The sequence below is a fragment of the Leucobacter musarum subsp. musarum genome (genome assembly GCF_001273845.1).
Taxonomy (GTDB): Bacteria; Actinomycetota; Actinomycetes; order Actinomycetales; family Microbacteriaceae; genus Leucobacter; species Leucobacter musarum.
This window is the reverse complement of record NZ_JHBW01000087.1, coordinates 403,042-460,712: the sequence shown is the minus strand read 5'-3', so window position 1 is coordinate 460,712 and position 57,671 is coordinate 403,042. Positions and strand designations below refer to the sequence as shown.

General features: G+C 67.2%; 51 protein-coding genes. 37 read left to right on the top strand and 14 right to left on the bottom strand.

Annotated elements, in window-relative coordinates; genetic code table 11:
- Positions 1 to 226: 226 nt before the first annotated feature.
- The 4 genes from CH42_RS11130 to CH42_RS11115 form a co-directional block, all read right to left on the bottom strand.
- The gene (locus CH42_RS11130) at positions 227 to 682 is read right to left on the bottom strand and encodes a MarR family winged helix-turn-helix transcriptional regulator (protein ID WP_053353217.1); all 456 of its coding nucleotides are present in this window, start codon (positions 680 to 682) and stop codon (positions 227 to 229) included.
- Between the two features lie 299 nt (positions 683 to 981).
- Positions 982 to 1,893: a GNAT family N-acetyltransferase gene (locus tag CH42_RS17035; RefSeq protein ID WP_075205342.1), complete on the bottom strand. Its 912-nt coding sequence runs from the start codon at positions 1,891 to 1,893 to the stop codon at positions 982 to 984.
- Positions 1,894 to 1,903: 10 nt separating this feature from the next.
- A complete protein-coding gene (locus CH42_RS11120) occupies positions 1,904 to 2,425 on the bottom strand; it encodes a DUF1648 domain-containing protein (protein ID WP_053353216.1) in 522 nt (173 codons plus the stop codon).
- A 29-nt stretch (positions 2,426 to 2,454) separates the two neighbouring features.
- Positions 2,455 to 2,973 (bottom strand): DUF1648 domain-containing protein, encoded by a 519-nt coding sequence (locus CH42_RS11115; protein ID WP_053353215.1) that lies wholly within the window; start codon positions 2,971 to 2,973, stop codon positions 2,455 to 2,457.
- Between the two features lie 140 nt (positions 2,974 to 3,113).
- Here CH42_RS11115 and CH42_RS11110 point away from each other — a divergent pair, with 140 nt between their 5' ends.
- From CH42_RS11110 to ftsY, 4 genes are all read left to right on the top strand, one after another.
- The gene (locus tag CH42_RS11110) at positions 3,114 to 3,509 is read left to right on the top strand and encodes a DUF4260 family protein (RefSeq protein ID WP_239684023.1); all 396 of its coding nucleotides are present in this window, start codon (positions 3,114 to 3,116) and stop codon (positions 3,507 to 3,509) included.
- 103 nt (positions 3,510 to 3,612) lie between these two features.
- A complete protein-coding gene (locus CH42_RS11105) occupies positions 3,613 to 7,350 on the top strand; it encodes an AAA family ATPase (RefSeq protein WP_053353214.1) in 3,738 nt (1,245 codons plus the stop codon).
- A gap of 129 nt (positions 7,351 to 7,479) precedes the next feature.
- Positions 7,480 to 8,361: a hypothetical protein gene (locus CH42_RS11100; protein WP_053353213.1), complete on the top strand. Its 882-nt coding sequence runs from the start codon at positions 7,480 to 7,482 to the stop codon at positions 8,359 to 8,361.
- 37 nt (positions 8,362 to 8,398) lie between these two features.
- Complete coding sequence (gene ftsY, locus CH42_RS11095) at positions 8,399 to 9,274, top strand: signal recognition particle-docking protein FtsY (protein WP_053353212.1); 876 nt, start codon at positions 8,399 to 8,401, stop codon at positions 9,272 to 9,274.
- A 3-nt stretch (positions 9,275 to 9,277) separates the two neighbouring features.
- Here the strand turns inward: ftsY and CH42_RS11090 are convergent, their stop codons facing one another.
- Positions 9,278 to 9,823 carry a hypothetical protein gene (locus tag CH42_RS11090; RefSeq protein ID WP_053353211.1) on the bottom strand — a complete coding sequence of 182 codons (546 nt, stop codon included), beginning with the start codon at positions 9,821 to 9,823 and terminating at the stop codon, positions 9,278 to 9,280.
- A 78-nt stretch (positions 9,824 to 9,901) separates the two neighbouring features.
- Between CH42_RS11090 and ffh the strand changes: the two genes are divergently transcribed.
- The 9 genes from ffh to CH42_RS11045 all read left to right on the top strand — a co-directional run bounded on the left by ffh (position 9,902) and on the right by CH42_RS11045 (position 17,656).
- Entirely contained in the window at positions 9,902 to 11,464 is a 1,563-nt protein-coding gene (gene ffh, locus CH42_RS11085) for a signal recognition particle protein (protein ID WP_053353210.1), read from the top strand.
- Between the two features lie 9 nt (positions 11,465 to 11,473).
- Positions 11,474 to 12,643, top strand: a complete 1,170-nt coding sequence (locus tag CH42_RS11080) for a hypothetical protein (protein WP_156322540.1) — start codon at positions 11,474 to 11,476, stop codon at positions 12,641 to 12,643.
- A 138-nt stretch (positions 12,644 to 12,781) separates the two neighbouring features.
- On the top strand, positions 12,782 to 13,210 hold the full coding sequence (gene rpsP, locus CH42_RS11075; protein WP_053353594.1) for a 30S ribosomal protein S16: 429 nt from the start codon (positions 12,782 to 12,784) through the stop codon (positions 13,208 to 13,210).
- Positions 13,211 to 13,215: 5 nt separating this feature from the next.
- Positions 13,216 to 13,491 carry an RNA-binding protein gene (locus CH42_RS11070; RefSeq protein WP_053353208.1) on the top strand — a complete coding sequence of 92 codons (276 nt, stop codon included), beginning with the start codon at positions 13,216 to 13,218 and terminating at the stop codon, positions 13,489 to 13,491.
- Entirely contained in the window at positions 13,491 to 14,102 is a 612-nt protein-coding gene (gene rimM, locus CH42_RS11065) for a ribosome maturation factor RimM (protein WP_053353207.1), read from the top strand. Before CH42_RS11070 ends, rimM begins: the two co-directional genes overlap by 1 nt.
- Positions 14,099 to 14,839 (top strand): tRNA (guanosine(37)-N1)-methyltransferase TrmD, encoded by a 741-nt coding sequence (gene trmD / locus CH42_RS11060; RefSeq protein WP_053353206.1) that lies wholly within the window; start codon positions 14,099 to 14,101, stop codon positions 14,837 to 14,839. Before rimM ends, trmD begins: the two co-directional genes overlap by 4 nt.
- Positions 14,840 to 14,862: 23 nt before the next feature.
- Positions 14,863 to 16,221, top strand: coding sequence for a Mur ligase family protein (locus CH42_RS11055; protein ID WP_053353205.1), 1,359 nt, complete (start codon positions 14,863 to 14,865; stop codon positions 16,219 to 16,221).
- Entirely contained in the window at positions 16,218 to 16,940 is a 723-nt protein-coding gene (locus CH42_RS11050; protein ID WP_053353204.1) for a type 1 glutamine amidotransferase, read from the top strand. The genes CH42_RS11055 and CH42_RS11050 overlap by 4 nt, the downstream gene beginning before the upstream one ends.
- Before the next feature lie 158 nt (positions 16,941 to 17,098).
- Entirely contained in the window at positions 17,099 to 17,656 is a 558-nt protein-coding gene (locus CH42_RS11045; RefSeq protein ID WP_053353203.1) for a YceI family protein, read from the top strand.
- 141 nt (positions 17,657 to 17,797) lie between these two features.
- Here CH42_RS11045 and CH42_RS11040 read toward each other — a convergent pair whose 3' ends face one another.
- The 3 genes from CH42_RS11040 to CH42_RS11030 are packed head-to-tail and all read right to left on the bottom strand — an operon-like array spanning position 17,798 to position 20,592.
- Positions 17,798 to 18,868 carry an FUSC family protein gene (locus CH42_RS11040; protein WP_053353202.1) on the bottom strand — a complete coding sequence of 357 codons (1,071 nt, stop codon included), beginning with the start codon at positions 18,866 to 18,868 and terminating at the stop codon, positions 17,798 to 17,800.
- On the bottom strand, positions 18,865 to 19,914 hold the full coding sequence (locus CH42_RS11035; RefSeq protein WP_053353201.1) for an App1 family protein: 1,050 nt from the start codon (positions 19,912 to 19,914) through the stop codon (positions 18,865 to 18,867). Before CH42_RS11035 ends, CH42_RS11040 begins: the two co-directional genes overlap by 4 nt.
- A 9-nt stretch (positions 19,915 to 19,923) precedes the next feature.
- A complete protein-coding gene (locus tag CH42_RS11030; RefSeq protein ID WP_053353593.1) occupies positions 19,924 to 20,592 on the bottom strand; it encodes a DedA family protein in 669 nt (222 codons plus the stop codon).
- 290 nt (positions 20,593 to 20,882) lie between these two features.
- On the opposite strand from CH42_RS11030, the gene CH42_RS11025 reads away from it, so the two are divergent.
- The 4 genes from CH42_RS11025 (at position 20,883) to cydC (ending at position 26,932) form a co-directional block, all read left to right on the top strand.
- Positions 20,883 to 22,337: a cytochrome ubiquinol oxidase subunit I gene (locus tag CH42_RS11025; RefSeq protein WP_053353200.1), complete on the top strand. Its 1,455-nt coding sequence runs from the start codon at positions 20,883 to 20,885 to the stop codon at positions 22,335 to 22,337.
- Positions 22,338 to 22,346: 9 nt separating this feature from the next.
- Positions 22,347 to 23,375, top strand: a complete 1,029-nt coding sequence (cydB, locus tag CH42_RS11020) for a cytochrome d ubiquinol oxidase subunit II (protein ID WP_053353199.1) — start codon at positions 22,347 to 22,349, stop codon at positions 23,373 to 23,375.
- Positions 23,376 to 23,474: 99 nt separating this feature from the next.
- A complete protein-coding gene (cydD, locus tag CH42_RS11015; RefSeq protein WP_053353198.1) occupies positions 23,475 to 25,190 on the top strand; it encodes a thiol reductant ABC exporter subunit CydD in 1,716 nt (571 codons plus the stop codon).
- Positions 25,187 to 26,932, top strand: coding sequence for a thiol reductant ABC exporter subunit CydC (cydC, locus tag CH42_RS11010; RefSeq protein WP_075205341.1), 1,746 nt, complete (start codon positions 25,187 to 25,189; stop codon positions 26,930 to 26,932). The genes cydD and cydC overlap by 4 nt, the downstream gene beginning before the upstream one ends.
- Here cydC and CH42_RS11005 read toward each other — a convergent pair.
- Both CH42_RS11005 and CH42_RS11000 read right to left on the bottom strand, forming a co-directional pair.
- On the bottom strand, positions 26,907 to 27,737 hold the full coding sequence (locus tag CH42_RS11005) for an aminotransferase class IV (protein WP_053353197.1): 831 nt from the start codon (positions 27,735 to 27,737) through the stop codon (positions 26,907 to 26,909). The two genes, cydC and CH42_RS11005, sit on opposite strands and share 26 nt — an antisense overlap.
- The gene (locus tag CH42_RS11000; RefSeq protein ID WP_053353196.1) at positions 27,734 to 28,438 is read right to left on the bottom strand and encodes a maleylpyruvate isomerase N-terminal domain-containing protein; all 705 of its coding nucleotides are present in this window, start codon (positions 28,436 to 28,438) and stop codon (positions 27,734 to 27,736) included. The genes CH42_RS11005 and CH42_RS11000 overlap by 4 nt, the downstream gene beginning before the upstream one ends.
- 34 nt (positions 28,439 to 28,472) lie before the next feature.
- Between CH42_RS11000 and CH42_RS10995 the strand changes: the two genes are divergently transcribed.
- Positions 28,473 to 29,987: an anthranilate synthase component I family protein gene (locus CH42_RS10995; protein ID WP_082309434.1), complete on the top strand. Its 1,515-nt coding sequence runs from the start codon at positions 28,473 to 28,475 to the stop codon at positions 29,985 to 29,987.
- On the opposite strand, the gene CH42_RS10990 is transcribed toward CH42_RS10995, so the two are convergent.
- The gene (locus tag CH42_RS10990) at positions 29,984 to 30,478 is read right to left on the bottom strand and encodes an SRPBCC domain-containing protein (RefSeq protein ID WP_053353590.1); all 495 of its coding nucleotides are present in this window, start codon (positions 30,476 to 30,478) and stop codon (positions 29,984 to 29,986) included. The two genes, CH42_RS10995 and CH42_RS10990, sit on opposite strands and share 4 nt — an antisense overlap.
- Positions 30,479 to 30,657: 179 nt before the next feature.
- Between CH42_RS10990 and leuS the strand changes: the two genes are divergently transcribed.
- From leuS to holA, 4 genes are all read left to right on the top strand, one after another.
- Positions 30,658 to 33,183: a leucine--tRNA ligase gene (gene leuS / locus CH42_RS10985; RefSeq protein WP_053353195.1), complete on the top strand. Its 2,526-nt coding sequence runs from the start codon at positions 30,658 to 30,660 to the stop codon at positions 33,181 to 33,183.
- Between the two features lie 137 nt (positions 33,184 to 33,320).
- On the top strand, positions 33,321 to 34,307 hold the full coding sequence (locus tag CH42_RS16930) for a helix-hairpin-helix domain-containing protein (RefSeq protein WP_082309404.1): 987 nt from the start codon (positions 33,321 to 33,323) through the stop codon (positions 34,305 to 34,307).
- Between the two features lie 38 nt (positions 34,308 to 34,345).
- Positions 34,346 to 36,874, top strand: coding sequence for a ComEC/Rec2 family competence protein (locus CH42_RS10975; protein WP_239684022.1), 2,529 nt, complete (start codon positions 34,346 to 34,348; stop codon positions 36,872 to 36,874).
- A gap of 69 nt (positions 36,875 to 36,943) precedes the next feature.
- The gene (gene holA / locus CH42_RS10970; protein WP_053353193.1) at positions 36,944 to 37,984 is read left to right on the top strand and encodes a DNA polymerase III subunit delta; all 1,041 of its coding nucleotides are present in this window, start codon (positions 36,944 to 36,946) and stop codon (positions 37,982 to 37,984) included.
- Between the two features lie 124 nt (positions 37,985 to 38,108).
- Here holA and rpsT read toward each other — a convergent pair whose 3' ends face one another.
- The gene (rpsT, locus tag CH42_RS10965) at positions 38,109 to 38,369 is read right to left on the bottom strand and encodes a 30S ribosomal protein S20 (RefSeq protein WP_053353192.1); all 261 of its coding nucleotides are present in this window, start codon (positions 38,367 to 38,369) and stop codon (positions 38,109 to 38,111) included.
- Positions 38,370 to 38,552: 183 nt separating this feature from the next.
- Here rpsT and CH42_RS10960 point away from each other — a divergent pair, with 183 nt between their 5' ends.
- The 7 genes from CH42_RS10960 (at position 38,553) to CH42_RS10930 (ending at position 47,446) form a co-directional block, all read left to right on the top strand.
- Positions 38,553 to 40,007, top strand: a complete 1,455-nt coding sequence (locus CH42_RS10960; protein ID WP_053353191.1) for an HNH endonuclease signature motif containing protein — start codon at positions 38,553 to 38,555, stop codon at positions 40,005 to 40,007.
- A 67-nt stretch (positions 40,008 to 40,074) separates the two neighbouring features.
- Positions 40,075 to 41,928 carry a translation elongation factor 4 gene (lepA, locus tag CH42_RS10955; protein ID WP_053353190.1) on the top strand — a complete coding sequence of 618 codons (1,854 nt, stop codon included), beginning with the start codon at positions 40,075 to 40,077 and terminating at the stop codon, positions 41,926 to 41,928.
- Complete coding sequence (locus CH42_RS10950; protein WP_075205340.1) at positions 41,925 to 43,079, top strand: DUF1990 family protein; 1,155 nt, start codon at positions 41,925 to 41,927, stop codon at positions 43,077 to 43,079. The genes lepA and CH42_RS10950 overlap by 4 nt, the downstream gene beginning before the upstream one ends.
- 6 nt (positions 43,080 to 43,085) lie before the next feature.
- On the top strand, positions 43,086 to 44,312 hold the full coding sequence (gene hemW, locus CH42_RS10945) for a radical SAM family heme chaperone HemW (protein ID WP_053353189.1): 1,227 nt from the start codon (positions 43,086 to 43,088) through the stop codon (positions 44,310 to 44,312).
- 163 nt (positions 44,313 to 44,475) lie between these two features.
- Positions 44,476 to 45,513, top strand: coding sequence for a heat-inducible transcriptional repressor HrcA (gene hrcA / locus CH42_RS10940; protein WP_053353188.1), 1,038 nt, complete (start codon positions 44,476 to 44,478; stop codon positions 45,511 to 45,513).
- A 56-nt stretch (positions 45,514 to 45,569) separates the two neighbouring features.
- Positions 45,570 to 46,667: a molecular chaperone DnaJ gene (dnaJ, locus tag CH42_RS10935; RefSeq protein WP_053353187.1), complete on the top strand. Its 1,098-nt coding sequence runs from the start codon at positions 45,570 to 45,572 to the stop codon at positions 46,665 to 46,667.
- Positions 46,668 to 46,669: 2 nt separating this feature from the next.
- Positions 46,670 to 47,446 (top strand): 16S rRNA (uracil(1498)-N(3))-methyltransferase, encoded by a 777-nt coding sequence (locus CH42_RS10930; RefSeq protein ID WP_053353186.1) that lies wholly within the window; start codon positions 46,670 to 46,672, stop codon positions 47,444 to 47,446.
- A gap of 43 nt (positions 47,447 to 47,489) precedes the next feature.
- Here CH42_RS10930 and CH42_RS10925 read toward each other — a convergent pair whose 3' ends face one another.
- The gene (locus CH42_RS10925; RefSeq protein ID WP_053353185.1) at positions 47,490 to 48,905 is read right to left on the bottom strand and encodes a cation:dicarboxylate symporter family transporter; all 1,416 of its coding nucleotides are present in this window, start codon (positions 48,903 to 48,905) and stop codon (positions 47,490 to 47,492) included.
- A gap of 184 nt (positions 48,906 to 49,089) precedes the next feature.
- Between CH42_RS10925 and CH42_RS10920 the strand changes: the two genes are divergently transcribed.
- From CH42_RS10920 to CH42_RS10885, 8 genes are read left to right on the top strand one after another with little or no spacing between them, the layout of a single operon-like run.
- Positions 49,090 to 50,445 (top strand): sensor histidine kinase, encoded by a 1,356-nt coding sequence (locus CH42_RS10920; RefSeq protein ID WP_075205372.1) that lies wholly within the window; start codon positions 49,090 to 49,092, stop codon positions 50,443 to 50,445.
- On the top strand, positions 50,442 to 51,182 hold the full coding sequence (locus CH42_RS10915; protein WP_239684021.1) for a response regulator: 741 nt from the start codon (positions 50,442 to 50,444) through the stop codon (positions 51,180 to 51,182). The genes CH42_RS10920 and CH42_RS10915 overlap by 4 nt, the downstream gene beginning before the upstream one ends.
- 9 nt (positions 51,183 to 51,191) lie before the next feature.
- On the top strand, positions 51,192 to 51,542 hold the full coding sequence (locus CH42_RS10910) for an HIT domain-containing protein (RefSeq protein WP_053353183.1): 351 nt from the start codon (positions 51,192 to 51,194) through the stop codon (positions 51,540 to 51,542).
- Positions 51,532 to 52,524, top strand: a complete 993-nt coding sequence (locus tag CH42_RS10905; RefSeq protein ID WP_053353182.1) for a PhoH family protein — start codon at positions 51,532 to 51,534, stop codon at positions 52,522 to 52,524. Before CH42_RS10910 ends, CH42_RS10905 begins: the two co-directional genes overlap by 11 nt.
- Positions 52,521 to 52,982: an rRNA maturation RNase YbeY gene (ybeY, locus tag CH42_RS10900; RefSeq protein WP_053353181.1), complete on the top strand. Its 462-nt coding sequence runs from the start codon at positions 52,521 to 52,523 to the stop codon at positions 52,980 to 52,982. Before CH42_RS10905 ends, ybeY begins: the two co-directional genes overlap by 4 nt.
- Positions 52,979 to 54,268, top strand: coding sequence for a hemolysin family protein (locus tag CH42_RS10895; protein ID WP_053353180.1), 1,290 nt, complete (start codon positions 52,979 to 52,981; stop codon positions 54,266 to 54,268). Before ybeY ends, CH42_RS10895 begins: the two co-directional genes overlap by 4 nt.
- Positions 54,265 to 55,188, top strand: a complete 924-nt coding sequence (gene era / locus CH42_RS10890) for a GTPase Era (RefSeq protein ID WP_053353179.1) — start codon at positions 54,265 to 54,267, stop codon at positions 55,186 to 55,188. The genes CH42_RS10895 and era overlap by 4 nt, the downstream gene beginning before the upstream one ends.
- A gap of 51 nt (positions 55,189 to 55,239) precedes the next feature.
- The gene (locus tag CH42_RS10885) at positions 55,240 to 55,608 is read left to right on the top strand and encodes a DUF5684 domain-containing protein (RefSeq protein WP_053353178.1); all 369 of its coding nucleotides are present in this window, start codon (positions 55,240 to 55,242) and stop codon (positions 55,606 to 55,608) included.
- Positions 55,609 to 55,634: 26 nt separating this feature from the next.
- On the opposite strand, the gene CH42_RS10880 is transcribed toward CH42_RS10885, so the two are convergent.
- Positions 55,635 to 57,446, bottom strand: a complete 1,812-nt coding sequence (locus CH42_RS10880) for a DUF2207 domain-containing protein (RefSeq protein WP_053353177.1) — start codon at positions 57,444 to 57,446, stop codon at positions 55,635 to 55,637.
- Between the last annotated feature and the right edge of the window lie 225 nt (positions 57,447 to 57,671).

Genomic DNA, 57,671 nt, shown 5'->3' with positions numbered 1-57,671 from the left:
CGGCGCGTGGAGTGATCAACACAGAAGAGCACCTGAGATTACGCAGAACGCAATCATCGGAGGTTGCCGAGGTAAGCCTATCCTTGGTGTGATGACATTCTGAAACGATTCAGTAACGCTGCGGTTCGCGGGGCTGGCGCAGTTCGTGGGGTTCGCGCGATTCGCGGGGTGCGCGATGCGAGGCGGGGCGGGCCGGCCCGGAGTGATGGTGCGTGCGCGCGGGAGCTTAGTCGCGAGTCGCGGAGCGCTCGACCGCGGCGATGATGCCCGTCAGCTGATCGCGAAGTGCGACGAGCTGCTCGATGGGCAGGCCGAGTCGATCGACGACGGCGGGAGGCACTTCGAGTGCGCGTTCGCGAAGCGCGGTGCCCGCCGTGGTCGGAGCGAGCGTGAATGTGCGCTCGTCTTCCGCGACCGGTGTGCGTTCGATGAGCCCGGCCTGTTCCAGCCGCTTGATGATGGGCGAGAGTGAGGCGCGGTCGAAATGGAGCAGTTCGGCGATCTCTCCGAATCGCAGCGGCTCGCCGCCCCAGAGTGCCAGCATGACGAGGTACTGCGGGTGTGTGAGGCCCAGTGGCTCAAGGATGGGGCGATACACCCCGATGACGCTGCGGTTCGCGACGGCGAGTGCGAAGCACACCTGACGGTCGAGTTCGAGCGGATCGCCGGGAAGCTGTGCCATGCCGACGATTCTAACTCGTTCGTGCGTGAACGAACGTGATACCATTTCGTTTGTGCGCGAACGAAAACGACGACTCTGGCATGCGACGCCGTGGGACGGTCAGCCCGGTTTCTGGGCGGCCTGGCGGCGATTCTTCTATCAGTTCGAGGGGACCGCGCAGCTCGGTGACCCGAACGAGCCGGCGTACATCGCCCCCGCGGACCCGAAGTGCCCGATCTGTGGCGCCTCGATGAGTGCGCACCGCGTCGATCGCGGAGGCCCGGGCAAGCCGACCTATCTGCGTTGCCCGCCGAGTGGGGCTACGGCTGCGCAGTCTGGGGATTCTGGCCGTCCTGCGACATGATGCGGTGGGTGTGTAGCTCGAGGTCGATGAACCCGGCGATGAGGGCACGATAGGCCCCTTCGACGACGTCGGGGGAGGCGCTCGCGGTGCGCGCGAGTTCCCGTACTTTCTCGATGACCTGCTCGACGCGGGCAGGCGCGCGTACAGCGGATTCGTCGGACTTCAGCGATCCTGCGCGAACGACCCAGCGCTGACGCTCCGCGATCAGATCGACGATGCGGCGATCGAGGTCGTCGATCTCGGCGCGTACCTCGGTGATGGTGGGGGTGCGCTCGGCGTCGTCGGTGTCGTCTGCCGTGCTCGTGCCGTTTGCTGTCATGGGTGCGGGGGAGGCCGCGTGATCGAGTCGCAGCTCCATGCACGTGAGATCGAGCCAGGAGCCGAACTTCGCGCCGACCTCGGGGAAGGTGCCGACGCGCGTGAATCCGAATTTCTCGTGCAGGTAGATGGAGGCGGCATTCGTTGCATCGATGCCGGCGATCATCGCGTGCTTGCCGAGCAGCCGCGCCCGGGCGATGAGCTCGCCCATGAGCAGTGCGCCGACTCCCGTGTGACGCACATCGGTGCGCACGTAGATGGAATGCTCGACCGTCTGTCGATACCCCGAGAATGGGCGCCAGTCGCCGAAAGACGCGTAGGCGATCGCCCCGCCGTCACTGCGTTCGGCGATCAGAATCGGAAAGCCGGAGCGCGCGCGATCGCGCATCCATGCACGTCGGTTCTCGATGTCGACCGGGGTCTCGTTCCAGATCGCCGTGGAGTGGAGTACCGCATCGTTGTAGATCTCGGTGATGGCCGCGAGATCGTGTTCGCCGGCGTCACGTACCCGCAGGGATGTCGGGGCTGCAGTCTGGTCGTTCGTGCTCACGGGGTTCAGGCTAGCGGGATCCCTGAGCGAACAGCCGAATCATGCCGACGGTGACCGACCCGCCCATGAGCGCTACAGCGCCGAGGGTGAGTGCGCTCGTATTCCACAGTTGGAGCGCTGCGTACGACATGCTGACCGCGAGCAGGCCGGCCGCGAAGGCGATCTGCGCGAGCATTTGCCCCGCAGTGCGGCGTATTCGCGCTTCGTTGCCTTCGTGGATGGGGAACGGCAGGTTCAGTGGCACGCGGCGAGTCGAAAGCCAGGCAAACACTGCGGCGAGCGTCGAGATGAGTACGATACCCGCGATAGCTGCCCCAGGTGGTCCCCAAGCGTCTGGTTCACCGGTGATGCCGAAATGCGTCGGCATCTCCTGGGGGAGACGGTGCAGATGCGTGGCGACGTTGCCCACCGCGATGACGGCAGAGAGGTAAGCGAGACGCCGCACCCACCCCGTTGCCTGGCCGACGCGAAATGCCGCGGGGTCGGCTGCGTCCTCGGATGCCAGGGAATTCGGGTCATGGGCGAAATTCATGCGTTCACACTAGCTGGATGGCACTGCCGCTACACCCGCACCATGCGCACGATCCCCACAATGAGGGAGACGACGAGGCTCACGAGCCCGGCAATCGCAAAGACCAGGATCGGCAACCGAATCAGCACGGCGAGTGCGAGACCGAGCAGCATCACCGCGACGATGCCCGTCTTCCACACGATCATCTGCTCGCCCGCGCGGTAGAGGCGCTGGGCGTTCTCCTCGGTGAGGGGAACGGGATAGGTGAACAGGCGGGGCACGTGCGATGCGATCGCGAGCATCACCACGATGAGGGTAAGCGCCGCAAGCACGACGAGGAGCGTCGACTTCGGGCCGTACCCGTCTGCGCGGCCAGCGTTGTCGAAATGCGTCGGGATGGCATCGGGCAGCGCTGGATACGCGAGGAGACTGCCCACCACCGTGAGGGCAGTGAGGATCAGCGCACCGCGTCGCACCCAGACCGTGCCGCGGCCCGTCGCGTACCGGCGCTCTGGCCGCGCGATCAACGTGCCGGACGGCGGCTCGGGAGGCAGATCGTCGGGGTGCACACCGCCACGGTACTCCTCGCGCCGCACTCGCGGCAGTGCCTGAGTCGATGCTGCATCGCGCTCGCCGCAGCGCTCGCCGCTGCCCGCGTCGCCACCGTGACTCGGCAGATTGGGCCATTGCGGGGCCGTAGAATCGCCCTATGAACTTCATGCGTCTGAGCTGGGGCATGAGCGCCGCCGTCTGGTTCGCCGTCATCGTGCTCGTCTGCATCGCCCTGGGCCCGCTTGCGGTCATCGTGGCACTGGTCTTCGGGCTTGGCCCTGACGTGTCACTGCTCGGTGCATTCTCTGAACGCGGCAGGCTGAAGCCGAGCCGGGTGCGGCTCTACAACACGCTGCACACCATGATCACCCCGGTTGTGCTGCTCGTCATCGGGCTCATCGTCTTCTTCATCACTGGCGGGGTGAACGGTGGGTTCGTGTACGTGGCGCTTGCGGGCGCAGCCTGGTTCGTGCACATCGCCGCGGATCGCGCGTTCGGTTTCGGCTTCCGCGACGCCGACGGCACGATCATCCCGGTGGGCGTCACCATCTGACATCTCTCGCCGCGCGCCACTGCCGGGCCGATCACAGGTTGCCTTAAGGTGAACTCAGTGCCCGCGCGGGGGTGCGGCGCTCACGATACGAGGAAGGACCGGCGTGCATCTCAAGAGCCTCACGCTCAAGGGCTTCAAGTCCTTTGCACAGCCGACCACATTCCAGTTCGAGCCCGGGGTCACCGCAATCGTCGGTCCGAACGGATCGGGCAAGTCGAACGTCGTCGATGCGCTCGCCTGGGTGATGGGCGAGCAGGGCGCGAAGACGCTGCGCGGCGGAAAGATGGAAGACGTTATCTTCGCCGGCACCTCGACGCGCGGCCCACTGGGGCGGGCCGAGGTGAAGCTCACCATCGACAATGCTGATGGCGCACTGCCGATCGAATACACCGAAGTCACGATCAGCCGCACGCTGTTCCGTAACGGCTCGAGCGAGTACGCGATCAATGGCGAGTCGTGCCGGTTGCTCGACGTGCAGGAGCTGCTGAGCGATTCGGGTCTCGGGCGCGAGATGCACGTCATCGTCGGCCAGGGGCAGCTCGATGCCGTATTGCGCGCGACGGCGGAGGATCGCCGGGGGTTCATCGAAGAGGCCGCGGGCATTCTGAAGCACCGGCGGCGCAAAGAGCGCACGCTGCGCAAGCTCGAGGCCATGGAGACGAACCTCACGCGTCTGAACGATCTGGCCGGTGAGATTCGTCGCCAGTTGAAGCCGCTCGGCCGGCAGGCTGAAGTGGCGCGTGCGGCGCAGGGCATCGCCGCCGAGGTGCGCGACGCGAAGGCGCGTCTGCTCGCCGACGATGTGCACCGCCTGCGCGCCGAGCTCGATGGGCTTGCGCGCGATGAGTCGGAGCAGCACTCCGAACGCATCGTGCTGCAAGAGCAGGTCGAGCAGAAGCAGCTGCGCATTCAACGTCTCGAGCACGAGCAGCAGAGCGACGAGCTCGATGCGGCTCGACGCGTGACGATCGGCCTCGAATCGGTGCAATCGAAATTGCGCGGGCTCTACGCTCAGACGCAGCAGCGACTGACCTTCCTGGCGACGCAGGCAGAGGCGCCCGAGCAGTCGACACGACTCTCGCGTGCCTCGGTTGAGGAGGCCGGCGAGGAGGCCGCCCGGCTCGAGAGCTTGGTTCCGGAGACGGAAGCTGCATGGCAGCGGGCGCAGTCGGCGACGCGCACGGCGCAGCAATCGCTCGACGCCATCGACGAGCACATCGCCGCGCAGAGCGAACTCGTGTCGAAGCACGATCTGCAGCTCTCGCAGTTGCGCGGGCGCGCTGAAGCCGCAGAGCAGAAGCGCGCGACCGTCGCACAGGAGGTCGAACGGCGCGAGGCGGCGGTCGCCGGCGCCGAGGCCCGCGCTGAGGAGGCGCGGCTCGCGCTCACCGGGTTCGAGGAGCGCGAGGACCTAGCCGACGATTCGGGCGATGAACAGTCGGGCGAAGATCGCGACGCGGCGTATCGGGCTGCGCAGGAACGACAAGCCGCTGCAGAGCAGCAGCGCGACGCGGTGCGGGAGCACCTGCACCAACTGGAACAGGAACTTGCGGGTTTGGAGGCGCGTGTCAGCGCGCTGACCCGGTCGCTTGATCGTCGCGATGCGTCGGGAGCGCTCTTGAGCGACGCCCCCGAGGGCATTGTGGGTCGGGTGGCCGACCACGTGCGCGTCGCGGAAGGGTCGGAAGCCGCGATCGCTGCGGCGCTCGGCTCGTTTGCGGACGCCCTCGTCGCCGATACGGCAGCGGCCGCGGGGCGCGCCGTAGCGTCGGCTCGAACGCAGGACCTCGGCCGGTTGCGGGCCGTGATCGCAGGCGCCGCGGGCCGTGGATCCGATGCGGCTGAGTTGAGCACCCACGACGCGCCGACAGTTGCTGGTGCGACGCGCGCAATCGACGCGCTCATCGACGCCCCCGCAGGGGTGCGTGGACTCCTCGAGCGCAGCTACATCGCTGCTGATCTCGACGGTGCGATCACGACGGCCGAAGCTCTGCATGCGCACTGGCCGTCGGGCGGGTTCACCGTGGTGACCTCAGCCGGCGATGTCGTCACGGCGCACACGCTGAGCGGCGGGTCGGGGCAGGCTCCTTCACGCATCGAACTCACGGCGGAACTCGAACAGGCCGAGCAGCAGCGCGCCGCGGTTGCCGAGTCGGTCGCAGAGCGCGAAGCCGAGCTCGCGGAACTGCGAGCGGCCTCGAACCGCGCGAAGAGCGACGCGCAGGAGGCGTTCTCCGACCTCCGAGCCGCTGACGCTCGCCTTGCCGCGGTCTCCCAAGAGCGCAATCGTCTCTCGGCGCGCGCCGAGTCGGCGGTGGCCGAAGCCGAGCGTGCCCGCCAGGCGCTCGCGTCGGTGGCCGAGTCTGCGACCGGCGCAACGGCGGAGGCGGAGCGGGCAGTCCATGCCCATGCTGAGGCATCGTCGAAACCCCGGCCCATGCTCGACGCCAGTCAGCGCGAGGGCGTCTGGGCTGACGTCGAGCGCGCCCGCGCAGCGGAGCTCGAAGCTCGCCTCGCACTGGAAACCGCGCGCGAACGGGCGCGCGCCGCGGCAGCGCAGCGCGCAACGCTCGCCGAGCAGTTCGAGGCTGAACGACGCGCTGCCGACGAAGCCGCCCGCCGAGCGGTGCTGCGCGCGCGGCAGGTGGCGCAGGCAGAGCGCGTCGCCGCACTGCTTCCCGCGATCCTCGACGCCTGCGATCGTTCGTTGGCCGAGGCGCGCATTGCGCAGCAGCAGGCCGAGCAGGAGCGTGCGCGCCACAGCCAAGAACTCACCCTGCTGCGCTCGGAGGAATCCGCCGTGCGACAGAAGCTGCAAACGCTCACCGAGCGCGTGCACGGCGCCGAACTGAAGAGTTATGAGCGCAAGCTGCAGCTATCTGCGCTGCTCGAGCGCTCCGGTAATGAGCTGGGACTGGTCGAGGACGTGCTGATCGCGGAGTACGGCCCTGAAGTCGCCGTGCCGATCGATACGGGGGAACCCGTGGCCGCACCTGCGACCGCGCGTTCCGATGCACCGTCGGAAGCGCCTGCGTACGCGAATGATCTCGAGGCGCAGCTCGCCGCCGAACTCGGACTCGATGCTGCGGGGGAGCGATCCGACGAATTGTCGGACGCAGTCTCCGTGGAGACCGCGTCGGATGCATCTGAAGCCGCGCAGCCGATACGCACGGTTCCCTTCGTGCGCGCCGAACAGGAGCGGCGGCTCGCAAAGGCCGAGCGCCGCCTCGCCGAGCTTGGGCGCATCAACCCGCTCGCGCTCGAAGAATTCGCGGCGCTCGAACAGCGTCACAGCTTCCTCACGGCGCAACTGCAGGACCTCGCGAAGACGCGCACCGACCTCATGGCGATCATCGCCGACCTCGACGAGAAGATGCAGGGCATCTTCGCTGCGGCGTTCGAAGACACCCGGGTGGCCTTCGCCGAGGTGTTCCCGATCCTGTTCCCCGGTGGATCCGGCGAGATCGCGCTGAGCAACCCCGACGACTTGCTGAACACCGGCATCGACATCGCGGTGCGACCCGCCGGCAAAAAGGTCGAGCGCATGTCGCTGCTCTCGGGCGGCGAGCGCTCGCTCGCGGCGGTGGCGTGGCTGATGGCGATATTCCAGGCCCGACCGAGCCCGTTCTACATCGTGGACGAGGTGGAGGCCGCGCTCGACGACGCGAACCTTGGCCGTCTATTGCAGGTCTTCGAACGGCTCCGCGAGAATTCGCAGCTCATTATCATCACCCACCAGAAGCGCACGATGGAGATCGCCGACGCGCTCTACGGCGTCTCGATGCGTCAGGACGGCATCTCCGCCGTCGTCGGCCAGCGGGTCGGCCGCGAAGAGGACTGATCCGTGACTCCCGAGGAGCTGCTCGAAGGCCCCCGGGGGCGTCGCGTGTGCCTCGAGGTGGCCATGTTGTGTGCACCCGGCTCGGCAGAGCCGAACGTTCGGCGGATTGACGCCTTAGAGCGAGTGCCCTTGATTCCGCTGACCCCAGAACTGCTGCTCGAGGCGTTGATCGAGTCGGTAGATTCGGCGCGCTACTGGCAGCCGCCAGACGGGCACGACGTGTTCGCGGCGATGCCGGAAGCCCGCCCCGGCCTCTTGCGATTCGCGCGCGCCATCGTGTCGTCCGAAGCCGCGGAATGGTGGGAACGACCGGTGGGAGCGGCGCACGACGTCGAGACCGAGTGGATCGCGCACGAAACCGAACCGGAGGAAGCGCCGTCGCCTCTCGCCCCACCCGAGAGCGCGCTCGCGGCGCTGATCGCCTGGGAGAACGAGACCAGGTACTGGGAGCAGCGCGCTCGATCAGAACTGCACGAGTTGCCCGATGGTCATTCCAATCACTGGTGGTCGAAGCCGCCGTGGGGGCTCGTACGCACGACGAGCGAGATCCCGCGCTTCGGGCCCGTGCAACTGCACCTGAAAGAGGATTCGCACGGCCCCGAAATCGCCGAAGTGCGAGCCGTGCGCGTGGCAGATGGTGCTCGGGTGTTCCGGATCGACCGCGCGGAGCACTGGGCCGACCTCTGCCGCCGGTACCCCACAGACGTCACGCTGCAGAAGCAGTGGGATTGGCGCGAGACGACCGGGCGCCGCGGGGCATGGGTGATGCCGAACTGGCGTGCGGTTGCGGCGGACTGGGACGCCGTGCATCTCAGCGTGGCCGGATACTTGCGCAGCGCTGGGACCGTGATCGCGTGCGACGAGCACACCGCGAGTGTGATCGCGGGGTGGGATCCGGACACCACGTACTGGCTCGGGTCGGCCGCTGTACCCGAAACCGCTGCGGTTGAATGGCGTCGCTGCGAGCCCGAAACGCACGTGAACGTGCACGTCTGGTCGCCCGTGGAGTGAGCAAACACGGCGCCGACCGCGCCGGTAGACTCGACGTATGGCAGAGCGATCCTGGTCTTTCTCGAAAGCGTTCCGCAACATCTTCAGCGGTCCCGAACTCATCACCGAGGAGACCTGGGACGACCTCGAGACGGCACTCATCACGGCAGATTTCGGCCCCGACGTCACCGACGCGATCCTCGGAGAACTGCGCGCCGATATCGAGCGGCACCGGGTCACCGAGGTGGCCGAGATGCGTCGCATGCTGCGCGACGTGATCGAAGAGCGTCTCGCGAAGTACGACCCCACCCTCAACCTGTCAGAGCGCCCCGCGGTGATTCTCGTCGTCGGCGTGAACGGGGTCGGCAAGACGACCACGATCGGCAAGTTCGCCAACTATCTCACGGCGTTCGACAAGCGCATTCTCGTTGGAGCCGCTGATACGTTCCGCGCCGCCGCCGTCGAGCAGCTCGCCACCTGGGCGGATCGCGCCGGCGTCGACATCGTGAAGCCTCAGCAGGCCGGGCAAGATCCGGCGTCGGTCGGGTTCCAGACGGTGCAGCGGGCAGTCGAGCAGCAGTACGACATCGCCATTATCGACACCGCCGGCCGGCTGCAGACCAAGGGCGGTCTCATGGATGAGCTGACGAAGGTGCGCCGCGTCATCGAGAAGCAGGCCCCGGTGTCAGAGGTATTGCTCGTGCTCGACGCGACGACCGGGCAGAACGGGCTGGCTCAGGCCGAAGCGTTCATCGAGCACGCCGGCGTCACGGGTCTCGTGCTCACCAAGCTCGACGGCTCCGCGAAGGGCGGCTTCGTGCTGTCCGTGCAGGAGAAGACGGGCCTGCCCGTGAAGCTCGTGGGGCAGGGCGAGGGTATCGGCGACCTGACGGGTTTCACCCCGCACGTGTTCGCCCAGCAACTCGTCGGGTGATCCTTACCAGGGGTACCCGTAGCGCGTGACGAACAGCGCCGCCGAGACGAGCGCGAAGAGCAAGAATGTGCCTGCGATCCAGGGGCAGGCCCACCGGCTGGTGGTGGCGGTCGAACGCGTGAGCGCCGGCCGCATGGCAAGAAGGCCGATCACCTGTACGAGTGCCAGGATGCCGTATGAGGGGTCGGCGAAGAGCCACGCCAACGGCACGAAGTGCAGGGCGACGCAGAGCCCAATCCACCATCCGTACCAGCGTGTCGCGCCGCGACGGGCGAGGACGATGCAACCGCCGCCGATGAGCACGGCCTCGGCGAGCACGATGACGCCGAACACCCAGTAGTTGCCCTCGAGTGCACTCGGCGTCGACCAATTGCGCCACACCAGCAGGCCGAATGCGACGGAGACGAGCAGGCCGATGACCGAGCCCGTACCCCACCACCCGCTCAGTCGTTTGGGCGGATCTTCCTGCGACCAGCCGAACCAGCCGCCGGCCATCAGTGCGAGCCACGCGATTGCGGTGGCCTGATCTCGGAGAAACTCGGTCAGCATTGGCGACTCCTCGTGGATACACGGGTGATGCGTTCAGCGTAACGTCACACCCGCGACCCGCGATAGAATGCTGGGGCTATGGCTACTTTCGGAAACCTCTCGGCTCGACTGACCGAATCCCTCAAGAACCTCCGTTCGAAGGGCAAGCTGTCGGCTTCCGACGTCGACAGCACGGTCCGCGAAATCCGGCGCGCGCTGCTCGAAGCCGACGTTGCGCTCGACGTCGTCAAGGAGTTCACCGGCAAGGTGCGCGAGCGGGCGCTCGGCGACGAGGTGAACCAGGCGCTCAACCCGGCGCAGCAGGTCGTGCAGATCGTCAACGAAGAGCTCGTGACGATTCTCGGCGGCGAGCAGCGTCGACTCGAGTTTGCGAAGAACCCGCCGACCATCATCATGCTCGCGGGTCTGCAGGGCGCCGGTAAGACGACGCTCGCCGGCAAGCTCGCCAAGTGGCTGCGCGATCAGGGGCACACGCCGTTGCTCGTTGCCTGCGACCTGCAGCGCCCCAACGCGGTGACTCAGCTCGGCGTCGTAGCCGAGCAGGCAGGCGCCGACATCTTCGCGCCCGAGCCGGGCAACGGTGTCGGTGATCCGGTGCAGGTCGCGAAGCGCGGCGTCGCCGAAGCGAAGGCGAAGCACCACGACTTCGTCATCATCGATACCGCCGGTCGACTCGGCGTCGATGCCGAGCTGATGCAGCAGGCCTCCGACATCCGTAAGGCGACGCAGCCCGACGAGGTGCTCTTCGTGATCGACGCGATGATCGGTCAAGACGCCGTCGCGACGGCGCAGGCGTTCCAGGAAGGCGTCGATTTCACCGGTGTCGTGCTGACGAAGCTCGACGGTGATGCGCGCGGTGGTGCGGCGCTGTCGATCCGCAGCGTGACCGGCCGCCCGATCCTGTTCGCATCGACCGGTGAGGGCCTCGGCGATTTCGAGCCGTTCCACCCCGACCGTATGGCGAGCCGCATCCTCGACCTCGGCGACATTCTCACGCTGATCGAGCAGGCGCAGTCGGCGTTCGACGAAGACGAAGCGCGCAAGGTTGCCGAGAAGATCGCGAAAGACGCGTTCACGCTCGACGACTTCCTCGGTCAGATGCAGCAACTGCGCAAGGCCGGTTCGCTGAAGAAGATGATGGGCATGCTGCCCGGCATGGGCAAGATGCAGGCCCAGCTCGACAACTTCGACGAGCGCGAGATCGTGCACACCGAGGCGATCATCCAGTCCATGACGAAGGCCGAGCGCGACAACCCGAAGCTGCTCAATGGCTCACGCCGCCTGCGCATTGCGAAGGGCTCGGGCATGACCGTGACCGATGTGAACCAGCTCGTGCAGCGGTTCGACCAGGCCGCGAAGATGATGAAGACCGTTGCTCGGGGTGGCGTGCCACAGATTCCGGGCATGGGTCCGATGCCGGGCATGGGTGGCGGCGGTCGCAAGAAGCAGCAGCAGTCCAAGGGCAAGGGGAAACAGCGTTCGGGCAACCCGGCGAAGCGCGCCCAGGAGGCCGCCGGCCTCCCCGCACAGCCGGCAGCGGCTCAGGGCGGCTCAGGCTTCGGGCTCGGCTCGGGCGGAGCGCAGCCGAGCGAACAAGATCTCGCGAAGCTGCAGCAGATGCTCGGCAAGGGGCTGCGCTAGTCCCTGCGCATGAGTGACGAAGCGGGCCGTGGCGACGCTGGGAGCGGCGACGCACGGCTTGCGATATTCCGTGCGGAATGGCCGCGGCGCGTGGCGTGGTCGCGTGTGCGTGCAGTGGCACCCCAAGCGTTTCGGCAGGCGGCACTCGGGGGTGTATTGATCGCTCCGGCTGCAGCGTGCACGCTGCTCTGGACATGCCTGGTGCTCGAGATGCCCGTTCCTCTGGTGCTGCCGGGATGGTTGGAGGCTCTGCGCGGGCTGTTCACTGTCGTCGGAATGTGGCTCTCGATCATGCTCTGGTTGGCGGCGGTGCTGCTCCTGCGCATGCCTTCGGATACGCGGCGAGGGCTCGCGTTCGCGGAGTTTGCGGAACGTCGGGGGCTGAGATTCGCGCGTTATGGCATCACGCCGCCCGAGCAGGGGGTGCTGTTCGGCGAGGCTGCTGGGGCACCCGCGCCACCATTGCCGCGTCGTCTCGCAGGGCGCGCGCCCGCGCCGGGGTCGGCGGGGGCACGGTACCGCTCTGAATTCTGGCTCGCCTCGGAGCCGTCGATGTGGCATCGCCGATCGCGCACACCGATCGCGTCCCCTGATGAGCTGCAACTCGGACTCGCCGTGTTTGCGGGCGGCAAGAACGACCCGCGCGGCCCACTCGGCACATTCCGGTTCGCGAGCTTTCAATCGACACGCCCATTGCCGCACCTGTTCATCGACGCGCGTCGCAACGGCCGGGTGCGCGCCGTGCTTCGCGGCGGCCAACAGCTTGAACTCGAAGGCGATTTCGGCCGGCACTTCGTGCTGCACGTCCCCAGCGGATACGAGCGGGATGCGCTCGAACTGCTCACCCCCGACGTGATGGCGTGCCTCATCGATCTCGGCCGGTTCTGGGATGTCGAGATCGTCGAGGATCGCGTCATCGTCGCATCCACTCGCGTGCGACGGCGCTTCGATCGCGCCGAAACCACCGCGCTGCTTCGATTCGCCGAGATCTGGGGTGCGGAGCTCGCTCACCAAGTGGCGACCTACAGCGACCCGCGTGCCCCGCGGCCTCGGCTCGACATCGACATCGCGGGGAAACGCCTCCGTCGGCGGTCGGCGGTGTGGAACACCGCCATCGGCGCTGTGGTCGTGGCCGCACTGCTGGCGTTTCCGTGGGTGTTGGGAGCGATTCTCGACTAAAAGTCCAGGTCGTGACGAAAATTGCAAATGCGCCGCGAGTGTGGCAAACTTGACGAGTTCGCGCATCTCGCGCGCCCACGCTTCCGTACCGCCTCGCCGGCAGGTTCGGCGTCGTTCACTTTCATCAAGGAGTCACTCATGGCTGTCAAGATTCGTCTGAAGCGCCTCGGCAAGATCCGCGCACCGTACTACCGCATCGTCGTCGCCGACTCGCGCACCAAGCGCGACGGTCGCGTGATCGAGGAGATCGGCAAGTACCACCCGACTGAGCACCCCTCGTTCATCGAGGTCGATTCCGAGCGTGCGCAGTACTGGCTGAGCGTCGGCGCACAGCCGACCGAGCAGGTCGCCGCCATCCTGAAGCTCTCGGGCGACTGGGGCAAGTTCAAGGGCGAGGGCAACACCGAGTCGCAGATCCTCGCTCCCGAGGCCAAGGCCGTCTTCGAGGCTGACGCTTCGAAGAAGACCGTGCTGCGCCCCAAGGCTGAGAAGCCTGCTGCAGCTCCGGCTGAAGAGGCGACCGAGGCTCCGGCCGAAGAGGCCGCTGCAGAGTCGACCGAGGCGTAATCCTCTTGGCTGAACAGGCGCTCTCCGACGCGCTGGCGCACCTCGTGCGCGGCATCGTCGATCACCCGGATCGCGTGCGCGTCGACGCTCGCGATTCCGGTCGCGGCGACGTGCTCGAGGTGCGTGTGCACCCGAGCGATCTCGGCCGCGTGATCGGCCGCGGCGGGCGCACGGCGTCATCGTTGCGCACGCTGGTCTCGTCGCTCGCCGACGGCGATCGGGTGCGTGTCGACGTCGTCGATACCGACGGTGCCGATTCCGAAACGGAGAGCGGCGCCTGATGGCCAACCCGAATGGTCGTTCGCAGGCTCCCCGTCCCGCTAGCGGGGCGGGGAGTTTGCGCGTTGGCCGCCTCACGAAACCACACGGTCTCAAGGGTGGCATCAAGCTCGAACTCTTCACCGATAACCCCGAACTGCGCTTCGTGCCCGGGGCCGAGTTTCACCTGCAGGTGCCGGCCGAATCCGAATGGTTCGGTCGCACCATCACGCTCCGCGAGCTGCGCTGGTTCAACGATTCACCGGTCGGGTTCTTTGCGGAGGTTGGCGACCGCACCGCGGCCGAAAGTATTGTCCGCGCGATTCTCTGGATCGATGAGCAGGCGGTCGAAGCCGGTGAAGAAGAGAATGCGTGGTATCATCACCAGCTGGTCGGCCTCGATGTCGTGCGCGACGCACCCGGAGCCGATGAGCCGCCGGTCAAGCTCGGCGTCGTCAGCGAGATCCAGCATCTGCCCGCGCAAGACCTGCTGGTCGTGAAGACGGAAGACGGCACGGTGCTCGTGCCGTTCGTCGAAGCGATCGTGCCCTCCGTCGATATTGCCGCCGGAGTGGTGCGGGTCACCCCTCCACCGGGGCTGTTCGACGCGTCCGAGGCTGAGGACGCACGGTGAAGATCGACGTCGTCTCCATTTTTCCGGGGTACTTCGACGCGCTCGAGCTGTCGCTTCTGGGCAAGGCGCGACAGCGAGGGCTCATCGACCTGCGAGTGCACGACCTGCGCGAGTCCGCGCACGACAAGCACCGCACGGTCGATGACACCCCGACCGGGGGTGGCGCCGGCATGGTCATGAAGCCGGAGCCCTGGGGTGCAGCACTCGATGCCGTACTCACGGCTGACGACGCGGGTGATGATCCGCTCGTGATCTTCCCATCGCCTGCGGGTGACGTCTTTACGCAGGCGATGGCGCGAGAGCTCGCAGATGAATCGCATCTCGTCTTCGGCTGCGGCCGCTACGAGGGAATCGATCAGCGCGTGTTCGACGAATACGCGTCACGCGGTCGCGTGCGTCTCGTGAGTATCGGCGATTACGTGCTTAATGGGGGCGAGGTGGCGACGATCGCCATGATCGAAGCCATCGGGCGCCTCGTGCCGGGAGTCGTCGGCAACCCCGAGAGCCTCGTCGAGGAGTCGCACGAAGAAGACGGGCTGCTCGAGTACCCCAGCTACACGAAGCCGGCAACCTGGCGCGATCGTGCGGTGCCCGAGGTGCTGCTCAGCGGCAACCACGCGGCGATCACGCAGTGGCGCCAGGAGCAGCGCGTCGAACGCACGCGTCGAGTGCGCCCTGAGTTGCTGCCTTGGGCCTTGCGCGGGGATACGCGCGGTCGTCACGCCGCTGACGACTAGCCCAGTCGCACTAGGCTGGACGCATGCGTGATGTGCTCTCAGCCGTCGTCGGAAAGACGGTACGACAGATCGCCCGCCTGCGCGGCGGCGGCTCTGCACTGCCCGGCCTGGTGATCGAGAAGATCGACCCCGGGTTTCTCGGGAGGGTGCTGGGCAAATTGCCGTACGGTGTGGTTGCGATCAGCGGTACGAACGGCAAGACGACCACGACGAAGATGGTCGTCGAGCTGTTGGAGGCTCGTGGGCTTCGGGTGTTCACGAACCGCACCGGATCGAATTTCTCCCGCGGTGTCGTTGCTGCGGCGATTCAGGAAGGCGATGTTCGGGGGCGACTCGACGCCGATATCGCCGTGCTCGAACTCGATGAGGCGCACGCCATGTACTTCATCGATCGCGTACCGCCCCGGTTTACACTCCTTCTCAACGTGCTGCGCGATCAGCTCGACCGCTTCGGCGAGATCGACACGACGGCCAAGCTGCTCGAGCGCATCGCAGATGCGACCACCGAGGGGTTGGTCGTGAACCGGGAGGATCGCCTGGTCGCTGCGATCGGTCGGCGCACGCGGGCTCGCGCCGGCGTCGCGACGGAGCTCAGCGGCGGCGCGTCGATCGATGTGCGCGAATTCGGGCTCTCGAACGACCTGCTTGCCACGTTCCCGAGCGACGATGACTTCCATACGACTGCTGCCGGTTCGGCCGAGGGGGCCGAGGTGCGCGAGGCTGCCGACGTGACGCTCCTCGAAGTCGGTGATCACGAAGCTCTGTTCTCGATCGATGGTGAGCAACTGCGCACCACGCTTCGCCTCGAAGGGCTCTACAACACGTTCAACGCCGCGTCGGCTCTCGCGCTGGTGCGTCAGATCATCGATGCCGGCCCGCTCGATTCCGCAGCGGCGCCGCCAGCCCCGACTGCGACGAGTGCAGAACTCGTCACCGCGCTCGCCGAGATTCGCCCCGCATTCGGTCGGGGCGAGCAGCTCGAACTCGATGGGCAGCCGCTCGAGCTCGTGCTCGTGAAGAATCCCGCCGGGTTCCGACTCGGCCTGGCGTCGTTCGAGGCGGCCGGCGTCGCCGCGATGATCGCGATCAACGACCAGTACGCCGACGGTCGAGATATGTCGTGGCTCTGGGACGTCGACTTCACCTCGCTCTCGGCGGCCGGCGTCGACACCGTCTCGGGCACGCGCGCTTGGGATATGGCCCTTCGACTTGAGCACGATGACGTGCCGGTCGCACGCGTCGACGAAGATCTGCGCGAGGCGCTTGCCGCGTTCCGGGCGAATACGACGGGCCGACCCCGGCGCATCTATTGCACCTATACCGCGATGCTGGAACTGCGTCGTGCGCTTGCCGAACTCACGGATGTGGAGGATGTCTGGTGACCGATCGCGAACTCACCATTGTGTCGCTGTACCCGCGCGACATGAATATTTACGGCGACCGCGGCAACGTACTCGCGCTCACCCGTCGGGCGAGCGCGCAGGGATACACCCCTCGAGTGGTCGAGGTGAATTCCGGTGACCCGATGCCCGAGTCAGTCGATATCGTCGTCGGGGGCGGCGGGCAGGATTCGGGTCAGGGCCGCGTTGCGCTCGACCTCGGCGTGCGCGCCGATGAGATTCGGGCGCTTGCCGCCGACGGGGTGCCGATGCTGATGATCTGCGGCCTCTACCAGCTCTTCGGGCACCGTTTTGTGACGCACCAGGGCGAGGAGCTCACGGGCATCGGGGTGCTCGACGTCGAGACGCTCGGCGGCACCGAGCGAATGATCGGCAACATCGTGCTCGACACCACCGAGTTCGGCGAGATCATCGGATACGAGAACCACAGCGGCGCGACGACGCTCGGCCCGGGGTCACAGCCGCTCGGTCGTGTGGTGCAGGGTGCAGGAAATGCGCCAGGCGCCGGTTTCGAGGGTGCCCGCACAGGCAATGTCATCGGGAGCTACCTGCATGGTTCGTTGCTGCCGAAGAACCCGGCGCTCAGCGACTTCCTGATCGGCGAAGCGGCGCGCCGACGCTACGGAACGTTCACCCCCGTCGCTGCTGACAGTGACCTCGTGCGCAACGCGCGTGCGAGCGCGAAGAAGCGCCCGCGCTAGTCAGCCGACTGCGGTACGGTACTGCCCGCGGGGGAGTCATCGCCACGATGACGCGCCCGAATGACGCGACGAAACATTTCTGGACGAGTTCGGGAATATTCGTTTGCATGTAATAGTTGTGTTCAGCAGTACCTCGCACGACCAACGAAAGGCACGTCATGAGCATTACCGCAGAGCAGATCCCCGGCTACCGCGTCGGAACCTGGAACATCGACCCCACGCACTCCGAGGTGGGCTTCTCCGTGCGCCACCTCGCGATCAGCAAGGTCAAGGGCAAGTTCGAGTCGTTCGAGGCGACCTTCACCACCGGTGAGAACCCGCTCGACTCCACCGTGACCGCGAGCGCCGACGTGGCCTCGGTGAACACGAACGAGAAGAACCGTGACGGCCACCTCGCAACCGGAGACTTCTTCGCGGCCGACGAGTTCCCGAAGCTCACCTTCGTGTCGACGGGCGCGCGCGAGGAGAACGGCGACTTTTTCGTGGACGGCGACCTCACGCTGCGCGGCGTGACCAAGCCGGTCACTTTCGCCTTCGAGTTCGGCGGCTTCGGTGAGGACGCGTACGGCAACTACAAGGCGGGCTTCACCGCGACCACGGTCGTGAAGCGCGAAGATTTCGGCCTCACCTGGAATGCTCCGCTGGAGAAGGGCGGCCTGCTGCTCGGCTCCGACGTCACCATCACGCTCGACGTGCAGGCGGCGCTCGCCCAGTAATCGTTCGCCCACGGGCGACCAGTGCGATTGGGGTAACTTCGGACGGGTGCGCGCCGCGAAAGCGGCTGCGCCACTGGTCCGAAGTTGCCCCAATCGGCGTTTTGCGCGGTGCGGCGGCGGTGCGGCGGTGCGGCCGCCGCGTCAGTCGAGCTCGCCGGTGATGCGACCGCGAACGCGTCGCAGATCCTCCATCAGCGAGCCGATGAGCACCCAGTGCTCCGGGTTCGGCCGAGGGATCGTGAACGGCGTCGTCAACGCTGGCGGCTCCGCGTGCGGCGAATCATGCGTCTCAGGCGCGGCGACGAGTAACTCGAGGTCGTGCGCCGCGCGGCGCATTTCTTCTGCCATGCCGATGACCGATGGATCGTCGACGAGGTCGGCGGCGTAGTTGTCGGCGAGCGCGCGGGCCATGCCAATGACCTGCGTGACGATGCGCTGCAGCCGCTGAAATTGGTCATCGTCGATCGCAAGGCCCTCGCGATAGCGGCGGCTTCGCGGGTTGAAGCGCAGGCTCTCGCGCGCCTGGCGCAGAAGTGCGTGCACGCGGGTCCGCTCGTCTTGGAGCCCACGCGCCTCGGCAAGCATCTCGGCGAGCCACGCGGCGTTACGCGGCTCATCCAGCGCGTCTGCGATGCGACGGAGCACCGAAGCGGAGTGCTGTGTGAGATCGACGATCGCGAGATGCACGGACGTCGTGCGCACGGGCGCAACGATCAGCGCATTGAGCAGCACGCCAATTGCTGCACCGATGGCAGTCTCGATGAGTCGCTCGGCGCCGTAGTGCAGTTGAATGCCCCCGAGTGCGATCATGAGCAGTGCGCTGATCGCCACCTGATTCGCCGCAGACGGCGTCATGCGCAGTAGCCATCCCACGCCCATCGCGACGATGATGGCCGCGATGAAGAGCCACGACTGCGGTCCGAACAGCGCGCCGGCGCCGATCGCGACGGTGACCCCGACGAACACGCCGATGACGCGCTCCAGGCCGCGGGTGAGCGACTGATCGACGTTGTCTTGCATCACGATCAGGGCTGCGATCGCGCCGAAGATCGGGAGCTGTTCAGGGAAGATCGCGAGGCAGACGAACCAGGTCAGAATCGCTGCCGCCGCGCCCTTCGCGAGCTGCCACCAGGCCGGTCGCACGGAGACGGTGAACCGGCCGGTGAGGTCACGGTTGAACCGCCGCCACGGGCGGGTGACCGGGCTCGTCACAAGAGGTCCAGCTTGCGCAGCTCCTCGCGCAGTGTGGCACCATCGGGGCCATACACCCACGGCACACCGCTCGTGCTGCGGTGCAGTCGCGCCTTCGACCGGCCGCCGGCAAGCACGGCTTCACCCACGGAGAGCTGGCGGATGAGCACCGCGGCCACGCTCTCGGGGTGCGCCATGGCGAACTCGTGATACAGCGTCTCGTCGTGCTGGCCGTCGTCGCCGATCAGCACCCATTTCACGCCGGGGAACTCGCGCGCGATGCGCCGGAGCTCGCGGCTCTTGTGCTCGCGGCCGCTGCGGAACCAGCGGTCGTGAGTCGGCCCCCAGTCGGTCAGCAGCAGCGGACCCATCGGGTAGAGGTTGCGCGCGAGGAAGCGGCTGAGCGCCGGGGCCGCATTCCAGGCGCCTGTCGACAGGTACATGACGGGGGAGCCCGGATGCTCGGCGACGAGGTGATCGAGCATGACGGCCATGCCGGGGGTGGCGGATCGCGCGTGCTCGTCGAGCACGAAGCTGTTCCAGGCGGCCACGAACGGGCGGGGCAACGCCGTGATGAGAATGGTGTCGTCGATGTCTGAGATCACGCCCAGCCGGGCGTCGGGGGTCACGACATTGACGGGGGCGTCGGCCGCTTCGCTGTCGCCGGCCTGCAGTGTGACGGTGTGCCAGCCGGGTTCAAGGCGCACCGGTACCATCGCATCGATGACGCCGCCGCGATCTGCGATCACCTCGGTCACCGGCTTGCCGTCGATGAGCACGCGAACCGGCTGATGCGGCACGGAAAGGCTCGTGAACGTGCGCCAGCCGCGCACGCGCGAGACTTCGGCCACGTCGGGTCGGAAGCGCGTGTGCTCGCGGCTCTCGGGCCGCAGGTACAGCACGCGCCCGAGTACGCGCACCCATTCCGTCGTGCCGTAGCCGATGTACGGGATCACCGAGGGCTTCTTGCCCCGCGAGATCGCGCGACGTGCGCGCCGCACGTGGAGCCAGTCTTCCAGACGAGCCGCGAAGCGGGGTCGGTGGTCGGGCTGCACGGGCGAAGTCACCGTGCCAGTCTAGGGCGTGGGGTCGTCGTGAAGCTTAGCGTCCACGTCGAGGTGCCGTTGCTCGCGCTTCAGGAACCAGCGCTTGACGAGCCAGACGGAGATGGCGACGACCACGGCGAACCCGGCGAAGATGAAACCCGCACCTTTCACCTGACCGGCCAGTTGGTCGAAGCCCGCGGCGGCACCGGAGCCGAGCGATACGACGATCAAGGCCCAGACGACGCTCGCCGATGCGGTCCAGGGGAGAAAGCGGCGGTATCGCATGCCCGCCATCCCTGCGGTGAGCGGAATGAGCGAGTGCAACACGGGGAGAAACCGTGACAGGAACACGGCGACGCCCCCGCGTTCGCCGAGGTAGTGCTCGGCGATGCGCCAGTTGCGCTCGCCGAGCTTGCGCCCGGCCCGGCTCGCACGGATGCGTGGACCGGCCCAACGGCCGAGGAAGAAGCCGATGCTCTCGCCGCCGATGGCGCCGAGGACGAGAGCGATGACGAGCCAGACGAACTGCGGCGTCGAGGTGACGCCGACCGACGCGACGAGTGCGATGGTGTCGCCGGGCACGATGAGCCCGACGAAGACCGACGTTTCGAGCAGCATGCCGACTCCGGCGAGCAGCGTGCGCAGCACCGGATCGAGGTCGCGGATCCACTCGATGAGGGTGCTGAGGAAGTCGGTCACGCCCCAGAGTGTAGCGATCCGGCCCGAAAAACTGACCGGTGCGGCACGCCAGATGTCGCGTGCGAAACCCGATATGTGCGACCTCACTCGGCATCGAGAGATATTCCGTTCGACCCCGAGTGAAATATGCTTCGACGCCAAACCAAACTCGCAGCAAACTCACAGACTCGGTAGAATCGAGTCAGTCGGCATCCCGCCGATGGCTCCGGCGAGAATGACATCTCGTGGCGGATCTCACTAAGGGAGTGCATCTCTGAGTGAGGTGCGCGCTCTGTGTTCAGGAGCGTGAAATGAACGAGTTCCTCGATCCGTTGACCCTGTCCAGGTGGCAGTTCGGGTTGACAACGCTGTACCACTTCATCTTCGTGCCGCTCACGATCGGCATGTGCCTGCTCGTCGCGATTCTGCAGACGGTGTGGGTGAAGACCGGCAAAGTGAAGTACCTGCGGCTCACGCGGTTGTTCGGCAAAATCTTCCTCATCAACTTTGCGATGGGCGTCGTCACCGGCATCGTGCAGGAGTTCCAGTTCGGCATGAACTGGTCGAACTACTCCCGCTTCGTCGGCGACATCTTCGGTGCACCGCTCGCGATGGAGGGCCTCATCGCCTTCTTCTTCGAGGCCACCTTCATCGGCCTCTGGATCTTCGGCTGGGACAAGCTGCCGAAGAAGATCCACGTCATGACCATCTGGTTCGTCTGGCTCGGCACCGTCGCCTCGGCCTACTTCATCCTCGCGGCGAATGCGTTCATGCAGAACCCCGAGGGCTTCACGATCAACGAGGAGCGTGGCCGCGCCGAGCTCGAGAGCATCGGTGCCGTACTCACCAACCCGGTCGCGGTGACGCAGTTTCCCCACACCATTTTCGCCGCGGTCATGTTCGCCGGCGTGGTCATCGTGTCGACGGCCGCGTGGCACCTGCGTCGCGGGCAGCACGTTGAAGAGATGCGCACGGCGTTGCGTTTCGGTGCGTGGACGAACATCATCGCGTTCATGGGGGTGGGCCTCACCGGTCACTCGCTCGGCATGGTGATGACGGAGACCCAGCCGATGAAGATGGCCGCGGCCGAGGCGCTCTACAACAACGCCTCGGGTGCCGACGCCTCGTTCTCGATCTTCAGCTTGGGTACGCCCGACGGTGCTCATGAGATCTTCTCGATCCGTGTGCCGTACCTGCTGTCATTCCTCTCGAACGGCACATTCAACGGTTCCGTCGAGGGCATCCGCGATCTGCAGGCAGAGTTCACCGCGCAGTACTGCGGCGCGGATTCGCTGCTCACCTGCCCGAGCGATGGCCAGTTCGCTCCCATCATCTGGGTCACGTACTGGGCGTTTCGGTGGATGATCGGCCTCGGCGCACTCGCGGCGCTCGTCTCCGCAGTCGGGCTCTGGATCACCCGGAAGAACGCAGAACTGCCCGATTGGGTGTGGCGGGTCGCCATCTGGACCGCACCGCTGCCGATGCTCGCGTCGCTGGTGGGCTGGATCTTCACGGAAATGGGTCGTCAGCCCTGGATCGTATTCGGAGTGATGACGACGGAACAGGGCGTGTCTCCGGGGGTTCCGGGGTGGGCGATTCTCATCTCGCTCATCGTGTTCACCGTCGTCTACGGATCGCTCGCCGTGGTCGAGTTCAAGTTGATCACCCGGGCCGCCAAAGAGGGGCCGCCCGAGATCGCGCTGGGCGACACGGCCGACGGCGGATCAGGCGAACCCGACCATCAGCAGCTCGCGACGGTCTACTAGGAGACGGACATGGAACTCACCACACTCTGGTTCTTCATCGTCGGCGCGATGCTCATCGGGTACTTCGTGCTCGATGGGTTCGACTTCGGCGTCGGCATGTCGTTGCCGTTCCTCGGGAAAGACAACACCGACCGTCGACTCATCATCAACACCATCGGCCCGGTCTGGGACCTCAACGAAACCTGGTTGATCGTCGCCGGCGCTTCGCTGTTCGCCGCGTTCCCCGAGTGGTACGCCACCATGTTCTCGGGGTTCTACCTGGCACTGCTGGTGATCCTCGTCGCCCTGATTCTGCGCGGGGTGTCGTTTGAATACCGGCACCTCGGCAAGGGGCAGCAGTGGACCCGCTGGTTCGATCAGTTCATCTTCTGGGGCTCCGTCATCCCTCCGCTGCTCTGGGGCGTCGCGTTCGCGAACCTCGCGCAGGGGTTGCCGATCATCCCGATGGAGAACGGCGGGTGGCTCTATGAGGGCACACTGCTCACGCTGCTCAACCCGTACGGACTGCTCGGCGGGTTGACTATGCTGCTCATCACGTTCACCCACGGGCTCGTCTTCGTGTCGCTGAAAACGGCGGGCGAGATGCGCGAACACGCGCGGGCGCTCGCCACGAAGGTCGGCGTCGCGGCGATCGTCGCCGGTGCCGCCTTCCTGGTCTGGACGGTGCTGCAGCACCTCGAGAGCCCGTGGCTTTGGGTCATCGTGGCGAGTGCGGTCGTCGCCGCCGTGGCCCTGATCGGCGGATGGGTGGCGAATGTGCTGGGCCGCGAGGGCTGGGCGTTCACCGGCAACGCGGTGGCGATCGCTTTCGCGCTCCTCGCGATCTTTATGTCGATGTTCCCGAACCTCATGGCGTCGAGCATCGACCCCGCCTACTCCATGACGGTGGCCGGGGGAGCGAGCTCGCAGAAGACGCTGGAGCTCATGACCTGGGTCGCGGTCTTCACGCTTCCGCTGGTGCTCGCCTATCAGACGTGGACCTACTGGGTCTTCCGGAAGCGCCTGACCCGCGACGCAATCCCCGCGGGCGCGCACTGATGCCGGTGGCCCGGGGTTTCATCTGATGTGAAGCCCCGGGCTCCCGTAGACTGCCTCGAGCGGCTCCGCACCGCACCGCTTCGACCTGTCAGGAATCTCGTGAAACCCTTCGACCCGAGACTGCTTCGCTATGCGCGCGCAGCCCGTGGCGTTCTGCTCATCGGGGCCGGGCTCGGCCTGCTGCGAACCGGGGCAGTTCTCGCCTGGTCATGGTGCCTGGCGCAGGCGATCACCGCTGCGGCACTCCCGTTCATGGACGGGATTCCCGGAGTGCGGGGTCGCATCGACGAGGGGGCGTTCGCTCCGGATCAGGTGCCGTGGCTCGTGGCCGGCGCTCTGGCTGCCGTGCTCGTGCGATCGGCCGCGAGCTGGGGCATGGACGTCGTCGCCGCGCGGGGCGCCGTCGCCGTGAAGGCGCAGCTCAGGGCTGCGGCGCTCGACGCGCTCGACCGCCGTTCCCCGCAGCGTGATGGCGGCGCGAGCGACGCCGAGCTCGCGACGGTGCTCGGGCGCGGGCTCGATGCGCTCGACGGCTATTTCTCGGGGTACATTCCCCAGCTGATCCTGACTGGGGCGGCGACGCCGATCCTGATCCTTGCCGTGCTCCTCGCCGATCCGCTGAGCGGACTGATCGTCGTCGTGGTGTTTCCCGTCATCCCGGTGTTCATGATTCTGATCGGCCTCGCAACGCAGACGGTGCAGGATCGCCAGTGGGATCAGCTGCAGCGACTGTCGTCGTCGTTCGTCGATGTCGTCGCAGGCCTCGCGACGCTGCGGATCTTCGGGCGCGAGCGGCGTCAGGTCGCGCGCATCGCTCGGGAGACCGACGAGTACCGCTCGCGCACCATGACGGTGCTGCGCGTTACGTTCCTCTCCGGGTTCGTGCTTGACCTCGCCGGCACGTTCTCGATCGCGCTGGTCGCTGTGACGGTGGGCACGCGGCTCGTCAGTGGTGAGTTTCCCCTCGGACTCGGCCTGTTCGTGCTCCTGCTGCTGCCGGAGACCTTCGTGCCGATTCGGCAGGTTGGCTCGGCCTTCCACGCGTCGACCGAGGGGCTTGCGGCGGCCACCCGCGTCTTCGACATCATCGAAGAAGACGGCGACGCTGCACGTGTGCGCGCGGCGACTCCTGCAGCGCCTGGTGCAGCGGGCGCCGATGCGGAAGCGGTTCGCGGCGTGCGTTTCGACGCCGTGAGTGTGGCGCGCGGTGGGCGCCGCGTGGTCGGCCCCGTGAGCTTCGACGTCGCCCCCGGAGAGGTGGTCGCGCTCGTGGGCCCTTCGGGCGCCGGCAAGTCCACGCTGCTTGCAGCCCTCCTCGGCTTTAACGCGCTGATTCGCGGTACGATCACCGCACCCGAGCGCCTCGCGTGGGCCGGCCAGCGCCCGGGCCTCCTGCACGGCACGATCGCCGACAACGTCGCGCTCGGAGCCGATTCCGTTGATCATGAGCTGGTGAGGTCGGCACTGGCCGACGTGGACCTCGCCGACCTCGATACGGCGTTCGAGCTCGGCGCCGGTGGTACCGGGGTGTCAGGCGGACAGGCGCAGCGCATCGCCGTGGCGCGCGCACTGTACCGGGCGCGCGCACTCGACTGCGGCGCGCTCGTGCTCGATGAGCCGAGCTCTGCCCTTGACGCCGCGAGCGAGGCGCGCATCGGCAAGATCGCACGCGCCGAAGCCGACGCCGGCCGTGCCGTGCTCCTCGTGACGCACCGCGCCGCACTGCAGGCGACGGCCGACCGCGTCGTGCAGGTCGTTCCGGCCGCCGCCGAAGCTCCCGGCACCGAAACGTCCATCTCGGAGGTGGCACAATGAGCCGGCTCACCGAAACTGCGCAACGCACGGACGGGCAGCGCACCGGCCTGAAGCGCACCGCAGCACAGCGGGCCGTGCTCGAGCGTGCGATGCCCAGCCGTCGACGCCGTGCTCCCGGCATCGTGCTCGGCATTCTGGCCGATGCCTGCGTGGTGGGCCTGCTCGGTCTGAGCATGTGGCTCATCGTTCGGGCGGGCGAGCAGCCGCCAATACTTCACCTCACCTTCGCGATCGTGGGGGTGCGGGCGCTCGCGATCGGGCGTGCCGCGTTCCGCTATGCGGAGCGGCTTTTCAGCCACAATGCGGCCCTCGCACAGCTCGCCACGCTGCGGTCGCGCACGTTCGCGGCGCTCGTGCCCCGGGTGCCGGGCGGCATCGAGTCCCATCGCCGCGGCGAGGTGCTGGCCGCGTTCGTCGATGACGTCGATCAGCTGCAAGACGAACCCCTGCGCGTGCGTCAGCCGCTCATCGTGAGCATTGCTGTTACGGCCCTCAGCGTGGTGGTCATCGCGGTGATCTCGGTGCCCGCCGCCCTGGTGTTGCTCGCGGCGCTGCTCATTGGCGGCGGCGCAGCCGTGGCCGTGGCATCGCGTTTCTCGGGGGCCGATGATCGCCGGGTCAGCGCCGCGCGCGCTGACGTCGTCGACGCGCTCCTCGAGCGGTTCTCTGCGGCCGAGGTGCTGTCCGCATTCGGGGCGGTGGATCACCAGCGCGCCCGCATCAGCGACGCCGAGCGTCGGCTCGCGCAGGTGCAGCTCCGCCGCATCCGCACCGCCGGGTTCTCGGGCGCCGTGCTCGGACTCGCATCGGGACTCGCGGCGATCGTCGGCCTGCTCGTGATGCTGCCCGCGCTCGGCACGGAACCTGGTGCCCTCACCGCACCTCTGTTCGCTGCCGCCGTCGTGGTTCCCGCTGCGGTGTTCGAAGTGTTTGCCCAGGTGCCGGCAGCGCTCAGCGCACGACGCGCAGTGCAGGCGAGCGCGGAGCGCGTCGCCGACCTGACCGAGCGCTCGCTTCCGGCGGAGCTCGTGCCGGCCGCATTCGCCGACGACGCAGATGAAACCGTGTCGTCGTTCGAGCCCGAACCGGGGGCGCCGCTCGTCGAGGTGCAGCAGCTCGCGGTGCGACACCCGGGTGCCGACCACGATGCGGTCGCGGGCGTCTCGTTCAGCGTCGCGGCGGGGGAGACCCTCGTGATCACCGGAGCGAGCGGGGCCGGCAAGTCCACGTTGGCTCTGGCACTCGTGCGCTTCCTCGAGTCGCGCGGCGGGTTCGCAGTCGGCGGCCGGGATGTTCGCGAACTGGCACCCGAGAGTGTGCGCGAAATCATCGGACTCTGCGAGCAGCGCCCGTACCTGTTCGACTCCGACCTGCGGCAAAACCTCAAGTTCGCTCGCGACAGCGCTGCACGCGGCTCGGCGAACGATGACGACCTGTGGGCCGTGCTCGATCAGGTCGGGCTCGCCGATTGGGCACTGGAGCGCGGCGGACTCGACGCGCGTCTGGGCGCCGACGGCGCGTGGATTTCGGGCGGTCAGGCGCAGCGCATCGCGCTCGCACGCGCCATCCTCGCGGACTTCCCGGTAGTCGTGCTCGACGAGCCGACTGCCGGGGTTGACCGCGAACTCGCCGATCGACTGCTGACCGACCTGCTCGGCGCGGTCCCCGATGACCGCGCGGTGATCCTGATCACCCACACCGAGCTGCCGGAGGGGATCAGCGCGGCCCGTCTGTCGCTCTGACCGGCTCCCAGCTCCGGTCGAGCACGGCGCGGAAGCGCTCGAGTCGCTCGGGGTTGGGCGAGACGAGAGGCGTGCCGTCGAGGTGCGTGACCGGCCGGATGCCGTGCAGCGCATTCACCGACCACACTTCGCTCGCGCGGAGTTCGTCGGGGGTAACACGCGCGGGCGACAGGTTTGTCGCTGCCGCCCGCAGTGTGGCTTCGGTGACCGATGGCACGCGAGCGGCCTGCGCCACAACGGAACCCTGGTGCGCGGTTCCGCGATCCGGCCACCAGATGACGCTGGTCGTCGCGCCCTCGAGCACCCAGCCGGCCTCATCAGTGAGCAGCGGCTCGCCCCCAAGATCTCGGGCCAGCGCGCTATAGCGGGCGATATTGGGGCCCTTGCGCTCGGCCATGGGGGCAACGCCGCGCGGTGCCGACACGAGTGACACCTGATCGCCGAGCGTGGGGAGCGGGCGCAGCGCGAGTGCCAGACTCGGTGCAGACGCCTCAGAGGTGGCCTCGGCGCTCGCCGACCAGAGTTCGAGCCGAGGGAATCCATCGCCCGACACGGCGATGCGCTCGCGGGCCTCGGAAATGAACGCGGCGAGTGCCTCCGCGATGCGTTGCGGATCTGCGGTGCAATCGCGCTCCAACCACGCGGCGGTCGCCGTGGCTGCGAAGCGCGTCAGGTGCGCACTGAATGCCCGCACCTGGGGTTCGCCCGCGTGCGTGCTGACTCGGAAGGAGTCCGCGGCGAGCAGGTGCGGCTCGGAGGCCGGCTCGTGGCGCCCCGCGCCATTCGAGTCCGGCACGGAACTCACGCGGAGCTCCGGTGCGGAGTCGGGTGATCGCTATCGGGCACCGCAGCCGGTGCTGCGAGCACCGAGTATCCCGCGGGCAGAGATGCTCTGCCGGTGAGCGCGAGCAGCAGCGTGGCGCCTGACCCGCCTCGGGCCGCGAGCGACCCGGCCAACTGCAGGCCACCCGCGAGCACCTCGGCCGGCGGATCGCCAGGCCCGCTCGACGATGCACCGCGTGAGCCGGCGGTGGCGCGTTGAATGTCGAGGCCGTGCACGACGAGTTCGAACGCACGGGTCGGGAGGTACGCGTCGAGTCGCATGCCGCCCACGATCGTCTCGATCACCGGATTGCCGGCGTCGCGCACGGCGCGCAGCACGCGGGCGGCGATCTCCGCGAACGCCAACGCCGGGTCAGCGCCGAGTGCCGCGCCGGCATCGACGCCGCGCTGCAGCACGGCAGACTCATCGGTGCTGGGGTGCGCGAGGTTGCGCGCGTAGTACTCCTCGGCGCTGCGCACGACCTCGATATCCGTGGGCCGGGCGAGATACGTTTCGACGGTGAGGAGCGCACGGCTCGTGTGCCCGACGAGCGCGCGCAGGTTCCACGCGCCGAGCCCCGGCCCCTCCCAGTCCGCGTCGCCGAGCGCGTCGACCACCTCGACCGCCCAGACCGCGGCCGCAGCGAAGTTCGTGCGCGACTCCGCGATTCCGTCGATCTGCATGTCGCGAGCGTAGCACCGGCGGTACGCTGTGACGATGCCTGAAGACCGGTCCGATCCGCACGCTGCACCGAGTGGTGCCGTGCGTTTCGTTGGCACGTTTTTCGAGGACGCCGTTGCGCTCGCCCGGCGCTTCGCGGCCGCAGGGCGGGCCTGGTGCTGGTTCGACGGCGAGGTCTCGGCCCCCGGAGAATCGCGAGTGTCGTACTTTGCGCTCGCATCGGAGGTGCACCGAGCCGAACGCGGTCGCGAGTCGGCGTTTCTCGATGCGTTGCGGGCTGCCGATGCGGCACCGACCGTGGGCAGCGGCGACCGCTCAGTGTGTGGCGGTTGGGCCGGCGGCTGGGCGGTAGCGCTGGGGTACGAGTTCGGAGTCGCGCTGCTCGGCATCGAGCCGCTTGCCGATTTCGGCGGCAGCGGCCGCGACGATCGTGGTGCCCAGCTCGCACCCGGGTTCGCGCTTCGCTGCGATGTGGTGCTCGCCATCGACCATGAATCGCTGACCGCGCGCCTGCACGGTCCGAGCGAACACGCGATCGACGCCTGGCTCGCCGAGCACGGTGGCCTCCTCGCCGCAGCGGCACCCACACCCACATCCACACCCACATCCGTACCCGAACCTGGGCATTCGGCCGAGCCGCGTGGCGCCGCGATCGCGCCCGGGGTACAGGTCTCAACGCATCCGCAGTGGCGCCGCGACGACGCGAGCTACGCGAGAGAGGTGGATGCGTGCCGCGCCGCGATCCGGGCGGGCGATGCGTACGTGCTGTGCCTCACCGACACGGCGGATGCGGCAGGGGCGCCGCAGGATGCGCGCAGTGCCGTCGACGTTTACGCCCGTTTGCGCACGCTGGGCACGCCGATACGCGGCGGCATCATGGATGCGGGGGACCGGGCGCTCGTGAGCGCCAGCCCCGAACGGTTCCTCTCTGTGCGCGGCGATCGTGTGGTGACGCACCCGATCAAGGGCACGCGGCGCCGAGGCGACACCGCGGCCGCAGATCGGGAGCTCGCGGAGGAACTCGCGGCGGATCCGAAAGAGCGCGCTGAGAACCTCATGATCGTCGATCTGATGCGCAACGACCTGAGCCGCGTGTGCGTGCCGGGCACGGTGCGGGTCGAGCGATTCCTCGAGGTCGAGACCCACGCGCACGTGCATCAGCTGGTGAGTACCGTTGCCGGCCGGCTGAGCGCACACTCCGGGATCTGGGACGCGATCGCTGCGACCTTCCCGGGCGGCTCGATGACCGGCGCCCCCAAGCGGCGCGCGGTCGAGCTGCTTCAGCAGATCGAAGGCGGCCCGCGCGGGCTCTATTCGGGGTGCTTCGGATGGGTCGATCGCGGAGGCGACGCCGAGATCGCCATGACCATCCGCAGCGTGGAACTGCTGCGCGAGCGCGCCCACGGCGGCGCAACCGCCACCGTGGGCGCGCGCCTCGGCGCGGGCGGTGGCATCACGATCGACTCGGTGCCGCAGCGCGAGGTCGCCGAGAAGCACCTCAAAGCGGCGGCACTGATGGCCGCGCTGACGCCCGAAGCGATCGCAGACTAGGCGCCGGACGCCTCACCCTCGGCGATGCTCGCGAGGCCCTCGGTCGCAGCGGTCCACCCTTCCGTGAACCCGAGGTCCGCGTGCGTCTGGCGATCCTGCGCCGTCACGTGACGAGCGATCGCCCGGTATTCCGTGCCCTCGGGGTGATCGGTGAACGTGAATTCGGCGGTGAGCGCGATCGGGGCGGGAGCCACCGGTCGCCATTCGGCGTCAATCGCGTTGGTGAAGACGATGCGCCGGGCCGTCTCGGCCGCGAGGAAGACGGCGCTCATGTGCGGCACGAATGTGGTGCCGTCCTCGCTCATGCGGATGACGAATCCGCCTCCGGGCACGAGTTCCAGGCGGTCGATGCGGGTGGTGATCGGCCCCGGGATCCACCACTGCGCGAGGCGCTCCGGGTCGCTCCACGCCCGCCAGACGACTGCTCGGGGCGCGCGAATGATGCGGCTGACTTCGAGGTCGAGCTCGGCGTCGAACGGGGTGAATGGCATGTCGGCTCCTGTCGGTGACTGCCGGGTGCTGTCGGCATCGGATGGCGGATCGCACGGCGTCGTCTCAGTATGCGCCGCAGGCGCGGTCGACGCGAGCATTCCGCAGCGCTCGACGCGGTATCCTGGACGGAAGTGTGCGCTCGCGACGGCGGGCGATCCCGAACGAGATCGAGGTATGTGTGACCGAGCAGCAGGGCCGCGACGCCGAAGGCTACGACTTCCAGGCGATTCAAGACCGCTGGCTTCCCGTATGGGATGAGCTGAAGCCCTTCGAGGTGCCGAACGAGGGTTCGGAGAAGCCGAAGAAGTACGTGCTCGACATGTTCCCGTACCCCTCGGGCGACCTGCACATGGGCCACGCCGAGGCGTTCTGCTTCGGTGACGTGCTCGCGCGCTACTGGCGCGGGCGCGGCTACGACGTGCTGCACCCGATCGGCTGGGACTCGTTCGGCCTGCCTGCCGAAAACGCGGCGATCAAGCGCGGCGTCGACCCGCGCGAGTGGACGTACGCGAACATTGCGCAGCAGAAGGCCTCGTTCCGCCTGTACGCGCCGTCGTTCGACTGGAGCCGCGTGCTGCACACGAGCGACCCCGAGTACTATCGCTGGAACCAGTGGCTCTTCCTGAAGATGTACGAGAAGGGGCTCGCTTACCGCAAGGCGAGCTGGGTCAACTGGGATCCGGTAGACCAGACCGTGCTCGCCAACGAGCAGGTGCTCGCCGACGGCACGTCTGAGCGCTCGGGTGCGATGGTCGTGAAGAAGAAGCTGACGCAGTGGTACTTCCGCATCACGGACTACGCGGATCGCCTGCTCGACGACCTCGACGCGCTCGAAGGCCAGTGGCCCACCAAGGTGCTCAACATGCAGCGCAACTGGATCGGCCGCTCGCGCGGTGCCGAGGTCAAGTTCGAGATTGAGGGCCGCGCTGAGAAGGTGCCCGTCTTCACGACCCGACCCGACACCCTGCACGGGGCGACCTTCATGGTCGTGGCCCCCGACTCCGACCTCGCGGCGGAGCTCGCCGAGGGCGCGTCCGAGGAGTCGCGTGCGGCGTTCCAGGAGTACCTGGCCGCGACGCAGAAGCAGACCGAGATCGAGCGTCAGAACGCTGATCGCGAGAAGACCGGCGTCTTCCTCGACCACTTCGCGGTCAACCCGGTAAACGGTGAGCGCATCCCGGTCTGGGCGTCCGACTACGTGCTCGCCGATTACGGTCACGGCGCGATCATGGCGGTGCCCGCGCACGACCAGCGCGACCTCGACTTCGCGCTGAAGTTCGAACTTCCGGTGCGCGTCGTCGTCGACGTGCGCGACGCCGACGGCGCCGAGCTGCCCGATCCCGCCGAAAGCGGCGTCGCGACGGCGGGCGAGGGCGTGCTGGTCAACTCGGCTGAGCTCGACGGCCTGCCGAAGACTGAGGCGATCGCGCGCGCGATTGAGGTGCTCGAGCAACGCGGCACCGGCCGCGCCTCGACGACGTACCGCCTGCGTGACTGGCTGATCTCGCGCCAGCGCTACTGGGGCACGCCGATCCCGATCTTGCACGGTGCCGACGGCGAGATGCGCCCGGTCGACGCCGATGCGCTGCCGGTCGAGCTGCCCGCCTCCGAGGGTCTCGATCTGAAGCCGAAGGGCGCTTCGCCGCTCGGCGCGGCCACCGAGTGGGCAACCGTCGTCGACCCCGAGACCGGCGACACTTGGACGCGCGACCCCGACACGATGGATACGTTCGTCGACAGCTCGTGGTACTACCTCCGGTTCCTGTCGGCGACCGACAGCACGCAGGCGTTCGACCCCGAGGTCGTCAACGCCTGGGGTCCGATCGATCAGTACGCGGGTGGCGTCGAGCACGCCATTCTGCACCTGCTCTATTCGCGCTTCATCACCAAGGTGCTGCACGATCTCGGCTACCTCGACTTCGACGAGCCCTTCACCTCGTTGCTCAACCAGGGCATGGTGCTGCAAGACGGCGCGAAGATGTCGAAGTCGAAGGGCAATCTCGTCGAGTTTGCGAGCGAGCTGCAGGCGCACGGCGCCGACGCGCTGCGCGTGACACTCGCGTTCGCTGGCCCGCCCGAAGACGACATCGACTGGGCCGACGTGTCGGTGCAGGGCTCTGCGAAGTTCCTGGCACGCGCCTGGCGCATCGTCGACGACGTCGAAGCCTCGGGGGCGGCCCGCGGCGCCGACTTCGCGGCGGGCGACAAGGCGCTCCGCCGGTCGACCCACCGCCTGCTCGCCGATGCCCCCGGGCTCGTCGAGGCGTATAAGTTCAACGTCGTGGTCGCGCGCCTCATGGAACAGGTCAATGTGACGCGCAAGGCGATCGACTCGGGCGCCGGTGTTGCCGACCCGGCCGTGCGCGAGTCGGCTGAGGCGATCACCCAGATCCTGTCGCTCTTCGCACCCTACGCGTCCGAAGATATGTGGGCGAAGCTCGGGTACGAGCCGAGCGTCGCGCTCGCCGAGTGGCCGTCCGCCGACGAGTCGCTGCTCGTCGAAGACGAGGTCACCATGGTCGTGCAGGTCGATGGCAAGGTGCGGGATCGCCTGACGCTCCCCGCCTCGGTGTCTGAGGCGGACGCCGAAGCGGCGGCCCGCGCATCGGCCGGTGTGCAGCGCGCGATCGGCGACCGCCAGATCGTCAACGTCATCGTGCGCGTGCCGAAGATCGTGAGCATCGCGACGAAGCCCGCGGCGTAGGTCGCGGCGGCGCGGCATCGTGCTCGCGCGGTACCGCACGCGTCCACAGCGTCGCGTATGACGCCCGTGGTGGAGATCTGTTCACAGATCGCCGCCACGGGCGTTGTGCGTACCCGACGCCCCCATAGCGTTTCGGCATGGATGTGGAGCAAGCCGGGCGCGGTGCGGCAAGACATGAGGCGATCGAGCCAGATCGTGGGCGCGAGACTCAGGCCGTGGTTCAGGACACCGTGCCGGTCGAAATCGCCCACGCCTGGACTTCAGAGCGTGTGCTCGAACGCGGACACTGGGCCCGCGATGAGTCGTCAGGTCTGTCGAGCATTGCTGCCCCCGGGCCTCTGGCCTGGGAGCCCGCGACGCGAATCCGCGACCGGCTGAAGCGCGCAGTCGCCCTCCCGGTGCTCGTCGGCGTCGTGGTATTCGTCGCAGCCGTTGCCGTGGCGATCGGCATCACGATGGCCCGCGGGCACGCGGTGCCCGACGACGCAGCTTCCTTCGACACCGATCTCGTTGCTGGGGAAAACGCCGGCGATGGTGGTTCCGATGAGGATTCCCGTACCGATGGAGTGATCGAGCCCGGGGGCGGCGCCACAGGCGCGCGGTCGTCGAACGGCGCAGACTCTGCCGCAACCGGCGGCAGAGTGACCCTGCACGTGGTCGGCGCGGTGTCAGCCGCGGGCGTCGTCGAACTGCCTGAGGGTGCTCGCGTGTCCGACGCGATTGCTGCGGCGGGCGGTGCGACCGAAGCGGCTCAGCTCGACGCGGTGAACCTGGCGCGCACTGTCGTCGACGGCGAGCAGATCGTCGTGCCCGACGCCGCGCTGGCTGCGATCTGGGCCGAACAAGGCGCGGGTGGGCTCTCCACTGGGCAGAGCTCGGCGGCCGAGGCGCCGGCGGGCGCTGGCGGGCCTGCAGGGGCAAGTGCGAGCGCGGGCAAGATGTCGCTCAACTCGGCGACGGTCGCCGACCTTGAGACGCTGCCGCGGATCGGGCCTGCGCTCGCGCAGCGCATCGTCGATTGGCGGGAGGCGAATGGTGGGTTCGGTTCTGTGGATGAGCTGCTCGAAGTCTCCGGGATCGGAGCGAAGACACTTGAGGGGTTCAGAGATCTGGTCGTGCCGTGACACGCCGCTCCGCACCCGGGCGTGATGATCCCTCAGCCGTGAGCGGCGACTCCGCGCCCGCGACCGACCAATTCGTCTCCGCGACGCGCGCGCCACCGGGAATCTGGCGGCTCTTCGCCCCGGCACTCGTGATCTGGGCCATCGTGTCCGTGTGCATCGTGCTCCCGGGTACTGGCGCCCGGCTCGCCATCGGTGCGGCACTGGCCGGCACTATCGCGATCATCTTGACTCGCTGGTTGACGGCGCGACGTGTGCTCGCCTGCGTAGTCTTGCTGTGCGGGTTCGCCGTGGTACTGGGCGCGCGAGTGGACGTGCTCGAAGCTGTCCGAGCAGACCCGGGGTTCCGCAGTGCGGCCGAGCGCGGCTCACCGCTCGAACTCAAGGTGACGCTGCGTGCGTTTCCGAAGCTCGGCACGGATGCCAACGGACGACGTGCCGGGTGGGTGTCTGCTGCAGCGCTGAGTCGCGGCGGGTCGGTGCCGGTGGTGCTGTGGTTCGACGACCCGAAAGGGGTGGAGCAGTGGGCCCCGGGCTCTCGGCTTCAAGTGCAGGGCCGACTGGTGGTGCTCGAACCCGGATCATCGGCCGCGTACGGTGTGCGCGTGTCGGAGGCCGAGATGAGGAGCGACCCCGATGGGGCGAATACGGTGCATCGAGCACAGGCGGCCCTCAGCCGGTGGGCGACGCATCTGCGCGGGGGATTGCGCGATCTGTCAGCGGGCGTACCCGGGGCATCGCTCGTGCCGGGGTTTGCGGTCGGCGATACGTCCCTGGTCTCAGAGCAGCTGAACGCCGACATGCAGCAGAGTTCATTGACCCACCTCGTCGCAGTGTCCGGCGCCAATTGCGCGCTGGTCGTATCGGCCATGGCCTCGGTCGTCGCGAGACTCGGTGTCGGGCGGCGGGGGCGAATCATCGGTTCGGCGGTGGCACTCCTCGGCTTCGTCGGTGTGGTCGGGCCCGATGCGAGCCTGCAGCGGGCAGCGGTGATGGCCGCGGTCGTGCTGGTCTCAGGGTACGGCGGAAAGCGCGCCTCGGCGCTTCCCTGTCTGGCGCTCGCAATTCTCACCCTGCTGATCGCTGACCCCTGGCAGGCGCTGCAACCCGGTTTCGCGCTCTCGGTCACGGCCACCGCGGGTATCCTGCTCTGGGCACCCGGCATCTCGCGAGCGATTGGTCGAATGTTCGCGGTGCCGCAGTGGGTGCGCCTCCCTGTTGCGGTGGCGATCGCCGCACAGTTCGCCTGCGGTCCGCTCTTGCTGCTGGTGCAAGATGGCTTTCCTGCTGCCGGCTTGGTCGCGAACGTGCTTGCCGCGCCAGCCGCACCGTGGGGGACGGGACTCGGGTTGCTGGCTATGCTCACAGCACCAGTCTCGAGCTCAGCGGCGGCGGTGTGCGTGTGGGGCGCGGCGATTGCGGCGCGATGGATCGAAGCGACCGCTGCGGTGACCGCAGCGCTTCCGGCCGCGCGCTGGCTCTGGCCAGGTGGATGGAGCGGCGCGCTGCTGCTCGGAGCGGTCGAGGCGCTGGTGCTGATCGTGTGGTGGATTCTGCGCGATCGCCCGGGAGAGCGAAGAGGCCGGTTGCAAGGCCTGAGTGCTCGGGGGAGTCGCAGCGCAGGCGAGGTGGGTCGAGAAGCCTGCGCCGAATCCCGCTCCTCGCTGGCGAGCGGGCCCGACCCCTGGGGCGAGGTGCGTCCGCGTCCGACCAAGATACGGGTCTGGCTCGCCGCGCTCTCGGCTGCGGCTGCCGGAGTGTTCCTCGGCCCAACGTTGATCGTGCCGACGGCCGATCAGATCGGCACTCCCGGAGACTGGAGCGTGGTGGCCTGCGACGTGGGGCAGGGTGACGCATTGATGCTGCGCGACCCCGCCGCACCTGACGCGGTCATGATGGTCGACACGGGCGATGACGCTGATTTGCTGACCGCATGCCTCGATCGTTTCGGCATCGGGCGTGTGGCGATCCTCGTCCTGTCTCATGACGATCGCGACCATGTCGGTGCCCTCCCAGCCATCATCGATCGTGTCGATCGCGCTTTGGTGGCGCCGAACAATCGTGAGGATGGGGGCGCGAGGCCGGTCGTCTCGACGCTCTCGGAGGCCGGCGTGCCCGTGACAGCCGGGGTTGCTGGCGTGCGCGGTGCACTGGGCGACCTGCGCTGGGAAGTGCTTGCGCCTGCCCCGGATATCGTGCCCGCTGATACGAACGCGGCCAGCCAGGTGCTGCGGGTTGACGCCGGTGGACTCACCGTGCTCCTCCTCGCCGATACCGGGGAGACTGAACAGCTTGCACTCGAACGGTCAGGCGCGGCGCTCGAGGCAGACGTCATGAAAGTCGCGCATCACGGCTCGTCTGACCTCGATCCAGCGCTGTTTGCGCGCGTGCACGCCGAAGTCGGATTGATCTCGGTCGGGGCAGACAACTCGTACGGTCATCCGACGGTCTCAGCGCTCGACGGGCTGGCGCGGGCGGGAACGCGAGCGCTGCGCACGGATCAGCTCGGGTCCATCGCGCTGAGCGGGCGTGCGGGGGCGCTGCGCACCTGGGTGGAGCGGGGAAAATGACATCGGCGCTCTACCGGGACGGACGGCCGCACGCGCCTCGATGTCGGAGCGCGCCGGTAGGCTGGTGAGGTGGCACAGGCACGGAAAGCGGCAACCCGGGCGGGTTCTGCGAAGGCGAAGATTCAGCAGCTGGACTGGAGCGAGGCACGACCGGCTTCTGTCGTGCTCATTTCGGGTCCCGAGGCCTTTCTCGCCGACCGCGCCGGCCAGGCGATCAAGTCTGCCCTCGTCGATGCGCACACCGACCTCGAAGTACACGATGTCGATGCCGCTTCGTACACGGCAGGTGAGCTCTTCACCATCGCCAGTCCGTCGCTCTTTGCCGAGCCCCGGCTCATTCGGGTCGACGGCGTTGAGAAGTGCTCCGACGCGTTCCTCGAAGATGCGAAGCGTTACGTGGTCGAGCCCGCAGACGACACGACGCTCGTGTTGCGACACTCTGGCGGGCAGCGCGGAAAAGCGCTGCTCGATCTGGTGCGTGGTGGCGCGGGGGCCGGCATCGAGGTGGTCTGCCCTGAAATGAAGAAGGATCAGGACCGCCTGGCGTTCGTGCAAGCCGAGTTCCGTCGGGCCGGCGCGCAGGCGACTCCGGGCGCCGTGCGCCAGCTCGCTGCGGCGTACTCAGGCGGAATCGGTGAGCTCGCGGGCGCGATCACTCAACTCGTCTCTGACGTGGGCACGCGCATCGACGAAGATCAGGTCACCCGCGCTACCGAAGGGCGCGTGGAGACGAACGCCTTCCGCGTGGCAGACGCCGCGACAGCGGGGCGCGCTGCCGACGCGCTCGTGCTGCTGCGTCAGGCGTTTTCGACCGGCACCGATCCGATTCCGATGCTCGCGGCATTGAATATCAAGGTACGCGCGATGGCTCGGGTGTACGGAGCCGCGGGATCCGGCGGCCAAATGGCGAAGGAGCTCGGCATGGCCCCGTGGCAGGTCGACCGCGCATTGCGCGAGGTGCGGGGGTGGCGCGAGGAGGATCTCGCGCGGGCCATCGATCTGGCCGCGGAAACCGAGTGGCTGCTGAAGGGTGGCAGCCGTGACCCCGAGTACGCGCTTGAGAAGTACCTGCTCTTCGTCGCGAAGCGCGGGCGGGCGTCGTCGCGCTGAAATGCGGTGGCCCGCTCGAAGCGCGACCTCGTCGCGCGCCACGTTAGCGACCGCTGGAACAGTGTGGGCAAACGAAAGAGGGCCCCGCAGAAGCGGGGCCCTCAATACTGCTGCGCAGTGAGCGTTAGAGCGCTGCGACCTGAGCAGCCAGGCTCGACTTGCGGTTCGCAGCCTGGTTCTTGTGGATGACGCCCTTGGAGACGGCCTTGTCCAGCTTGCGGCTTGCAACCTTCAGCTTTGCCTCGGCAGCTGCCTTGTCGCCAACGGCGATAGCGGTGCGGGTCGCGCGCACGACGGTGCGGAGCTCGCTCTTGTACGCACGGTTCCGCTCGGTCGCCTTGAGGTTGGTCTTGATGCGCTTGAGCTGCGACTTAATGTTTGCCACGTTGAGATGTGTCCTTTGAAATCCAGTTGACGGGTTTGATCCGCACGGTGAGAGAGGGCACCTTACGGGTGGTGTGGTGATGACCACACGCAAGCCAAGAGTCGAGTCTAGCAGAACTCGGGACGTGATGCCCGGTATTGCTGTCGTGTCAAGAATGTCGGTGGTCCCTGGTGAGATGGAAGCATGACCCCCGGCACCGGTGAGTACCCCGCAACAGGCGGCGAGTTGGCTGTGACTGGTGCGGCCGCAGGAGCTCTGTCGGCTCTGTCGGCTTCATTTTCCGCAGCCGGTGCGGCTCGGCGTGCGCGAGTCGATGAGTTGCTGACCTGGGTGGAGCACCTCGAAGGCGTGCAACGGGCCCTCGATGCGGCGCGGAGCGAGTTTCTCGGTGCGGCGGTCGAGCTCGCCACCGAACCCGGGGAAGGGCGGAGTACCGAGTTGGAGTACCGGTCACTGCGTGCGGAGGCTGCACTCCTGCTCGGAACGAGCGAGCGCGCCGCCGAGGCGCGCATGGATGCGGCGTATACGCTGCGCCGTCACTATCGCAGCGCGCACTCGGCACTCGCGAGCGGCGAGATCACGGCGACGCATGCGCGAGTCATCGTGGATTCCGGCCTCGTGATTGGGGCGGGCGATGCCTCGACCGTAGTGGCGCGCCGCGCGGCTTACGAACGCGAAGTGCTCGTGCACGCGCGCGTCGAGACGGCCAACCGACTGCGGCCAATCGCACGCAGACTCGCCGAGGAGTATGCAGAGCGCACCCTCGATGAGCGACACGAGGAGGCCGTGCGCCAGCGCCGCGTTGTCGTGACCGCGGGAGCCGATGGAATGTCCGAGCTGACAGCGGTACTGCCGACCATCGAAGCCTTCGCGATCCACGACCGGTTGACGCGCATCGCTCGCGAGGTGGATCCAGTGTCGACGACTCGAATGCGTGACCAGGTGCGAGCCGACGTACTGTGTGACTTGGTGTTGGGAGGCAGCGAGGCGGGGCTGCGTGTTGCGCGACACCCCGACGGCAATCGGGCCGGCGAACGCGCCATCGATGCCCGCGTGCAGGTCATCGTGCCCTGGGAGGCGCTGCACGCGCCACGATCGGGCAATAGCGCACCGGTGGCCGAGCTCGTCGGTGCGGGCCCGGTACCGCTGCAGGGCATCCGCGCACTCGCGGCCTCCTCACCCGTGTGGCAACGCGTCGTGACGCAGCCCCAGACCGCCGACGTGCTCAGCGTTGACCGGTACCGCCCGAGCGCGAGCATGCGCCGTCGGCTGGGAGCACGCGATCAGCACTGCCGCTTTCCCGGATGCCGCGTCCCCGTCGCGCGGTGCGACCTCGACCACACGGTCGACGCGGCGCTCGGGGGCGCGACTGCCACCGACAACCTCGCCCACCTGTGCCGTGGTCACCACGTGCTGAAACACCACTCCGATTGGCGCGTGCGGCAGGGCGGCGACGGTGTGCTGCACTGGACGAGTCCCGCCGGTCGTGCATACGCAGACCGGCCTCCGGGCCGCGTGAGATTCGCGCGCTCCGCTGAGGGGGCTGCGTCGGCGAAAAGGTCGCCGGGTGACGATGAGGATGGAGAACAATCGGATGGCGATGCGTTCAGAGGGCCCTACCCGGGTGAACCCTTCTGATGCTCCAGAACGACCAGAAGTCGGCACGCGCGCGATCCGGCGCCTGCGCGTGCGATAATTGCGAACAATGTCTCCACGCAGCTTGAACCCCCCGGCACCGGCGTCGACCGACCCCGCGAAGATCCGCAACTTCTGCATCATCGCGCACATCGATCACGGCAAGTCGACGCTTGCCGACCGAATGCTGCAGGTCACCGGAACGGTGCCCGACCGTGAAATGCGCGCGCAGTACCTCGACAAGATGGATATCGAGCGCGAGCGCGGCATCACGATCAAGTCGCAGGCGGTGCGCATGCACTGGGCAACCGATGCGGGTGACTTCGCTCTCAACATGATCGACACCCCGGGGCACGTCGACTTCAGCTACGAGGTGTCGCGCTCGCTCGCCGCGTGCGAGGGGGCGATCCTGCTGGTCGACGCCGCGCAGGGCATTGAGGCGCAGACGCTCGCGAACCTCTACCTCGCGATGGAGAATGACCTCGAAATCATCCCGGTCCTGAACAAGATCGACCTCCCGGCTGCCGACCCCGAGCGCGTGTCGCGCGAGATCGCTGATCTGATCGGTGGCGATCCCGACGACATTTTGAAGGTGTCGGGCAAGACCGGTGCCGGCGTGGAAGAGCTCCTCGATCGCGTGGTTGAGCGCATCCCCGCGCCCGTGGGCGTGGCCGATGCCGCCCCGCGAGCGATGATCTTCGACTCGGTATACGACCCGTACCGCGGCGTCGTCACCTACGTGCGCATGATCGATGGCAATCTGTCGCCGCGCGAAAAGATCCAGATGATGTCGACCGGGTACGACCACGAGGCGCTCGAGATCGGCGTGTCGGCGCCCGAGATGCGACCGACGCAGGGGCTTGCCGTCGGCGAGGTCGGCTATCTGATCACCGGTGTGAAAGATGTGCGGCTCTCGAAGGTCGGCGACACCGTCACCGCAAAGCGCAACCCGGCGACCGAGGTGCTGCCCGGCTACACCGACCCGAAGCCCATGGTGTTCTCGGGTCTGTACCCGCTCGATGGCTCCGATTACCCGGTGCTGCGTGAGGCGCTCGACAAGTTGAAGCTCGAAGACGCAGCACTCCAATACGAACCCGAGACGTCAGTCGCGCTCGGCTTCGGCTTCCGCTGCGGCTTCCTAGGCCTGCTCCACCTCGAGATCATCTCCGAGCGCCTGCGCCGCGAGTTCGACCTCGACCTCATCGCCACCGCGCCGAGCGTCGTCTACCAGGTCACGAAGGAAGACGGCACTGAGGTGACGGTGACGAACCCGTCGGAGTACCCCGACGGCAAAATCCGCAACGTGCGCGAGCCCGTCGTGAAGACGGCGATCCTGGCGCCGAAAGACTACGTCGGCGCCATCATGGAGCTCTGCCAGAGCCGCCGCGGCAGCTTGCTCGGCATGGAATACCTGGGGGAGCGCGTGGAGCTCCGCTACAGCATTCCGCTCGGCGAGATCGTCTTCGACTTCTTCGACCACCTGAAGAGTCGTACGCAGGGCTATGCAAGCCTCGACTACGAACCCATGGGTGATCAGGAAGCCGACCTCGTAAAGGTCGACATCCTGCTGCAGGGAGACACGGTCGACGCCTTCAGCGCGATCGTGCACCGCGACAATGCCTACAGCTACGGCACGATGATGGCGGAGCGACTCCGCAAGCTCATCCCGCGCCAGCAGTTCGAGGTGCCGATTCAGGCAGCGATTGGCGCGCGAGTGATCGCTCGCGAGACGATCCGCGCGATTCGCAAGGACGTGCTCGCGAAGTGCTACGGCGGCGACATCAGCCGCAAGCGCAAACTGCTCGAGAAGCAGAAAGAGGGCAAGAAGCGCATGAAGATGGTGGGGCGCGTCGAAGTTCCCCAAGAAGCCTTCATCGCAGCGCTCTCCGGAGATGTGGAGGGCAAGGAAGGCGCCAAGCGATGAGCAAGGAGCAGCCCCCGCGCCGCAGCAGCCACGTCGAGATGCCGTTGACGTATGCCGCTGTCGGCGCGTCGAAGCAACCCGATATCGTCAAATTTCCGCCGGAAGGCATGACCTCGTACGAGGAAGAACTGCGTCTCGGCAGCGGACAGGAGCGCTTCCTGCTCGCATCGAGTCTGCTCATGACCTGGGGCGCGCAACGCGGTTCGGGCGTGCGCGTCACCGACATCGTGCGCGGCTCGGGCGCGGAATACGCCGGCCCGTCGTTCTCGGGTGACGGCATCCCTGAAGCCGCGGGTGAGCTCGAAGAGCACTTCGGGCCCGACGGCGAACCGTTCATCGTCGCCGGAACAACAGCGACGCTGCACGCAGATGGCCAAGACCCGCGAGGCATACTCGTGATCTACACCATCGATGACGAACGATGCGTCGGTTTCGCGTGGGGCACCCGAGACGATCAGGGCGCCGTAGGCGAGCAACGCTTCGCGATTGAATTCCGTCCCGACGACACCGTGTGGGCAGTCGCCCGCGGATTCGTCGCTGCCCCGAAGAGCGGGCTGCTGGGCCTCAAGGGGCGTGCCGACGTGCGCATCGCGCTCGACGCCGTGAAATCGCAGCTCGCGAGCCTCGCCCCGGGCGCACAACCTGCACCCAACTTGGGGGCGGCAGACGATGAGAAACCTGCCGCCATCACTGTCGACGGCGATGCTGCCGACGTCGTCGAGAGTGTCGAATCGTCGCCGGAGGCACCTGAAGTGCTCGAACCGGAGTTCGAAGAGTCAGGCGAGACTCCCGCGTCCGATGAGCCGTCCGAGCCAAGTGCGGCATCAGAACTGATCGTGGAGGAGGAGACGGTCTCGTTCGCTGAGCCCGAAGAGCCTGCCGAGCCGGAAGCATCTGCCGAGCCGGAAGCCTCAGATGAGCCCGATGCATCGCCCGAGCCCGACGCATCGCCCAAGACAGAAGCTTTGCCCGTGACAGAAGTGTCACCACTGCCAGAAGACTCGCGTGAGCCCGAAGCATCTGCAGCGCCCGCAGATTCACCCCAACCCAGCCCGGTGACTGAACCGGTCGCGACTGTAGGCGACGACTCCTCCACCTCCGAAGTGCCCGTGTCGACCACGCATCAGCGTCGTCCGAGCAGCCGTCGGTGATCCGCCGTGCCGAGCGCGCTCCCCGAGGGTGATCCGGCTCCCGAAGACGGCTCGCTTCCTGCGAGCGTCGCTATCGGGGCCGAACACCGAAACTTCGGCGTCTACGTGCACGTCCCGTACTGCCGTGTTCGCTGCGGGTACTGCGACTTCAACACCTATACCGCGAGCGAGCTCGGCGGCACGACCCGTGACGATTACGCATCCCAAGTCGGCCAGGAGCTCGCTTTGGGGGCGTCGGTGCTCCGCGACGCGGGTCTGCCTGAACGCCCGGTTTCGACCGTGTTCTTCGGAGGTGGCACGCCGACGCTGCTGCCGGCGAGCGACCTTGCGACCATGCTCGGCCGCATCCGCGAGGAGTGGGGGCTGGCGCAGGGAGCCGAAGTGACGACGGAAGCGAACCCGGATTCCGTTGACGCCGCGTACCTGCGCACGCTCGCTGAGGCCGGCTTCACCCGCGTGAGTTTCGGCATGCAGTCGGCCGTGCCGCACGTGCTCGCCACACTCGACCGCACCCACTCGCCCGAGCGCGTGCCGCTCGTCACCCAATGGGCTCGTGACGCGGGCCTCCAGGTCAGTGTCGACCTCATCTACGGCACGCCAGGCGAAAGCCTTGCCGACTGGGAACGCTCGATCGACGCCGCACTCGCGTGCGCTCCCGATCACATTTCGGCGTACGCGTTGATCATCGAGCGCGGCACCAAACTCGCAGCGCAGATTCGACGTGGCGAGGTGGCGGAACCCGACGAGGACCTGCACGCCGAGATGTACGAGCTCGCCGATGCGCGCTTCGCTGCGGCTGGCTTCTCGTGGTACGAGATCAGCAATTGGTCGCGCACCCCGGAGACCCGCTCCCGGCACAATCTCTCGTACTGGACGGGCGAAGACTGGTGGGCTGCGGGTCCAGGCGCCCACAGCCACGTCGGCGGCGTTCGATGGTGGAACGTCAAGCACCCGGGTGCCTATGCGCAACGCATGGCGGCGGGCGTCTCCCCGGCGCACTCGCGCGAGACCCTCATCGATGCGTCACGCCGTGAAGAACGCATTCTGCTCGAAACCCGGATCGCCGAGGGCCTGCCTGCGGAGGTGTTGACGGCGGAGGAGCGCCGGGCGATTCCGCAGCTCATCGCCGACGGCCTCATCGACGGGCGAGCCGCGATCGGTGGCCGGGTGATCCCGACCCTGCGCGGTCGGTTGCTCGCGGATACCGTCGTGCACCGGCTGCTCGGCAGCTGACGTGCATCGAGCTCACGCCTCAGATCTCGCCGCAGGCGAACACGGAGCCGCCGCTCCGAATGCCGCCTGATCGTCGGACTACGGTAGGCTTAGCACTCGGAATATGCGAGTGCCAGCGCCCGTGCGCGTGGCCCGCATCCACGATTCGGCGTCAGGAGGGGCAATGGTTTCCGAGCGCAGCCTTGCTGTACTGCACGCGATCGTCAACGACTACGTCTCCTCGAACGAACCCGTGGGCTCGAAGGCGATCGTTGATCGCCACAGCTTCGGGGTGTCTGCGGCGACGATCCGCAACGATATGGCGCTGCTCGAAGAAGACGAGCTGATCGCGCAGCCGCACACGTCGTCAGGTCGTGTCCCCACAGACAAGGGGTACCGGCTCTATGTCGACACTCTGGCTCGCATTCGCCCGTTGACGGTCGCTCAGCGCACGGCGATCGAGCGGTTCCTCGGTGATTCTTCAGACCTCGACGACGTTATGGCCCGCACCGTGCGTCTGCTCTCGCAGCTCACCAATCAGGTCGCCGTGGCGCAGTACCCGTCGTTGCGTCGCACCGCGGTACGGCACATCGATCTCGTGGCGCTCGGTGAAGATCGCGTGCTGAGCGTGCTGATTCTCGGCAGCGGGGTCGTCGAGCAGCAGGTCGCTTGGTTGCCGGCTTCGCGCGTCACCGAGGCCTGGGTGCACGGCCTGCGCCAGCGGATCGCTGAAGCGGCGGTCGGCATCGACGTCGAATCTGCAGCCGCGGCCGTCGCAGAACTCGAAGCAGATATCGAGACCTGGGCGCAACCCGACGAAATCGACCTCGTGCGGCGCGTACTGACCGTCGTCTCCGACCAGCTCCAGGCCAATCGCAACGACCGCATCGCCGTCGCCGGCGCAGCCAATCTGTCGCGCCCCGACGGCGAATTCGCCGGATCGTTGCCGGTGGTGCTGGAGGCGATCGAAGAGCAGGTGACCCTGCTGCGACTCTTCGGCGAACTCGCGCACGAAGGCAGAGAGGTTTCTGCGTCGATCGGGCGCGAAAACGAGCCGTACGGGTTGTCTGAGACCTCGATTATCGCGTCCACGTACGAAGAGGGCATCGCCGTGTCGAAGCTCGGCGTGCTCGGCCCGCTGCGCATGGATTATGCCGGCAACATTTCGACGGTGCGCGCGGTCGCCCGATACCTCAACCGATTCCTGGGTGAAGAGCGGTAATCCGCCGCCTCATCCGACCAGCACTTTCCACCACCAACCCCTAGGAGTACAACAGCGTGGCCGATCACTACGAGACCCTCGGAGTCACCCGCGAGGCGACCCCCGAAGAGATCAAAAAGGCCTACCGGCGTTTGGCGCGCCAGCTGCACCCGGATGTGAATCCGAGCGAAGACGCGGCAGAGAAGTTCAAAGACGTGACGCACGCGTACGACGTGCTCAGCGACCCCGAGCAGCGTCAGCGCTATGACATGGGCGGCGGCCAGGGCGGTGCGGCGGGCTTCGGCGATATCTTCGAGACGTTCTTCGGGGGCGGTTTCGGCGGCGGTCAGCGCGGCCCGCGCTCGCGTTCGGAGCGCGGTGACGATGCGATGATTCGCGTGGACGTCTCGCTCGAAGACGTCATTTTCGGCACCCAGCGTGAGATCACGGTCAATACGGCGGTGCTCTGCAACGTCTGCCAGGGCAGCTGCTGCCAGCCCGGCACGCACCCCGTCACCTGCGATGTGTGCGGTGGCCAGGGTCAGGTGCAGCGTCAGGTCCGTTCGCTGTTCGGCAACGTGGTCACGATGCACCCGTGCGGCAGCTGCCAGGGGTATGGCACGGTCATCGAGCATCCCTGCGTCGAGTGCGCGGGCAAGGGGCGAGTGCGCGAGCGCCGCACCTTCCCGATCGACGTGCCCTCGGGCATCGATACCGGCACTCGCCTGCAGATGCGTGGCGGTGGCGAGGTCGGCCCGGGCGGTGGGCCCAATGGCGACCTCTTCATCGAGTTCCGCGTGATGCACCACGATATCTTCAGCCGCGACGGCAACGATCTGCTCTGCACGATGCAGTTGTCGATGACTGACGCGATTCTTGGCGCGAGTGCGAAACTCGCGGGGCTCGACGGCGAGGTCGAGGTCGAGGTCGAAGCCGGCACCCAGTCGGGTGACATGCTGACGGTGCGCGGGCGCGGCATCCAGGGGCTGCGCAGCACGACGCGCGGCGACCTCAAGATTGCGGTGCAGGTCGCGACGCCGACCAAGCTGTCGAACCGAGAGAAAGATCTGGTGCGCCAGCTCGCCGCGCTGCGCAAGGATGAGCAGCCGCATCTCGGGGAGTTCCACCAGGGCTTCTTCGGCAAGATTCGCGACCGCTTCTTCCGCCAGGGCTGAGCATGGCGAACCTCTACTACCGGGAAGATCTCGACAATGCGGCGTTCGCTCCGGGCGCGCTGGTCGAGATCACCGGTGAGGAGGCGCGGCACGCGGTTCGCGTGAGCCGGCTGCGCGTCGGCGAGCGCATTCTCGTGGGCAATGGTCGCGGTGCGATCGGTGCCGGCACCGCAGAGCACGTCGCGAAGGATCGCTTCAGCGTGCGCATTGATCACGCCGAGGGCGGTGACGCCGCCGTCGGGCCTCGCCTGGTGCTCGTCCAGGCACTCGCCAAGGGCGATCGCGACGAGCGCGCTGTCGAACAGTCGACCGAGTTCGGCGTCGACGCGATCGTGCCCTGGCAGGCGAGCCGCTCCGTTTCGCGCTGGGACGGCGCGGGTGGTGCGGAGAAGACCGCGAAGGGTGTCGCCAAGTGGCAGCGTATCGCGCGTGAAGCGGCGAAGCAGTCGATGCGGGCTGCGATTCCCGTTGTGGGCGAACCCGTCGCACTGTCCGACCTCGAACTCCTGGCACGGAGTGATCGTTCCGCGGTGATCGCGCTGCATCCGCGGGGTGCGCTGACACTGTCGGAGTGGGGGCGATCCGCCGCGGTCAGTGCAAGTGCGATCGACGACGTCGTACTCGTCGTCGGCCCAGAAGGCGGGTTTGCTGATGCCGAGCTCGACGCGCTCGAAGCGGCGGGGGCACACGTTCTCGTGCTGGGCACGACCGTGCTCCGCACCTCTTCGGCGGGTCCGGCTGCGATGGCCGTGCTGAATACGACGTTCGGGCGCTGGTAAGGGCCGAGGCACTTCGTCCCCGGCCCGCCAGCGCCCAGTACGCTCAGTTCACCTCGGCGGGAACCCGTTCGGCGACGGCACGCTGCGGCTGCGGCGCGGTCGATGTCGTGTTCGCGGCGCCGTGCCCGTCGCCGGCGAGCATCGATTCGTCGAACGGGAGCGCGCCGCTGAGCACGCGACGCACCCGCTCGGAGTCGATCTGCCGCGTCCACGACCCGATGAGCAGCGTTGCCACCGCGTTGCCGGTGAAGTTGGTCAGCGCGCGGCCCTCCGACATGAAACGGTCGATGCCGACGATCACGCCGACGCCGTCGACGAGTTCGGGGCGGTAGGCCTGCAGCCCACCCGCGAGCGTCGCGAGACCCGCACCGGTGACTCCGGCGGCACCTTTCGATGCGATGATCATGAAGACGAGGAGGCCGATCTGCTCGCTCAAATTCATGGGGTCGCCCATGCCCGTCGCGATGAAGAGCGACGCCATGGTGAGGTAGATCGCGGTGCCGTCGAGGTTGAAGGAGTAGCCGGTCGGCACCGTGATGCCGACGACGGGCTTCGAGACCCCGACGTGCTCCATCTTGGCGATGAGGCGGGGGAGCGCCGACTCCGATGACGACGTGCCGACGATCAGCAGGTACTCGCGGCCGAGGTACTTCATGAGGCTGAAGATGTTGACGCGGGTGACGGCGTAGAGCAGCGTGCCGAGCACCCCGACGATGAACACGATGCAGGTGAGATAGAACGCAATCATCAGTACGCCGAGGCTCCAGATCGCGGCGATGCCGGTCTTGCCGACCACGGCTGCGATTGCCCCGAAGGCGCCGACGGGCGCGATCCACAGGATCATGCTGAGAATGCGGAAGACCAGCGCCTGCAGGTGCTTGATGCCCGCCATGATCGGTGCGCCGCGCTCGCCGAGCCCTTGCAGCGCGAAGCCTGCCAACAGTGCGATGAAGAGCACCTGCAGCACACTCTCGCCGGTGAAGGCGGAGAAGAAGGTTGTCGGGATGATGCCGAGCAAGAACTCGTGCGTGCCGCTTGCAGCGCCTTCGGTGGCGTACTCGGCGCCCTGCATGTCGAGGCCGGCGCCGGGGTGGATGACGTTGCCGACGACCAACCCGATGGCGAGTGCAAGAGTCGACATGGCCATGAAGTAGACCAGGGCGAGGCCGCCGATCTTGCCGACCGTCGCCGCCTTCGCGATCGACCCGACGCCGATCACGATCGTGCAGAAGATGATCGGTGCGATCATCATCTTGATGAGACCGACGAAGGCCTTGCCGAGCGGCTCAAGGGCAACGGCGAAGTCGGGTGCCACCAAGCCGACCGCGGCGCCGAGCACGACTGCGATGATCACGGAGACGTACAGCCAGGTGTGCTTGTCCCACCGACGCCGCCGGGCCGGGCGTGGGTCGTGTGCTTCGTTCGAGCGGGAATGCCGCGCGGGGGCCGGGATGACCATGAAGTTCCTCCTGAGAACGCCGTTGTCCATGTGCAATGCGGCGGTGATCGAGAAGCGCTCGGTGCCGTCGCGTTCAACACGCTAAGCGGCGCGAAGATGACGAGCGCATTTCGGGCTTATCGGACCCCGGCGGGGTGCGATTGGAGCGTTCGAGCCGGGCCTGGTCCGTGCCACAATGTTCCGCATGGCAGCGAAGGCGGTACCGCGAACGGCGCGCAGCGCGACGTCCCGGGTGTTCCTTGTGCTCTCCGCCGCCGTGCTCGTCGTCACGGTCGCGGTTACGGCGCTCCTGGTCTGGGACAGCCGCCGCGCGGAGTACGGCGAGGCCGAGCGCACGACGCACGCGCTCTCGCTCGCTCTCGCCGCATCTCCCACGACCGCCACGGCTTTGGGCGAGGGGATCGATTCGGAACCCGCCGAGGAGCTCCGCGCGCTGGTCTCGCGTCTGAGCCGTGAGGCCGGCGTGAGCTATGTCACGGTGATGGACGCGCAGGGCATCCGGTTCACGCACCCGGACGCGAGCGAGATCGGCCAGCACTATCGCGGCACGATCCCCGCCACCCCCACGGTGCTCTCCGAACGATGGACCGGCACGCTGGGCCCCTCCGTGCGCACGATCGCCCCCGTGGTCTCGGTGGGCGATTCGACGGCTCCCGACCGTGTGCTGGGCTGGGTGTCGGTCGGCATCACCGTCGAGTCGATCGGCGGTGAGATCGTGCAGGATCTGCCGCTCGTGTTCGGGGTGAGTGCCGTGTTCGTCGCACTAGGAGTGCTCGCCGCGTTACTCGGACGGCTGGCGACGCGGCGCATCACGGGCGACCTGTCTGCGTCGGCGGTGCACGAGGCGCTCGTCTCGCACGAGTCGCTCCGCACGCTGAGCGAGTCGCTGCGCGCTCAGACCCACGAGCACGCCAACCGATTGCACACCGCGATCGCGCTGCTCGAACTCGGTCGTACCTCTGACGCGATCGAGATGCTTGCCGACACGTCGCGGCGCAGTCAGGAGCTCGTCGATCGTGTGACCGCGCCGGCCGCGCTCGACCCGATCGTGAGCGCGCTGATCCTGGGCAAGACAGCGCAGGCGGCCGAACGCGGCGTGGAACTCGACGCCGACATCGACCTCGCGCCCGGAGACGCACAGCTCGTGGAAACGATCGCGCTGTCAACCATGGACCTGGTCACCGTCATCGGCAATCTTCTTGACAACGCCATCGACGCTGCCGCGTCCGGCGCGGCGCGGCCGAGGAGCGTCTGTCTCGAAATCGTGTGGACGATGGAGGGCGGGCTGCGCGTGACCGTCTCGGATTCGGGCGACGGCATCGATCCGGCGCTGCTCGAGCGCGTGTTCGACTGGGGCGTCTCGACCAAGACGACCGCGATGGGTGCGGTTCCGGAGGAACGCGGGGTCGGGCTCGCGCTCGTGTCCCGACTCGTCACGAACGTTGGGGGAGACGTGGCAGTGTCGAGCGCGCCGACGCGGTTCACCGCGGTCGTGCCCGCCAGCAACGTTCCGACCGTGTCCGCTGAGGTGGCGCCGTGACACATATCGCTTCCGAAACTTCCGGATCATCTGCCGCCATCCGCGTCATCCTCGTCGATGACGATCCCCTCACGCTCGAACTGCACCGCGCCCATCTGCAGCGCGTGGGTGGGTTCACGGTGGCGGCCGAGTGCCGCGATGCGCGTTCGGCGGCGCGCGCCGTCACCGACCCCGCACTGGCCGCCGACCTCGTGCTGCTCGATGTGACGATGCCGGATGGGACGGGCCTCGAGGTGCTGCGGCACGCACGCGCACGCGGCGTGCGCACCGACGTCATCGCGGTGAGCGGTGTGCGTGACGTCGACGTGGTGCGCGAGATGGTGGCACTGGGGGCGGTGCAGTATTTGATCAAGCCCTACACGTTCGCGATGTTCCGCGAGCGAATCGAAGCGTTCCGGGAGTACCACCGCAGGTCGCATCAGACCACCGGCGACGCAACACAGCACGAAGTCGATGCGATGCTCGCATCGCTGCGAACCACGCCCGTGAGCACCCTGCCGAAGGGGATCGCCGCGGCCACCCTCGAGTCGGTCACCCGTGTGGTGCGCGATCGCGGCCCGAGCACGGCGAGTGAAGTCGCCGCCGGGCTCGGAATCTCGCGCGAGGTGAGCCGACGCTATCTGGAGTACCTCGCAGACGCCGACCGCCTGGTGCGCGAGCCACGCTACGGCGCGCGCGGCCGACCGCAGGTCGAGTACCGCTGGCACGACGGGGCGGCGCCTCCCGGCAGCGTCTAGACTGGACGCATGGCAGTAGACACCGTGTTCGGTAAGATCGTGTCCGGCGAGATCCCGGTCGAGATCCTCGCGGAGACCGCGCGCGTCATCGCGTTCCCCGACATCAACCCGCAGGCACCGGTACACATTCTCGTGATCCCGAAGACCACGGCGTACGAGAATGTTGTGGAGCTCGCGGCGGCCGAGCCCGAAACCCTCGCGGAGATGGTCGCGGTCGCGAAGCGGCTCGCCGACGAGCGCGCCAACGGTGAGTTCCGCCTCATCTTCAACAACGGTGCGACCGCGGGTCAGACCGTGTTCCACGTCCACGCGCACGTGCTCGCGGGCGACCTCGAGGAGCGTTCACTCGGTGACGCCTGATCCTGAGCTGCAGCGCACCATCCTGCTCGCCGGAGTCGACCTCGCGTCGTTCCTCGGGCATCGCGACCAGCTGATCTCTGACTTGGAGGCGCAGCACCCCGATGTGCGATTCCATGCGCGCGACCAGGTGCTCACGCTGCACGGGCCGTCTGGCGCGGTGCGTGCCGCCGAGCAAGTCGTCAACGAAATACTCGAATTGGCACGTCGCAGTGGTGCGGTGTCGCGCCGCGACGTGCAGGAGGTGACACGCATGGTGCACGACGGTCAGGGGCCGACGGCTGCGCAGGTGCTCAGCGAACCGATTCTGTCGGTGCGCGGGCATGCCGTGCGCGCCCAGACCCGTGGGCAGCGCGCTTACGTCGACGCCATCGATCAGCACACCATCGTGTTCGGCATCGGGCCTGCCGGAACGGGGAAGACCTACCTCGCCATGGCGAAGGCCGTGCAGGCGCTGCAGCGCCGCGAGGTCGCGAAGATCATTCTGACGCGACCCGCAGTCGAAGCCGGTGAGCGTTTGGGGTATCTCCCAGGCACGCTCGAAGACAAGATTGACCCGTATCTCCGGCCGCTTTTCGATGCGATCGGTTCAATGATGGATGCCGACGTGGTGCCCAAGCTCCTCGCGAGCGGCACGATCGAGGTGGCGCCGCTCGCCTACATGCGCGGCCGCACGCTCAACGAGTCCTTCGTCATTCTCGATGAGGCGCAGAACACGACCCCCGAGCAGATGAAGATGTTCTTGACGCGTCTCGGCTACGGCTCGAAGATGGTGGTCACGGGCGACGTCACGCAGGTCGACCTGCCGATCGCGGCGAGCGGTTTGCGCGTCGTCAACCGCATTCTCCGCGGAGTCGAAGACATCCACTTCGCCGAACTCGGCTCTGACGACATCGTGCGGCACAATCTCGTCAGTCGCATCGTCGACGCCTACAGCGCATACGATCAGTCGGCCCAGCAGCACCAGAACGGAGGCGCCCAGTGAGCGTCGAGATCAATAACGAGTCAGGGATCGACGTCGAGGTCGGGCGCATGCAGCGCCTTGCCGCATTCGTGCTCGAGTCCCTGCACGTGCACCCCGATACCGAGGTGGGCGTCATGCTCGTCGACGAGGGGTCCATCGAGCGCCTGCACGTGCAATGGATGGACGAGCCGGGGCCGACCGACGTGCTCAGCTTCCCCATGGACGAGCTTCGCCCGGGGCGGTCCGACGCGCAGACTCCCGCCGGCCTCCTCGGAGACATCGTGATCTGCCCGCAGGTTGCCGAGGCGCAGGCAGACGCGGCGGGGCATGATCTGCCCCAGGAGATCTCCGTGCTGCTCACCCACGGCATGCTGCACCTGCTCGGGTTCGACCATGCGAACCCGGAGGAGGAGGCGGAGATGTTCGGGCTGCAGCGCGATCTGCTGCTCTCCTTCGCCATGCACGAGCGCTCTCGATGAGTCTGCCGCTCGCACTGCTCTTTCTCGCAGCTGCGGCGGTGCTGCTGGCAGTCGGCGGTCTGCTCGCTGCGACTGACGCCGCGCTCGGGGTGCGTTCCAAGGCCGAACTGCTCGCGCTTGCCGAAGAATCACCGCGCACCGGCGCTGCGATTCGTGCGATCGCGGAAGACGAGGCGCGACATGCGAATGCGCTCGGATTCGCGCGCGTGTTCGCCGAAACACTGTCGGCCGTGCTCATCACACTGGTGCTCGCATACTCGCTTGAGCAGCTGTGGCTTGAGCTGGTGCTCGCCACCCTGGTTATGACCGCGGTGACCTTCGTACTGGTGGGGTCGAGCCCGCGCACGGTGGGATCGCACCACCCCGACGCCGTCATTCGTTTCGCGGCCCCATTGCTGCGCGGACTGCGCGTCATTCTCGGCCCGATCGCCACGGGTCTCGTGCACTTCGGTGATCGAGTGACTCCCGGGCGCGGCACGAATCGGCGCATTCGCGACGAGCAGCAGCTGCTCTCGATGGTCGATCAGGCCGCTGAGCAGGCCGTGCTCGAAGACGACGATCGCGATTACATTCACTCGCTCGTCGAATTCGGCGACACGTTGGTGCGCGAGGTGATGGTGCCCCGTATCGACATGGTGACGGTCGATGCGGATCAGACCGTTCGTGAAGCTCTCGAGCAGCTGCTCGCGGCGCGGCATTCGCGCGTGCCGGTCATCGACGGCGACGTCGATGACGTGGTCGGCATCGCTTATCTCCGAGATGCGAGCGGGTTCATGCTCCGCCGGCCCGAAGAAGCCGAGCAGGCTCCAATCACACGCATCACGAAACCCGCGATCTTCGTGCCCGAAGTGCAGCGCGCCGACCGGCTGCTGCGGCAGATGCAACAGGAGTCCAATCATCTTGCGCTCACCGTCGATGAGTACGGCGGCATCTCCGGGCTCGTCACCCTGGAAGACCTGATTGAGGAACTGCTCGGCGACATCTCGGACGAGCATGATCGAGATGTTCCCGAGATCATCACTCGCGACGACGGCTCATTCCTCGTCGCAGCGCGCCTATCGGTCGACGAACTCGGTGAGCTCTTCGGCATCGAACTGGAGGACGACGAGGTCGAGACCGTCGGCGGATTGGTTGCGAAAACCCTGGGTCGCTTGCCTGAGCGCGGCGATACCGTCACTATTGCAGGAATTGAGCTCACGGCCGCCGACACGGAAAGACGGAGACAGCGGTTGCGCACTGTCGAAGCGCGCTGGGTCGGGCAGGTCGACGGAGAGGAAGAACTATGACCGAGCAGCCAGAGGAGACCACGGTGGATTCGCCGGAGTTCCGGGCAGGATTCGTCTCGTTCGTGGGGCGCCCGAACGTCGGAAAATCGACGCTGACCAATGCCCTCGTCGGGGAGAAGATCGCCATCACGAGCCCGAAGCCGCAAACGACGCGGCGGGCGATCCGAGGTATTGCGCATCACGCGCATGGCCAGCTCATCATCGTGGACACTCCGGGGATTCACCGTCCGCGCACCCTGCTCGGTGAGCGTCTGAACGCGCTGGTCGAAGCGACACTCGGCGATGTCGACGTCATCGGGTTCTGCGTCCCCGCAACCGAGAAGCTCGGCCCCGGCGACAAGTTCATCAATGATCGCCTCAACGATTTCCCCCGTGCGAAGAAAGTCGCCGTACTCACCAAAGTCGACGAGGCGTCGAACGGCGAGATCATCGATCAGCTCACGCGCCTCGGTGAGCTCCGCGAATGGGACGCGGTGGTGCCGATCTCGTCAGTGACGAATGATCAGCTCGACGTGTTGACCGACGTGCTGCTCGAACTCATGCCGGTGTCGCCTCCGCTGTACGAGGAAGAGCAGACGACCGACGAAGGAGAAGACGACCGTATCGCCGAGCTGATTCGCGAGGCGGCGCTCGAGGGCGTGCGCGACGAGCTGCCGCACTCGCTGGCAGCGACCGTCGAAGACCGCGAAGAGCGCGAAGACGGACTTCTGGAGATCTACGCAAACCTGTACGTGGAGCGCGATAGCCAGAAGGGCATCATCATCGGACACCGCGGGTCGCGCCTCCGCGACGTGGGCGAGAGAGCACGCAAGGAGATCGAAGCGCTGCTCGGCCGGCGTATTTACCTGTCGCTGCGGGTCAAGGTACTGAAGGAGTGGCAGCGCGATCCCAAAGCACTGGGAAAGCTCGGTTTCAACTAAGCTCTCGCGTAGGTGGCGCTGCAGGGGTGCCAGCGCATCGAAGGGGTCGCCATGGATATCACGGACGAGACGCAGATCACCACGTTGTTCCAGAGCTACGGCATCGTCGGCATCGCCTGGTACATTGTCATCGCGATCGCGCTCTGGCGCGTGTTCTCGAAGGCGGGATATCCCGGAATTCTGGCGATCATCCCGATCGTCAATGTCTTCATCCTGGTGAAGGTAGCCGGGTACTCCGCGTGGATGGGGCTGCTCTACCTGATTCCGATTGTGAACATCATCTTCGGCATCTTCGTGGCGATCCGTCTCGGTGAACGCTTTGGCAAGGGGGGCGCGTTCTCGTTCTTCCTGCTCTGGCTGTTCGCGTTCATCGGCTACCTCATCATCGGGTTTGGTGACGCGAAGTACCGACGCAGCTGAACGGTCGGGGCGAGGGTGCGGGCCGATCACCGTCCACCGGAGAAGCCTCCGCCCCCGCCGCCTCCGGCGAACCCACCGCCGGTCGATCCGCCAGAGCTGCTCGAGGTGTAGCTCACGGATGAATGCAGTGACTGCGTGAATTGCGAGATCGTGCTCGTCGCGTGTTCGATCCCCGCGAGCCCGACCGCTGGGTACCACAGTGGCACGGACGCAGCGTGTTCCTGATAGGCGACTTGGAGCACGCGCGTCCATTCTTTCTCCAGGCCGAACAGCATGGCATAGGGGAGCAGACGTTCGTACAGGTGCACGACGTGCACAGTTCCATCCGCTGCACGCTCCGCACCCGTGTGCGACTGCAGCATCCGCAGGCGATCGGCCTCCGCGACGCGGATGAACTCGCGGACGCCCTCGAGGTATTCACGAGCCTCCGCGCCCGTTGGTGTGCTCACGCGCTGCTTCACGATCGACCCGATCGCGAGAACCGCAGCGAACAGCCCCATCGCGATGAACGCGACCGCGAGTCCGTTGTTGCGCTGCGCCAGCGCGAGGAACGTGAGCACGGCGAGCACCGCGACGCACGCCAGGGAGATCCACCCCCAGCGCCGGGCGGGACGACTCACGATGCGTTCCCAGTACCCGCGATCCGTCGCTGCGGTGGTGCCCGCCGACTGCAGCGCCGCCATGCGCTTGCCGAACTTCTCGTCGCGCTTCGGTACCGAAAACGCCTCGCCCGGTGTCCCTGACGGAAAGAGCTCGCGCAGCGCTGCGACATCCAGCGGATCGGCGGCCCGTGATGGGTCGATGAGGCGGAGCACGGGCTGGCCGGGCTTGTCGCCGAAGAAGCCGTGTTCTGTCTCGCCATCTTCAATGCGGATCGCTCCGCGCACCGCGAGGTGCACGAGCTGGGCGGAGGCCGCCTTCTCCGACGCCCCGACGAGGGGGCCGGCGATGAGCGGCGGGAGTGAATCGGGCACGTCGTACTGTGCGACGATGGTGCCCCGCCCGTGAGCGCGCTTCCGACGCGTGGAGAGTGCAGACCCGACGCCCGCACCTGCCGCGGCGAGAGCCGCGCCGCCGACGATGAACGGCAACGTGTCGAGTGTGAAGTTCGGCAGCCGAGCGGCTGGCTGAGCGACGGTACCGGCAACAAGCCCGATCGCCACGCTGAGTCCCTGCCGAGGGGCAAGGGCGAGCGGCGCTATCTCGAATGACGTGCCCGCCCGCGTCATCGCGCAGGTGTCGGTCGAGCCGGCAGCACCCGCAAGACAGCGCGTATTGCCGTTGAGGTGATCCGCCAGTGCATCTGAGAAGTTGACTGTGGCGCTGAACGATGCCACGGGCTGCAGGTGCTCGAAGTCCATCAGGTCCCAGAAGAACTCGTCTGCGTCGCCGTCCGCGCGCGCGAGCACGACATCGCGCAGCGTGTATGAGATCACGTAGGTCTGCTCGCCGTGCACGTACTCATCGGTGCCGGTGAGTACCGCGATGAACCCATCGTCTTCCTCGATGTCAAACGGCACCGCATCGCCTCGGGTATCGGTGACGGTGAAATTCGACGGATTGGTATCGACGCCCTCGTACTTTTCGGGGAGGCCGCGGACGATGCCGCGATTCTGATCGACATCGGGGAACTCGGCGATGAGCGTCTCCGTGATGTGAGCGCTTGCCCGGCCCTCGGCATCCGTGTCGAGGTGCACATCGACATGCCAGCTCCGGTAGGAGAAGTCAGAGACGTCGGCGTGGGCCGGGGTCGAGGGGAGTCCCCATCCGAGGAACGCGAGTGCCGCGAGCAGCAGTGCACCGACGGTCGTGCGGGCGAGGCGGGAACGAGTGGCCATGCATGCCAGGCTAGGGCACTCGTGCGGTGAGCGCCGAGGTCACGTGTGCGACTTCGAGGCGCGCACCTCGTCTGAACGCGGAGCCGCGAAGTGCTAGAGTGATCCACATGCTGTTCGGCTCGCTTCTTCTTAGCTGCCGCGACGAGTCCTCGACTTCGAACTAATCAGTCTCTGGCCTCTCTCGTCGCGGCGTTTGTGTTTGGCTGAGCAAGTTTTCGACGAGAA

Coding starts and splice junctions, on each gene's coding strand:
- CH42_RS11130 (WP_053353217.1), bottom strand. CDS start 682: ATGGCACAGCTTCCCGGCGATCCGCTCGAACTCGACCGTCAGGTGTGC.
- CH42_RS11120 (WP_053353216.1), bottom strand. CDS start 2,425: ATGAATTTCGCCCATGACCCGAATTCCCTGGCATCCGAGGACGCAGCC.
- CH42_RS11110 (WP_239684023.1), top strand. CDS start 3,114: ATGAACTTCATGCGTCTGAGCTGGGGCATGAGCGCCGCCGTCTGGTTC.
- ftsY (WP_053353212.1), top strand. CDS start 8,399: ATGGCAGAGCGATCCTGGTCTTTCTCGAAAGCGTTCCGCAACATCTTC.
- CH42_RS11090 (WP_053353211.1), bottom strand. CDS start 9,823: ATGCTGACCGAGTTTCTCCGAGATCAGGCCACCGCAATCGCGTGGCTC.
- ffh (WP_053353210.1), top strand. CDS start 9,902: ATGGCTACTTTCGGAAACCTCTCGGCTCGACTGACCGAATCCCTCAAG.
- CH42_RS11080 (WP_156322540.1), top strand. CDS start 11,474: ATGAGTGACGAAGCGGGCCGTGGCGACGCTGGGAGCGGCGACGCACGG.
- rpsP (WP_053353594.1), top strand. CDS start 12,782: ATGGCTGTCAAGATTCGTCTGAAGCGCCTCGGCAAGATCCGCGCACCG.
- rimM (WP_053353207.1), top strand. CDS start 13,491: ATGGCCAACCCGAATGGTCGTTCGCAGGCTCCCCGTCCCGCTAGCGGG.
- CH42_RS11055 (WP_053353205.1), top strand. CDS start 14,863: ATGCGTGATGTGCTCTCAGCCGTCGTCGGAAAGACGGTACGACAGATC.
- CH42_RS11045 (WP_053353203.1), top strand. CDS start 17,099: ATGAGCATTACCGCAGAGCAGATCCCCGGCTACCGCGTCGGAACCTGG.
- CH42_RS11025 (WP_053353200.1), top strand. CDS start 20,883: ATGAACGAGTTCCTCGATCCGTTGACCCTGTCCAGGTGGCAGTTCGGG.
- cydB (WP_053353199.1), top strand. CDS start 22,347: ATGGAACTCACCACACTCTGGTTCTTCATCGTCGGCGCGATGCTCATC.
- cydC (WP_075205341.1), top strand. CDS start 25,187: ATGAGCCGGCTCACCGAAACTGCGCAACGCACGGACGGGCAGCGCACC.
- CH42_RS11000 (WP_053353196.1), bottom strand. CDS start 28,438: ATGCAGATCGACGGAATCGCGGAGTCGCGCACGAACTTCGCTGCGGCC.
- CH42_RS10995 (WP_082309434.1), top strand. CDS start 28,473: ATGCCTGAAGACCGGTCCGATCCGCACGCTGCACCGAGTGGTGCCGTG.
- CH42_RS10990 (WP_053353590.1), bottom strand. CDS start 30,478: ATGCCATTCACCCCGTTCGACGCCGAGCTCGACCTCGAAGTCAGCCGC.
- CH42_RS16930 (WP_082309404.1), top strand. CDS start 33,321: ATGGATGTGGAGCAAGCCGGGCGCGGTGCGGCAAGACATGAGGCGATC.
- CH42_RS10960 (WP_053353191.1), top strand. CDS start 38,553: ATGACCCCCGGCACCGGTGAGTACCCCGCAACAGGCGGCGAGTTGGCT.
- lepA (WP_053353190.1), top strand. CDS start 40,075: ATGTCTCCACGCAGCTTGAACCCCCCGGCACCGGCGTCGACCGACCCC.
- CH42_RS10950 (WP_075205340.1), top strand. CDS start 41,925: ATGAGCAAGGAGCAGCCCCCGCGCCGCAGCAGCCACGTCGAGATGCCG.
- hrcA (WP_053353188.1), top strand. CDS start 44,476: ATGGTTTCCGAGCGCAGCCTTGCTGTACTGCACGCGATCGTCAACGAC.
- CH42_RS10930 (WP_053353186.1), top strand. CDS start 46,670: ATGGCGAACCTCTACTACCGGGAAGATCTCGACAATGCGGCGTTCGCT.
- CH42_RS10925 (WP_053353185.1), bottom strand. CDS start 48,905: ATGGTCATCCCGGCCCCCGCGCGGCATTCCCGCTCGAACGAAGCACAC.
- CH42_RS10920 (WP_075205372.1), top strand. CDS start 49,090: ATGGCAGCGAAGGCGGTACCGCGAACGGCGCGCAGCGCGACGTCCCGG.
- CH42_RS10910 (WP_053353183.1), top strand. CDS start 51,192: ATGGCAGTAGACACCGTGTTCGGTAAGATCGTGTCCGGCGAGATCCCG.
- CH42_RS10895 (WP_053353180.1), top strand. CDS start 52,979: ATGAGTCTGCCGCTCGCACTGCTCTTTCTCGCAGCTGCGGCGGTGCTG.
- era (WP_053353179.1), top strand. CDS start 54,265: ATGACCGAGCAGCCAGAGGAGACCACGGTGGATTCGCCGGAGTTCCGG.
- CH42_RS10885 (WP_053353178.1), top strand. CDS start 55,240: ATGGATATCACGGACGAGACGCAGATCACCACGTTGTTCCAGAGCTAC.
- CH42_RS10880 (WP_053353177.1), bottom strand. CDS start 57,446: ATGGCCACTCGTTCCCGCCTCGCCCGCACGACCGTCGGTGCACTGCTG.